The organism is Photorhabdus africana (assembly GCF_035181445.1).
Lineage (GTDB): Bacteria > Pseudomonadota > Gammaproteobacteria > Enterobacterales > Enterobacteriaceae > Photorhabdus > Photorhabdus laumondii.
Window position 1 is genome coordinate 115,344 of sequence record NZ_JAXBVE010000002.1, and the last position, 57,671, is coordinate 173,014.

51 protein-coding genes, 1 other RNA gene and 2 pseudogenes (2 of these 54 cut by a window edge) are annotated in these 57,671 nt (G+C 41.8%); 23 read left to right on the top strand and 31 right to left on the bottom strand.

The window, feature by feature from the left end:
* The 7 genes from hemH to apt all read right to left on the bottom strand — a co-directional run.
* Positions 1-653, bottom strand: partial view of a ferrochelatase gene (hemH, locus tag SLS51_RS01620; RefSeq protein WP_323834889.1) — the 5' portion only. The gene continues 325 nt to the left of window position 1, outside the view; only the first 653 of its 978 coding nucleotides appear in the window; the start codon lies at positions 651-653; its stop codon lies off the left edge, out of view.
* A gap of 176 nt (positions 654-829) precedes the next feature.
* Positions 830-1,474, bottom strand: a complete 645-nt coding sequence (gene adk / locus SLS51_RS01625) for an adenylate kinase (protein WP_323834891.1) — start codon at positions 1,472-1,474, stop codon at positions 830-832.
* Between the two features lie 181 nt (positions 1,475-1,655).
* A complete protein-coding gene (htpG, locus tag SLS51_RS01630) occupies positions 1,656-3,548 on the bottom strand; it encodes a molecular chaperone HtpG (RefSeq protein ID WP_323835034.1) in 1,893 nt (630 codons plus the stop codon).
* 257 nt (positions 3,549-3,805) lie between these two features.
* Positions 3,806-4,411 (bottom strand): recombination mediator RecR, encoded by a 606-nt coding sequence (gene recR, locus SLS51_RS01635; RefSeq protein WP_011147978.1) that lies wholly within the window; start codon positions 4,409-4,411, stop codon positions 3,806-3,808.
* Complete coding sequence (locus SLS51_RS01640) at positions 4,411-4,740, bottom strand: YbaB/EbfC family nucleoid-associated protein (RefSeq protein WP_049582543.1); 330 nt, start codon at positions 4,738-4,740, stop codon at positions 4,411-4,413. Before SLS51_RS01640 ends, recR begins: the two co-directional genes overlap by 1 nt.
* 56 nt (positions 4,741-4,796) lie before the next feature.
* Positions 4,797-6,773: a DNA polymerase III subunit gamma/tau gene (dnaX, locus tag SLS51_RS01645; RefSeq protein WP_323834894.1), complete on the bottom strand. Its 1,977-nt coding sequence runs from the start codon at positions 6,771-6,773 to the stop codon at positions 4,797-4,799.
* Between the two features lie 96 nt (positions 6,774-6,869).
* Entirely contained in the window at positions 6,870-7,421 is a 552-nt protein-coding gene (apt, locus tag SLS51_RS01650) for an adenine phosphoribosyltransferase (protein WP_011147981.1), read from the bottom strand.
* A 143-nt stretch (positions 7,422-7,564) separates the two neighbouring features.
* On the opposite strand from apt, the gene priC reads away from it, so the two are divergent.
* Together priC and rsmS are read left to right on the top strand one after the other, a co-directional pair.
* The gene (gene priC / locus SLS51_RS01655; RefSeq protein WP_323834897.1) at positions 7,565-8,107 is read left to right on the top strand and encodes a primosomal replication protein PriC; all 543 of its coding nucleotides are present in this window, start codon (positions 7,565-7,567) and stop codon (positions 8,105-8,107) included.
* Positions 8,108-8,129: 22 nt separating this feature from the next.
* A complete protein-coding gene (gene rsmS, locus SLS51_RS01660) occupies positions 8,130-8,297 on the top strand; it encodes a pleiotropic regulatory protein RsmS (RefSeq protein ID WP_323834899.1) in 168 nt (55 codons plus the stop codon).
* 129 nt (positions 8,298-8,426) lie between these two features.
* Here the strand turns inward: rsmS and SLS51_RS01665 are convergent, their stop codons facing one another.
* Positions 8,427-8,864 carry a DUF1284 domain-containing protein gene (locus SLS51_RS01665; RefSeq protein WP_323834901.1) on the bottom strand — a complete coding sequence of 146 codons (438 nt, stop codon included), beginning with the start codon at positions 8,862-8,864 and terminating at the stop codon, positions 8,427-8,429.
* A 122-nt stretch (positions 8,865-8,986) separates the two neighbouring features.
* Here SLS51_RS01665 and SLS51_RS01670 point away from each other — a divergent pair, with 122 nt between their 5' ends.
* The gene (locus tag SLS51_RS01670) at positions 8,987-9,751 is read left to right on the top strand and encodes a 2OG-Fe(II)-dependent halogenase WelO5 family protein (protein ID WP_323834903.1); all 765 of its coding nucleotides are present in this window, start codon (positions 8,987-8,989) and stop codon (positions 9,749-9,751) included.
* A 131-nt stretch (positions 9,752-9,882) separates the two neighbouring features.
* Here the strand turns inward: SLS51_RS01670 and SLS51_RS01675 are convergent, their stop codons facing one another.
* From SLS51_RS01675 to acrR, 4 genes are all read right to left on the bottom strand, one after another.
* Positions 9,883-10,431: a biotin transporter BioY gene (locus tag SLS51_RS01675; protein WP_323834905.1), complete on the bottom strand. Its 549-nt coding sequence runs from the start codon at positions 10,429-10,431 to the stop codon at positions 9,883-9,885.
* A gap of 40 nt (positions 10,432-10,471) precedes the next feature.
* Positions 10,472-11,101 carry an energy-coupling factor transporter transmembrane component T family protein gene (locus SLS51_RS01680; protein ID WP_323834907.1) on the bottom strand — a complete coding sequence of 210 codons (630 nt, stop codon included), beginning with the start codon at positions 11,099-11,101 and terminating at the stop codon, positions 10,472-10,474.
* On the bottom strand, positions 11,098-11,772 hold the full coding sequence (locus SLS51_RS01685; protein ID WP_323834909.1) for an energy-coupling factor ABC transporter ATP-binding protein: 675 nt from the start codon (positions 11,770-11,772) through the stop codon (positions 11,098-11,100). The genes SLS51_RS01680 and SLS51_RS01685 overlap by 4 nt, the downstream gene beginning before the upstream one ends.
* 289 nt (positions 11,773-12,061) lie before the next feature.
* Entirely contained in the window at positions 12,062-12,703 is a 642-nt protein-coding gene (gene acrR, locus SLS51_RS01690) for a multidrug efflux transporter transcriptional repressor AcrR (protein WP_323834911.1), read from the bottom strand.
* Between the two features lie 129 nt (positions 12,704-12,832).
* On the opposite strand from acrR, the gene SLS51_RS01695 reads away from it, so the two are divergent.
* The 3 genes from SLS51_RS01695 to SLS51_RS01705 all read left to right on the top strand — a co-directional run bounded on the left by SLS51_RS01695 (position 12,833) and on the right by SLS51_RS01705 (position 18,462).
* A complete protein-coding gene (locus SLS51_RS01695; protein WP_323834913.1) occupies positions 12,833-14,026 on the top strand; it encodes an efflux RND transporter periplasmic adaptor subunit in 1,194 nt (397 codons plus the stop codon).
* 27 nt (positions 14,027-14,053) lie between these two features.
* Positions 14,054-17,203, top strand: coding sequence for an efflux RND transporter permease subunit (locus tag SLS51_RS01700; protein ID WP_323834915.1), 3,150 nt, complete (start codon positions 14,054-14,056; stop codon positions 17,201-17,203).
* 1,055 nt (positions 17,204-18,258) lie between these two features.
* Entirely contained in the window at positions 18,259-18,462 is a 204-nt protein-coding gene (locus SLS51_RS01705) for an HHA domain-containing protein (RefSeq protein ID WP_011147992.1), read from the top strand.
* 82 nt (positions 18,463-18,544) lie between these two features.
* Here the strand turns inward: SLS51_RS01705 and ffs are convergent.
* Together ffs and SLS51_RS01715 are read right to left on the bottom strand one after the other, a co-directional pair.
* An RNA gene (gene ffs / locus SLS51_RS01710) (signal recognition particle sRNA small type) lies at positions 18,545-18,641 on the bottom strand.
* A 133-nt stretch (positions 18,642-18,774) separates the two neighbouring features.
* Positions 18,775-19,221 carry a YbaY family lipoprotein gene (locus tag SLS51_RS01715; RefSeq protein ID WP_323834926.1) on the bottom strand — a complete coding sequence of 149 codons (447 nt, stop codon included), beginning with the start codon at positions 19,219-19,221 and terminating at the stop codon, positions 18,775-18,777.
* A 250-nt stretch (positions 19,222-19,471) separates the two neighbouring features.
* Here SLS51_RS01715 and tesB point away from each other — a divergent pair, with 250 nt between their 5' ends.
* The gene (gene tesB / locus SLS51_RS01720) at positions 19,472-20,335 is read left to right on the top strand and encodes an acyl-CoA thioesterase II (protein ID WP_323834928.1); all 864 of its coding nucleotides are present in this window, start codon (positions 19,472-19,474) and stop codon (positions 20,333-20,335) included.
* A gap of 250 nt (positions 20,336-20,585) precedes the next feature.
* Here the strand turns inward: tesB and amtB are convergent, their stop codons facing one another.
* The 5 genes from amtB to SLS51_RS01745 all read right to left on the bottom strand — a co-directional run bounded on the left by amtB (position 20,586) and on the right by SLS51_RS01745 (position 26,502).
* Positions 20,586-21,869: an ammonium transporter AmtB gene (gene amtB, locus SLS51_RS01725; protein ID WP_323835036.1), complete on the bottom strand. Its 1,284-nt coding sequence runs from the start codon at positions 21,867-21,869 to the stop codon at positions 20,586-20,588.
* 22 nt (positions 21,870-21,891) lie between these two features.
* A complete protein-coding gene (gene glnK, locus SLS51_RS01730) occupies positions 21,892-22,230 on the bottom strand; it encodes a P-II family nitrogen regulator (protein WP_323834930.1) in 339 nt (112 codons plus the stop codon).
* A gap of 177 nt (positions 22,231-22,407) precedes the next feature.
* Positions 22,408-24,192, bottom strand: coding sequence for a SmdB family multidrug efflux ABC transporter permease/ATP-binding protein (locus SLS51_RS01735; RefSeq protein WP_323834932.1), 1,785 nt, complete (start codon positions 24,190-24,192; stop codon positions 22,408-22,410).
* Positions 24,185-25,954, bottom strand: a complete 1,770-nt coding sequence (locus SLS51_RS01740) for a SmdA family multidrug ABC transporter permease/ATP-binding protein (RefSeq protein WP_323834934.1) — start codon at positions 25,952-25,954, stop codon at positions 24,185-24,187. The genes SLS51_RS01735 and SLS51_RS01740 overlap by 8 nt, the downstream gene beginning before the upstream one ends.
* An 86-nt stretch (positions 25,955-26,040) precedes the next feature.
* Positions 26,041-26,502, bottom strand: a complete 462-nt coding sequence (locus tag SLS51_RS01745; RefSeq protein ID WP_113024566.1) for an Lrp/AsnC family transcriptional regulator — start codon at positions 26,500-26,502, stop codon at positions 26,041-26,043.
* Between the two features lie 127 nt (positions 26,503-26,629).
* On the opposite strand from SLS51_RS01745, the gene SLS51_RS01750 reads away from it, so the two are divergent.
* Together SLS51_RS01750 and queC are read left to right on the top strand one after the other, a co-directional pair.
* Entirely contained in the window at positions 26,630-27,682 is a 1,053-nt protein-coding gene (locus SLS51_RS01750) for a PLP-dependent cysteine synthase family protein (RefSeq protein WP_323834937.1), read from the top strand.
* Positions 27,683-27,714: 32 nt separating this feature from the next.
* On the top strand, positions 27,715-28,413 hold the full coding sequence (queC, locus tag SLS51_RS01755) for a 7-cyano-7-deazaguanine synthase QueC (protein WP_011148001.1): 699 nt from the start codon (positions 27,715-27,717) through the stop codon (positions 28,411-28,413).
* A 28-nt stretch (positions 28,414-28,441) separates the two neighbouring features.
* On the opposite strand, the gene SLS51_RS01760 is transcribed toward queC, so the two are convergent.
* The 9 genes from SLS51_RS01760 to bolA all read right to left on the bottom strand — a co-directional run bounded on the left by SLS51_RS01760 (position 28,442) and on the right by bolA (position 39,074).
* Positions 28,442-28,849, bottom strand: a complete 408-nt coding sequence (locus tag SLS51_RS01760) for an acyl-CoA thioesterase (RefSeq protein ID WP_011148002.1) — start codon at positions 28,847-28,849, stop codon at positions 28,442-28,444.
* Between the two features lie 154 nt (positions 28,850-29,003).
* The gene (locus tag SLS51_RS01765) at positions 29,004-29,378 is read right to left on the bottom strand and encodes a ComEA family DNA-binding protein (protein ID WP_323834939.1); all 375 of its coding nucleotides are present in this window, start codon (positions 29,376-29,378) and stop codon (positions 29,004-29,006) included.
* 150 nt (positions 29,379-29,528) lie between these two features.
* Positions 29,529-31,400, bottom strand: a complete 1,872-nt coding sequence (ppiD, locus tag SLS51_RS01770; RefSeq protein ID WP_323834940.1) for a peptidylprolyl isomerase — start codon at positions 31,398-31,400, stop codon at positions 29,529-29,531.
* A 304-nt stretch (positions 31,401-31,704) separates the two neighbouring features.
* Positions 31,705-31,980, bottom strand: coding sequence for a nucleoid-associated protein HU-beta (gene hupB, locus SLS51_RS01775; RefSeq protein ID WP_011148005.1), 276 nt, complete (start codon positions 31,978-31,980; stop codon positions 31,705-31,707).
* Between the two features lie 228 nt (positions 31,981-32,208).
* Positions 32,209-34,563: an endopeptidase La gene (gene lon, locus SLS51_RS01780; protein ID WP_323834942.1), complete on the bottom strand. Its 2,355-nt coding sequence runs from the start codon at positions 34,561-34,563 to the stop codon at positions 32,209-32,211.
* A gap of 208 nt (positions 34,564-34,771) precedes the next feature.
* The gene (clpX, locus tag SLS51_RS01785; protein WP_323834944.1) at positions 34,772-36,043 is read right to left on the bottom strand and encodes an ATP-dependent protease ATP-binding subunit ClpX; all 1,272 of its coding nucleotides are present in this window, start codon (positions 36,041-36,043) and stop codon (positions 34,772-34,774) included.
* 137 nt (positions 36,044-36,180) lie between these two features.
* Complete coding sequence (clpP, locus tag SLS51_RS01790; protein WP_323834946.1) at positions 36,181-36,804, bottom strand: ATP-dependent Clp endopeptidase proteolytic subunit ClpP; 624 nt, start codon at positions 36,802-36,804, stop codon at positions 36,181-36,183.
* 272 nt (positions 36,805-37,076) lie between these two features.
* The gene (gene tig, locus SLS51_RS01795; protein ID WP_323834948.1) at positions 37,077-38,381 is read right to left on the bottom strand and encodes a trigger factor; all 1,305 of its coding nucleotides are present in this window, start codon (positions 38,379-38,381) and stop codon (positions 37,077-37,079) included.
* A 378-nt stretch (positions 38,382-38,759) separates the two neighbouring features.
* Positions 38,760-39,074, bottom strand: a complete 315-nt coding sequence (gene bolA / locus SLS51_RS01800; RefSeq protein WP_323834950.1) for a transcriptional regulator BolA — start codon at positions 39,072-39,074, stop codon at positions 38,760-38,762.
* A gap of 243 nt (positions 39,075-39,317) precedes the next feature.
* Here bolA and SLS51_RS01805 point away from each other — a divergent pair, with 243 nt between their 5' ends.
* From SLS51_RS01805 to SLS51_RS01845, 9 genes are all read left to right on the top strand, one after another.
* Positions 39,318-39,896 (top strand): lipoprotein, encoded by a 579-nt coding sequence (locus SLS51_RS01805; RefSeq protein WP_323834952.1) that lies wholly within the window; start codon positions 39,318-39,320, stop codon positions 39,894-39,896.
* A 53-nt stretch (positions 39,897-39,949) separates the two neighbouring features.
* Positions 39,950-41,428, top strand: coding sequence for a muropeptide MFS transporter AmpG (gene ampG, locus SLS51_RS01810; RefSeq protein WP_323834954.1), 1,479 nt, complete (start codon positions 39,950-39,952; stop codon positions 41,426-41,428).
* Between the two features lie 250 nt (positions 41,429-41,678).
* On the top strand, positions 41,679-42,440 hold the full coding sequence (locus SLS51_RS01815; protein WP_323834956.1) for a nucleoside-specific channel-forming Tsx family protein: 762 nt from the start codon (positions 41,679-41,681) through the stop codon (positions 42,438-42,440).
* Positions 42,441-42,788: 348 nt separating this feature from the next.
* On the top strand, positions 42,789-43,724 hold the full coding sequence (gene cyoA, locus SLS51_RS01820; protein ID WP_323834958.1) for a cytochrome o ubiquinol oxidase subunit II: 936 nt from the start codon (positions 42,789-42,791) through the stop codon (positions 43,722-43,724).
* A 4-nt stretch (positions 43,725-43,728) separates the two neighbouring features.
* Complete coding sequence (gene cyoB, locus SLS51_RS01825) at positions 43,729-45,720, top strand: cytochrome o ubiquinol oxidase subunit I (protein WP_323834960.1); 1,992 nt, start codon at positions 43,729-43,731, stop codon at positions 45,718-45,720.
* Positions 45,710-46,324 carry a cytochrome o ubiquinol oxidase subunit III gene (locus SLS51_RS01830; protein WP_112877923.1) on the top strand — a complete coding sequence of 205 codons (615 nt, stop codon included), beginning with the start codon at positions 45,710-45,712 and terminating at the stop codon, positions 46,322-46,324. Before cyoB ends, SLS51_RS01830 begins: the two co-directional genes overlap by 11 nt.
* A complete protein-coding gene (locus SLS51_RS01835) occupies positions 46,324-46,656 on the top strand; it encodes a cytochrome o ubiquinol oxidase subunit IV (RefSeq protein ID WP_036775099.1) in 333 nt (110 codons plus the stop codon). The genes SLS51_RS01830 and SLS51_RS01835 overlap by 1 nt, the downstream gene beginning before the upstream one ends.
* Before the next feature lie 12 nt (positions 46,657-46,668).
* Entirely contained in the window at positions 46,669-47,553 is an 885-nt protein-coding gene (cyoE, locus tag SLS51_RS01840) for a heme o synthase (protein ID WP_011148018.1), read from the top strand.
* A 154-nt stretch (positions 47,554-47,707) separates the two neighbouring features.
* A complete protein-coding gene (locus SLS51_RS01845; protein WP_323834964.1) occupies positions 47,708-49,087 on the top strand; it encodes an MFS transporter in 1,380 nt (459 codons plus the stop codon).
* A gap of 125 nt (positions 49,088-49,212) precedes the next feature.
* Here SLS51_RS01845 and SLS51_RS01850 read toward each other — a convergent pair whose 3' ends face one another.
* Positions 49,213-49,704 carry a YajQ family cyclic di-GMP-binding protein gene (locus tag SLS51_RS01850; RefSeq protein ID WP_323834966.1) on the bottom strand — a complete coding sequence of 164 codons (492 nt, stop codon included), beginning with the start codon at positions 49,702-49,704 and terminating at the stop codon, positions 49,213-49,215.
* A gap of 135 nt (positions 49,705-49,839) precedes the next feature.
* Here SLS51_RS01850 and panE point away from each other — a divergent pair.
* A pseudogene (panE, locus tag SLS51_RS01855) lies at positions 49,840-50,755 on the top strand (2-dehydropantoate 2-reductase).
* Positions 50,715-50,876 (top strand): annotated as a pseudogene (locus SLS51_RS01860) (DJ-1 family protein); the annotation flags it as partial. The pseudogenes panE and SLS51_RS01860, both read left to right, overlap by 41 nt.
* 52 nt (positions 50,877-50,928) lie before the next feature.
* Here SLS51_RS01860 and thiI read toward each other — a convergent pair.
* Positions 50,929-52,377: a tRNA uracil 4-sulfurtransferase ThiI gene (thiI, locus tag SLS51_RS01865; RefSeq protein ID WP_323834968.1), complete on the bottom strand. Its 1,449-nt coding sequence runs from the start codon at positions 52,375-52,377 to the stop codon at positions 50,929-50,931.
* Between the two features lie 199 nt (positions 52,378-52,576).
* Between thiI and xseB the strand changes: the two genes are divergently transcribed.
* From xseB to dxs, 3 genes are all read left to right on the top strand, one after another.
* Complete coding sequence (gene xseB, locus SLS51_RS01870; protein ID WP_323834970.1) at positions 52,577-52,855, top strand: exodeoxyribonuclease VII small subunit; 279 nt, start codon at positions 52,577-52,579, stop codon at positions 52,853-52,855.
* Between the two features lie 4 nt (positions 52,856-52,859).
* Complete coding sequence (gene ispA / locus SLS51_RS01875) at positions 52,860-53,777, top strand: (2E,6E)-farnesyl diphosphate synthase (RefSeq protein ID WP_323834972.1); 918 nt, start codon at positions 52,860-52,862, stop codon at positions 53,775-53,777.
* Between the two features lie 62 nt (positions 53,778-53,839).
* Positions 53,840-55,705, top strand: coding sequence for a 1-deoxy-D-xylulose-5-phosphate synthase (dxs, locus tag SLS51_RS01880; RefSeq protein WP_323834974.1), 1,866 nt, complete (start codon positions 53,840-53,842; stop codon positions 55,703-55,705).
* A gap of 980 nt (positions 55,706-56,685) precedes the next feature.
* Here the strand turns inward: dxs and SLS51_RS01885 are convergent.
* On the bottom strand, positions 56,686-57,671 hold the 3' portion of the coding sequence (locus SLS51_RS01885) for an MFS transporter (protein WP_323834976.1). It continues 238 nt past the right edge of the window; only the last 986 of its 1,224 coding nucleotides appear in the window; the start codon falls outside the window, past its right edge; its stop codon occupies positions 56,686-56,688.

Consider the following 57,671-nt stretch of genomic DNA (forward strand, 5'->3'; position numbering starts at 1 on the left):
AGCAATCGTGTTGTTAACTTACACTGCTCAGCATAAATATCACCCGTATCAACAAAACGCTGCGGAATGCCATGATAGGAAAGCAATAATCTGTCTGGTTGACCATGCTTATCGAAACTCTGTTCAATAGTTTCTTTCAGTGCAGAAATATAAGCCGGATGATCAGCATAACTACGAATAAAGTGAATCCCAGGAATAGTGCGGTATTTTTGCAATACCAGACTGACACCATCAAATACAGCCGCAGATGAGGAACCAGAATATTGGGGATAAAGTGGTAAAACAATCAGCTGCTCAACATTCTGCTTAAGTAAGTTGTCAATCGCTTGTTCAAGAGATGGAGAACCGTAATTCATTCCCAGTTCAACAGGGATGCCAGCAACTCTTTCTGCCAGTAATTTCTGTTGCCGACGGCCATATACTAACAGAGGAGAACCTTCATCAGTCCAAATTTTCTGGTATAACTTTGCTACACGTGAAGAGCGGAAAGGCAAAACAAAACCATATAATATTGGCTTCCAGATAAATCGAGATAAATCTATGACTCTTTTATCGCTAAGAAACTCAGCTAAATAACGTCTTATAGCCGCAGTTGTCGGTTTATCAGGAGTGCCAAGATTAACTAATAAAACACCAAATTTACCGTTGTTCATTATGTCGATCCTTCATTGTTTCGCTAGTGCAAACCCTAGCATAATAAAATACAGATGAAAATCATGTTTATCTACGAAAACAATGAGGAAAAATCGACTAATTTACCTGATACAATAAATAAATAATATAGGATAAGGCGACTTATTAGTCGCCTTCTAAGAATCATTTAGGTTGATTAATCCAAAATTTTAGATAATTCTTCACTAATCTCAGATACCTTACGAGTACCATCAATTCTAAAATATTTGGTATAATCTGCCTCTGCTTCTTTTTGATAGTAGGATACTAAAGGTGCCGTCTGTTGATGGTATTCAACTAAACGTTTACTCACAATATCTTCGTGATCGTCTTTACGAACAGTCAACTCTTCACCCGTAACATCATCCTTGTTTTCCACTACCGGTGGATTAAATTTGATGTGATAAACACGGCCAGATGGCGCATGTATACGGCGCCCAATGATACGTTCAATAATGAGTTCATCGGGAACATCGAATTCCAAGACATAATCAACATTAATATCCGCTTCTTTCATTGCATCAGCTTGGGGAATAGTACGGGGGAACCCATCCAACAAGAAACCATTGCGGCAGTCATCTTGTTTGATGCGCTCTTTGACCAAAGCAATAACCAATTCATCAGTAACCAGCTTACCATGATCCATCAGCGCTTTTGCTTTTAAACCCAATTCTGTGCCAGCCTTAACCGCAGTACGCAACATATCGCCAGTAGAAATTTGAGGGATCCCATATTTCTCCACGATAAATTGCGCCTGAGTCCCTTTACCGGCGCCCGGAGCGCCCAGCAGAATGATACGCATTGCGTAAATCCCCTTGCTAGTTAGTTTTTATATTTTGAGAAACCGAGTCACCATACCATTTAGCATGGGGTTCGCTCAAGGAAACAGGTAAACGATTTCGGATATTTTTCTGTAAAAATAAACCACGCCCCATCTCATTATCAGAGGCGTGGTTCCCAATCGTCACCAAAAAATGATTAAATCAAGCTTTCTCAGACAACAATAGCTGATTCATACGGCGAATAAACTGATTTGGGTCTTCCAGCGTGCCACGCTCAGCAAACAATGCCTGATCAAGCAACAGTTCAATCCAATCCGCGAATTGAACTTCATCACTGATATCAGCAGCCAGTTTTACCAACTGATGATCAGGATTCAGTTCAAAATTGTACTTAACGTCCGGCACTTGTTGACCAGCCGCAGCAAACAATTTCGCCATCTGTGTGCTCATTTCATCCACATTTGTTGTGACAATTGCTGGAGTATCAGTCAGACGGTGAGTCAATTTAACCTCTTTTACTCGATCACCAAGCAATGTTTTTACACGCTCAACAAACGGCTCCAATTGCTTTTCAATTTCTTCCTGTTCGGCTTTGTTTTCATCTGCCAGTTTATCCAGGGATTCATCGGCTTTACTGACTGACTGGAATTTTTTACCATCAAAATCAGTGAGGTATCCCATCATCCATTCATCAATGCGCTCTGACAGTAACAGAACTTCAATACCTTTCTTACGGAACAACTCCAGATGAGGACTGTTTTTCGCCGCAGCATAACTGTCTGCGGTGATGTAGTAAATCTTATCCTGACCTTCCGTCATTCTACTAACATACTCTTCCAGAGAAACTGTTTGTGCCGAGCTGTCATTATGAGTAGAAGCAAAACGCAGCAATTTAGCGATAGCTTCTTTGTTGGTACTATCCTCTGCCGGACCTTCTTTCATTACCAGACCAAACTGTTGCCAGAATTGCTGGTACTTTTCCGCATCATCTTTCGCCAGTTTATCCAGCATCTGTAATGCACGTTTGGTCAATGCATTACGTAAATTACGCGTAATAGAATTATCTTGTAAAATTTCACGGGAAACGTTCAGCGGCAAGTCGTTGGAGTCAATCAAGCCACGGACAAAGCGTAAATAGTTCGGCATAAACTGTTCCGCATCATCCATAATAAACACACGCTGGACATACAATTTCAGCCCATGCTTATGCTCACGATTCCACATATCCCACGGAGCCTGAGATGGAATATAGAGCATGCTAGTATATTCCTGTTTACCTTCTACGCGGTTATGGCTCCAAATCAGCGGATCAGTAAAATCATGAGAAATATGTTTGTAGAACTCTTTGTACTCTTCATCTGTAATTTCAGATTTACCACGAGTCCACAAAGCTTGAGCTTTATTAATCTTCTCCCAAGTTACTGTATCCTCTTCACCCTCTTCTTCGCTCTTATTTTTGGTTTCAATTTCAACCGGCAAGGCAATATGGTCAGAGTATTTACTGATAACAGAACGCAAACGCCAGTCATTCAGGAATTCATCTTCTCCTTCACGTAAATGAAGAGTGATCTCTGTACCACGGGTTTCTTTTTCGATATCGGCAATCGTGTAATCGCCTTCACCAGCAGATTCCCAGAATACGCCCTGATCAATTGAAGCGCCAGCAGCACGAGTACGTACAGTAACTTTATCAGACACAATAAATGCAGAGTAAAACCCAACACCAAACTGACCAATTAACTGGCTATCTTTAGCCTGATCTGAACCAATAGATTCCAGAAAAGCTTTTGTTCCTGATTTAGCGATTGTTCCAAGATTATCGATAACTTCATCACGAGTCATACCAATGCCATTATCACTAATCGTAATGCTTCTCTTCTCTTTATCAAAAGAAAGACGAACGCGTAGTTCACCATCATTTTCATAAAGTTTTGGAACAGATAATGCGCGGAAACGTAATTTGTCAGCAGCATCGGAAGCGTTTGAGATTAGCTCACGAAGGAAAATCTCTTTATTGGAATAGAGTGAATGGATCATTAATTGCAGAAGTTGTTTTACTTCAGACTGAAATCCACGGGTTTCCTGACCTTTCATACTCATTTATTACCTCAATCTAAATCCAGTTCAGACAGACAAAATCAGACGATAATATGCAGATGGGGATAAATAAGTTGAATTTCAAGTTTGATTATCCAAAAGAATTATGAAGTCACTTTTGATCATAGCACAATGGACTAAGAGACACGCGCCACATAAATGTAGCGCTTCAAAGCCTTTACGATTTGATTTACACAGGGTTACAACACCATTCCTTTCCAACCTAAATAAAACCGTAAAACATTAACGTAAAATCAATAAGTAATCTTCTGCCGACCAGCAAGTGAATGGGACAATGTCGTACCATCTACCATCTCAAGTTCACCACCAACTGGCACACCATGAGCAATACGGCTTGCTGTTACACCATACTGAACGCATATCTCTGCGATATAATTGGCAGTGGCCTCTCCCTCCACTGTCGGATTAGTCGCCAGAATCACCTCTGAAATCTCTTCCGTGGCGAGACGATCCTCAAGACGATCTAAACCAATATCCATTGGACCAATGCCATCTAATGGGGATAAATGCCCCATCAATACAAAGTAACGCCCGGCAAACTGCCCGGTTTGTTCAATAGCATGAATATCCGCAGGGCTTTCAACCACACAGATTTGACCATTTTGTTGACGGCGTGGATTAGCACAAATTGTGCACTGTTCCTGTTCGGTAAAAGTCCGGCAATATTTGCAGTGTCCAATTTCTGACATTGCTCTGGTCAATGCCTGGGCCAAACGCATTCCACCACTGCGATTACGCTGTAGCAGATGAAAAGCCATCCGCTGTGCAGACTTAGGGCCAACCCCTGGTAAACAGCGTAATGCTTCCATCAAGGATTCAAGGAGAGGACTGGTTTGCATCAGAATGGCATCTTAAAGCCTGGTGGCAATTGCATCCCACTGGAAATGCCCGCCATTTTCTCTTTCTGAGTTTCTTCAATACGACGGGCTGCGTCATTGAATGCAGCAGCAATCAGGTCTTCCAACATCTCTTTGTCATCTTCCATCAAGCTTGGATCGATCTCAACACGACGGCAATTATGAGCACCATTGATAGTCACTTTAACCAGACCGGCTCCCGATTCCCCCGTCACTTCCAGATTGGCGATCTCTTCTTGCATTTTCTGCATTTTGTCCTGCATTTGCTGGGCCTGTTTCATCAAATTGCCCAAACCACCTTTACCAAACATAGATTTCTCTCTTCGCTATGGCTACATCGTACAACAAGGTACAGATTGCAGCATGGTTAAACCGGTCGGATACTCTCTTCATCCAATTCAGCATCAAATACCTGCCGCAATGTTTGAATAGTTTTATCCGCAATAATTGATTGGCGAGCTTGTGCCAATTTCTCTTCATAAATGGCTTGTCGCCACTCCAGCGGGGTTTTCTCCGCAGGATTATCATCTTCAATAATACTGAATTCAACCGTTACGCCGTACAACTCGCTTAAAGCCCCCGCTAATGACTTTTGTGCGAAAGCAGAATTAAGGTGGCGCTGGCTCGAACGCAAGTGTAAACGGATATTATTTGCACTAATCTGCTCTTTGAATGCATTTAATGCCAATTGCTGCACCAGTTTAGGAATTTTAAGTTTACCAACTTCTGCGGCCCATGCATCTCTCTGTTTAGATTCTTCCGTTAATTTCTCTGCCAGCTCTGGTGTTTTTTCATGTTCCAAAGCTGTTCTTAAAGCCTTTGGTGTGGCCGCATGAGTTTCTGTTTTCTCCTCAATATTCTTGGCACGCCAACGGTAAGCTTCTTTTTTCTCAGGTTTGTTTTCCTGTTTTTTATCTATTGATGACTGAGGTCGCTGTCCTGACACTGCGGCAAGCCGTTCCAATGCTGAAGTTGCTGACTTCATCTTAACAGGCATAGCCGATTCAGGCTTTTTTGTTGGCGTTTGCTCTTGCTGTCGGGATAACACATTCCTTGCTTTCAGCAACTGCGCGGTTGGGCTTGATGCAAGCGCCTGAGGTATCTGGGGTTCCGACTGAGAAGCTCTATCCAATGGTGCCGGTTCATTAATATCATTAGCCGGTGGCACATCTCCCTGATCACTATGTTTCGGCTGTGCTGTAACTGATGGTATAACCGCAGGATGTACCACCGGTGCCGCAGCCTCTTCAATAACTGTTTTCGGATGAAATGCCAAAGCTCTGAACAGAGCCATTTCAACACCCATCCTGCGCTCCGGTGCATACGGCAAGTCCCTACGACCAATCAGCAAAGTTTGATAATAAAGTTGCAAATCTTCCGGTGAAACAGCTTTTGCCACTATCCGCAAACGGCCTTCAATTGATGAAGAATCGCTCTCTGGCTGAGAAGGTAACAATTGGAGCATTGCAATACGATGCAGCAATGCAAGAATTTCTACGAGCAAATCCTCCCAATCAGCCCCCCGTGAAGCGACTTGTTCCACCAATGCCATAACCTGCTGACCGTCAGCTCGAATCAATGCTTCAATGATTGATAATGGCTGTTCATCATCTAACGTTCCTAGCATCAAGCTGACTATTTCAGTTGTCACCAAGCCTTGTCCGATAGCAATAGCCTGATCGGTCAGACTCAAAGCATCACGCATGCTACCATCAGCAGCACGAGCCAATAGTTGACGAGCGCGGTTATCGCTCTCTATATGTTCAGCTTTAAGAATACGCTCAAGCTGATCGCTTATTTGACCTATATCCAGCGATTTGAGATGGAATTGCAAACAACGGGAAAGAATAGTCACTGGCAATTTTTGCGGATCAGTCGTTGCTAGTAGAAATTTCACATGCTCAGGTGGCTCCTCCAACGTTTTCAATAATGCATTGAAACTGTGGCGAGAAAGCATATGTACTTCATCAATCAGGTAGACTTTAAAACGCCCACGAGCCGGAGCATATTGCACGTTATCTAGCAATTCACGCGTATCTTCAACTTTAGTACGGGAAGCCGCATCAATTTCAATTAAATCGACAAATCGCCCCTGTTCAATTTCAAGGCAATTAACACATTTACCACAAGGCTTATCAGTAATACCTGTTTCACAATTTAGCCCCTTAGCAAACAAACGGGCGATCGTTGTTTTCCCGACACCTCTCGTGCCAGAAAATAAATAGGCGTGATGAAGCCGGCCATGGGCAAGACCATTAGCTAACGCGGTCAGGATATATTCCTGACCAATTACATCAGAAAATATTTGTGGGCGCCACTTACGGGCAAGTACCTGATAGCTCATTGATACCGGGGAAATCGAATACAGTTGAGCACCATGCTAACACAGCCTCACTATAGACAGCGAGGCCGATATGTTAGTAATACGAAAATAAGCAGATTAATGATCTGGGAATTCAAGTAGAGTAAAACTACTTACACCTTGTCTTTGCAGACGCTCAACACCACCTAAGCCAAGCAAACCAATAATAAAAGCCGCTTCAGAAACCTCACCACCTAAACGACGGATTAAACGAACAGTGGCTTCAACCGTACCACCCGTTGCCAGCAAATCATCAATAACCAGCACCTTATCGTTTTCTCTTACGCTATCCTTATGCATTTCCAACGTATCAGTGCCATACTCCAGATTGTACGTTTCACTCAATGTTTCCCGAGGTAGTTTGCCCGCTTTACGAACAGGAATAAAACCAACACCAAGGCGTAATGCAACCGGGGCTCCAAACAGAAAACCGCGAGCTTCAGTGCCAACTATTTTTGTGATGCCTTTGCCCTGATATCGCTCTACCAGAAGATCAATTGTTGCCTGGTAGGCAAGAGGGTTATCCAGTAAAGTGGTAATATCACGAAAAAGAACCCCCGGTTTTGGATAATCAGGAATAGTTTCAATACTGTCTTTAATAAATTGCAGTTGCTGCGCATTTGCGGTCATAATCGGTGCCAATGAGTAGAACACGAAGGTGCTAAAATCTATTCAAACTGATAGAAAAAAGCAACTAATGAACACGCACCAGCCTACTTTTTGTCGTCCCAGATTAATTCCGCTTCGCAAGGCATAACCATTTTAAGGTATAAATGAATACGCAGCCGTTATTAAATTTACTCGAAAAACAGGTCGATATACTGGCGGAAGAGATAGCACCATTAGCAGACACACCATTCTCTACTGCCCGGTTTGATCAGGCTTTATTTAACCGACACAGCGATAAACTCCGTGGTTATCTACAAGAAGTCAGGCACAACATGAAACAACTCAAAGAGTGTGTGCAAGATCACCGAACCGAACAGGTCGCATTTCTGACTGAACGCTTAGTTGCCCAAATAGAAGCATTAAGGCGTGAATTGTCTACCCAGTCATTAAGAAAAAAAGAGAGCCGATTTGAACATAAACAACAAGCTACTGACCTGTATCACAAACTGGCTGAACATCAGGATTATGAACGTCGTCTGCTCGCAATGATCAATGATAGAGAGCTAAAATTGAATCAACAAACTACACTTAGTCATCAACAAAAAATACAGAAAGAAATCGCGGCATTAGCCGGAAGACTAGCTCGTTGCCGTCAATCTCTGACGCGAATTGAAAAATCAATCGAATACAAAGAGAACATGGATTAACGATTCAGATGAGGAATGTTTTATGTCAGTCGAACACGCACCACCCGAAGTTCAACTTGCTGTTGATCTGATCTATTTACTGGAATGCAATGAAATCGCTCCTGAAATCGCACTCGCCGCACTGGAAATAGTCAAACACGACTATCAAGCAAAATTGGCGGAGCAATCACAATCGACGAAAGAGTATTGAACGATTTGCTTCAAACACCTTAATAGATATCTTGATCGATACTATAAAAGATTCACGTTTGTCTTAAGTATGTGATCATACATTCATATCAATATTAGCCTTTGCTAAATTTCAAACGGCTTTATATCGTCACTCGCTCTTTCCACTATTTCGTTTAAGAAACGTTGAAGAATAATCATCCGCAGCAATTCGAGTGCAAAGTGGTTCCCATTCACAGCCTATACAAGCAGATCTTATGATCCCACGATTGAAAGCCCATCGCGCCTGTTTTAAATAGTTCTCATCAAGCCTCAACGTATGACCTATCTCAATTGGTCGGCCCATAAGAGCGCTAACTGCTTCCAAAGCTCGACTATCCCGGGTAACAACACTCTTGCCAAAACAATGAAGTTCATCTTCTCCAAGCAAAGGAATACATATGTCATCCGGCCCTGCCACAATCAAGATATCCTCGTCCCGAATTCGAGGAATAATCCTATTGTAATTTTCAACAAAACCAGTGGAATATCCGTTGCCAGCGTAGGTAAGAATACACAAAAGGTGATGACCTCTCAGAGATATTGTCATTGTTGCGTTCCTGAATGTGATCAAATGTTGAATTTTTATACAACCAATGCTATATGATTAATACTGACCATCAATAGATCAATTTTTCTAATATAAAGAAAATCGGCTAGGAGTCGACTATTATGTCGTCACAGTGGGTATCAAACGAGCTTGTCAAATTATCATCAGAAAGCTTGCAGGCAATCATAGATAACAAGATTCCAGCTGCGATGATAGATGATTTTGCAACGACAGAAGAAACAGAACAACTTTCGTCTGCAATACTGAGCATAAAGGCAAAACCCTATGAATTCGGAAGGCCGGGGTTTTATTTGGGAAATACACTCGCTCATTATCGTGATAGACCAAAAGAGCAATATTTTTCTCAAGTTAGCGTAGCTGAACAAGATCGCATCCAAATTATCAATCAAGCTTTTGATCCAGTTGATCGGTTCATGCGATACATCAATCACGATACAAATTTCAGCATTTCAGTCGCAGAAGAGCCGGGGTTCGGCCCCTATTTTGCCGGTATCGTCCGAATTATCTCCGGTGGCTCAGATCTACATGTAGATTACGCACCCACTTTTGCGAAAGGGAATTTAATCATCGGAGATATATCGACTCAGCTTGCTTGGAACCTCTATATTTTATCTCCCTCTCAGGGAGGAGAAACCGTGATCTATAATCAACCATTCAAGAGTACTGTGGTTGATAAAACATACAAGCCGTATGACAGTTCTCTATTAGTTGATTGCGAATCTTTCACTTTTCGACCTAGAGTTGGTTCAGTCGTTATTTTCAACACAACTAACCCTCATATTGTCCTGCCTGCAAGTGGCAATCGCATTGCAACAGGCTCCTTCATCGGTGTATTAAATGAGAAGAAGCTGATTTTATGGTCGTAATACATCTCAGCGAAACATTTGCGACCTGAATATTAAGATTGCTTTTTCTTACTCTACCATCATTCTCTACCATCATTGTATTTATTGTAACAATTATCTCAGGAGAAACGTCACAATAGGCACAATGACGCTTAAGAACGCGGCTCAAGAGTGGGGTAAGCACGACGAACCATTTTCGCAATCAAAATAACCAGTACGATTTTGATAATATCTCCCGGTATGAACCCAATTGAACCTACGGCTGCTTGCCAGGTACTGATATTAGCAAATACGGCAATCCACGGGATACCAATTACATAAACAACCATAATTCCACCAAAGACAAGAAATACAGCTTCTTTAAAGGTATTTAGTTTTGCAAGATTTTTCTCATATAAATAGCCAATAACAAAAGCGGCAATCGGCCATGCCAAAATAAAGCCACCACTTGGGCTGAGAAATACACTCAATCCTCCCCGCCCTCCAGACATTACCGGTAATCCAACGGAAATAAACACACAAAAGAGCAACAATGCTAATCCACCCCGTTTCGCACCAATAATGGCACCAGCAAGCATTGCTCCCATTGACTGAGCTGTTATCGGAACGCCTACAACGGGAAGTGTCAGTGGCGGAAATAAACCCAGTGCTACGGTTAGAGAGGCAAATAGTGCTATATAAACAATATCTTTTGTAGACATTTAATCCCCCTTTCTTTTCGATAAAGCCACAACCTCTGATTTACTTGCTGCTTGATTTATTTCTGCCAAATTCTGGATCATAGGACCTCGCTTCAATAGCAGCCGAAATATCGTCTGCCATTTTGAGCATTCGCACAATAACAGGAACTGCAATTGCAATGACACTCTTATCGAGGCCTCTTGCTTTCTGCGCCTCCCGTACTTCTTCTGTAATTGACGCCAGAACAGGGATAAACCGCAAAGCAAGCGATAAAGCCAAGCTCACTTTTCCAGGATTGATGCCAAAATAGTACAACCACACAAGCCCCTTTTCCAATGCGTCGATCATATCAGAAGAGCGAGTAGTGAGAGTGACCAGCGAGGCCAGCAATAAAAGAGAGACAAGACGAACTACCACAAGTACACCTGTGGTCCAGTGGTGTAGAAACAATTGGACTATAAAAATAAGCGCTAAGATCCATAACGCCGACCGTAATTGCATCCAAGCAGTTTTTAATGAGATTTTGGCTAACAAGTATAAAAGTACGATTCCCGCCAATGCCGCAGCAGAAAGATCGATACGTGGAACAACGAAAAGCAATGTTCCCAGAATGAGCAAAGAAATAATTTTGAGCCCAGGGCTAACTCGATGCACAAATGATGAACCAGGATTATATCCAGACAGGCTCATAACATCATCCTTACGTATTCAGGAATAGCAATAGAGGGGATATCATCAATCACGACGCGACCATCATCAAAAACCAGAACACGATCAAATCCCGCCAAAAAATCAAGGTCATGAGACACTACAATTACAGTTTGAGATAAGTTATCAATTGCTGCGGCAACACGGCGCTTGTTTCGTAAATCCAGCAAGGTTGTAGGCTCATCGAAAATAATATAATCGGGCTCCATCACCAGAACACCGGAAATCGCAAGGAGTTGTTTCTGACCACCACTTAAAAGATGGGCTGGATGCTCCCTAAATTGAAGTAAATCATAGCGTGAAAGCGCCTCTTGAGTTCTTTGTCGAATCGTGTCCTTGGAAAAACCAAGATTTTTCATTCCAAAAGCCAAATCTTCTTCAACAACCGGAAACACGATCTGATTGTCAGGATTCTGAAATACGAAACCAACCTTACGCCGGATCGCTTTACCCTCCGTTCTGGTGTTCAAACCATCCACCAAAACATCACCACTTTTCGGTACCAATAATCCATTAAGAAGACGTGCAAATGTACTTTTACCACAACCGTTGCTACCTATGATGGCAATTCGTTTTTCCTTTAGCTGCAAATTTAATTCTTTCAATATCACTCGCTCGCCATAGGCGTACGTTACATTTCGTATTTCCAGCATAGATGGTTATCCCTTAACAATTGTGGCCAGCAACTTAACACTTCCCCCATTTAGCACGGTGTCTGCCTGCAAAATCCATAGGGAAAATTCAATCAATGCACTGATTTCAGCGTTATCAATCAGTTCCAAGGCAGCAGTATCTGATATTAGAAATAATTTCAGCTTGGTTTCTCAGTCTAATCTCTTATATAGCAGCAGATAAGCAAAGAGCATAAGATAATGACTTTTGGCCATTAGCCACATTGTTAGCAATTACCAAAATAGAATTTACCTCTATTATTCTGGTTCTTCATTTTTCAGCAATTTTCATATGCTCACTATATTTAAGCATATCGATAAAACCATCCACTAACGACTCCGCTTCTTTCTGAATATCAAAACTATCTGGTGCAAATAACCAATTTTCCAACAAGCCCGTTATCAATCCTCTTAACATGATAGCCGCTCGCCGCAGATGAAGATTATAAGGAAGCTGGCCTGATGTAATACAACCAGAAAGTGACTCTTCAATACGAACATAGTCTGCAACACACAGTTCCTGACGAACTTCCACCAAGGCAGACATTTCACCAACAAACTCACATTTGTGGAAAAAAATCTCCATTAATAGCCGGTTTTTCGGATCATCAACGACCGACGTCAGGATATGGATGATTAAAGTTCTTAAAATCAGGAGTGGATTATTAGGATATTTTGCTTGATACTCTTTTTCTAATTCGTCAATCTTAGAATCTGTTATTCTACAGGCTTCGGAAAACAGGTCTACTTTATTTTTAAAGTGCCAGTAAATTGCCCCACGGGTTACCCCAGCCGTTGTGGCAATATCTGTCAGTGAAGTAGCCGAGACACCGCGCTCAGAAAATTCTTTTATAGCTGCGTCTATAATCTGTTGCCGGGTCTCCTCAGCCTGTTGTTTAGTTTTTCGTGCCATATACTCTATTTTTAACCTAAAATGGATTTACATACATTCACGTATGTTTGTATTATAGCATGCTGTTATTAATGGAGTAATGGTTTTACGGATTGAAGGGTCAACATCTAAAAATATTGAGGTTTACTTATGCGAATAAACAGGGGAGTTTTGCCTCTGGCTACAATACTGGTACTCTCAGGCAGCTTAGCTCTTTCAGGATGTAACGACAAAGACTCTCAGCAAGTTGCTGGGAACCAACAGGCTCCTGAAGTCGGTATCGTGACGCTGAAAACTGAACCTCTGATGGTCACGACGGAACTTCCAGGCCGAACATCAGCCTTCCGCATTGCAGAAGTTCGTCCACAAGTAAGTGGTATAATTCTGAAACGAAATTATAAAGAAGGTAGCGATGTAAAAGCAGGCACTTCTTTATATCAGATAGATCCAGCAACTTACCAGGCTGACTATGACAGTGCTAAAGCTGATTTGGCAAAAGCTCAGGCTCATGCAGAGATCACACGCTTGACAGTGAACCGATATAAATCCCTGTTAGGGACAAACTATGTTAGTCAACAGGAATTTGATAAAGCCAGCGCCGACTATGCACAAGCGAATGCTATAGTACAGGCAGCAAAAGCGACCGTAGAAACCAACCGTATCAATTTGGCATATACCAAAGTTACAGCACCGATTAGTGGTCGTTCCGGCAAATCTACGATAACTGAAGGTGCTCTAGTTTCTGTTGGTCAACCAACAGCACTGACAACTGTTCAACAACTGGATCCAATTTATGTGGATGTCACTCAGTCAAGCGATGATTATCTGCGTCTTAAAAATGAAATCGCCAAAGGTATTGTGCAGAAAGGGGACAATAAAGCTAAAGTTCACCTGATTATGGAAAATGGTAAAAACTACAGTGAAACAGGTTACTTAGAATTCTCTGATATTACTGTAGATGAAACAACGGGCTCTATCACTATCCGTGCAATATTCCCTAACCCACATGAAGAGCTACTTCCAGGCATGTTTGTTCGTGCAAAACTGGAAGAAGGTATTCGCCAGGATTCAATACTGGTTCCTCAGCAAGGAGTTACCCGTACACCTCGTGGTGAAGCTACTGTCATGGTGGTTGGTGCAGACGAAAAAGTCGAACCGCGCATTATCACTGCCAACCAAGCTATTGGTGATAAATGGCTAGTAGCTTCCGGTCTGAAAGCAGGTGATCGGGTCATCGTTACTGGTTTGCAAAAAATTAAACCCGGCATCCCGGTTAAAGCAGAAGAAGTAGACTTAAATGCAAAATCTGCTGCGAACCAAGCTGAACCTGCGAAAAAGTCTTAATTTAGGAGTCATAGGAGTCAGTGATTCATGCCTAAGTTTTTTATAGATCGGCCAATCTTTGCATGGGTAATCGCAATTATCACCATGCTGGCTGGGCTGTTGGCAATTATGAAATTACCCGTAGCGCAATACCCTACTATTGCACCACCGGCGATTTCTATCTCTGCAACTTATCCCGGCGCAGATGCCACCACTGTGCAAAACACAGTGACTCAGGTTATCGAACAAAACATGAATGGTATCGATAACCTGGTTTATATGTCTTCCGACAGTGATTCTGCTGGAAACATGAATATCACACTAACCTTTGAGGCCGGTACTGATCCCGATATTGCACAGGTACAAGTACAAAACAAGCTACAACTCGCTATGCCTTTGTTACCACAAGAAGTGCAACAGCAAGGTATACGTGTAGATAAGTCCACTACCTCTTTCTTGATGGTTGCCGGATTCATCTCTGAAGATGGTTCTATGTCACAGGACGATATCTCTGACTACGTTGGTGCAACTGTCAAGGACCCTTTAAGTCGCGTAACCGGTGTAGGTGATACAATGCTTTTCGGTAACCAGTATGCCATGCGTATCTGGTTAAATCCTGACAAGCTCGTTAACTACAAGATGACGACTTTGGATGTAATAAATGCAATCAAAGCGCAAAATAACCAAATAGCCGCCGGTCAATTAGGGGGAACCCCTCCGGTTCCAGGTCAACGCCTGAATGCGTCGATCATTGCTCAAACACGTCTAACTTCACCGGAAGAGTTCAGTAATATTCTCTTGCGCGTCAATACTGACGGTTCTCAGGTCCGTCTGAAAGATGTAGCAAAGGTGGAACTAGGTGCACAAAGCTACAACATCATTGCCCGCTATAACGGTAAACCTGCTGCGGGTATCGGTGTCAAACTAGCGACAGGCGCTAACGCTTTGGATACATCCAAAGCAGTAAAAGAAGCGCTAAAAAATATGGAACCTTTCTTCCCTCACGGGCTGAAAATCGTCTATCCATATGACACCACACCATTCGTTAAAATCTCTATTAACGAAGTGGTAAAAACACTGATTGAAGCAATTATGCTGGTGTTCGTGGTAATGTACCTATTTCTCCAAAATTTCCGCGCAACACTCATTCCAACCATTGCAGTTCCAGTCGTACTCTTAGGAACATTTGCAATACTCGCTACATTTGGCTATTCAATAAATACATTAACCATGTTTGCTATGGTTCTTGCCATTGGCTTACTGGTAGACGATGCCATTGTTGTTGTAGAAAATGTTGAACGTGTTATGCAGGAAGAAGGTCTATCGCCAAAAGAAGCAACCAGGAAATCAATGGGACAAATCCAAAGCGCCTTAGTTGGTATTGCAATGGTGCTGTCTGCTGTATTTATCCCAATGGCCTTCTTCGGCGGTTCAACCGGTGCAATTTATCGTCAATTCTCGATCACTATCGTATCTGCAATGGTATTGTCTGTGCTGGTAGCCTTAATCCTGACACCAGCTCTATGTGCCACTATGTTGAAACCCATCGCCAAAGGTAGCCACGGTAAACAGACCGGCGTCTTTGGCTGGTTCAACCGCATATTTGACAAAAGTACCCACCACTATACTGACAGCATTGGTCGCATTCTACGCAATACAGGCCGTTATCTGGTAATTTATGTATTCCTGGTGGCGGGTATGGCCCTCATGTTCACACGTTTACCATCCTCTTTTCTTCCTGAAGAAGATCAGGGAGTATTGCTGACAATGGTTCAATTACCTGCGGGGGCGACACAGGAACAAACAGAAAAAGTTCTAGATAAAGTAAGCGATTACTTCAATACAGAAGAAAAAGATCGTGTGGTTTCTGTATTTACTGTCAGTGGCTTTGGTTTTAGTGGGCAAGGTCAAAACACTGGGTTGGGATTTATAAGCCTGAAAGACTGGGGTGAACGTCCGGGCGCCGAAAACAAAGTACCTGCTATTGTTGCCAGGGCTAGTGCTCACTTCCAGAAAATCAAAGAAGGTATGGTTTTTGCGTTTAACATCCCGGCAATTGTAGAGTTAGGTTCAGCAACTGGCTTTGATTTTGAATTAATTGATAAAGCAAACCTTGGACATGACAAACTGACAGAAGCCCGTAACCAATTACTTGGCATGATACAACAGCATCCAGATATGTTAGTAGGTGTTCGTCCTAACGGTCAGGAAGATACCCCTCAATATCGGCTCAGAATTGATCAGGAAAAAGCTGAAGCTCTCGGTGTTTCCATCGCTGATATTAACTCAACACTCAGCACGATGTTTGGTAGTAACTATGTGAACGACTTTATTGATCGCGGTCGTGTCAAAAAAGTTTACGTTCAGTCGGAAGCACCTTATCGTATGTTGCCAAGTGACATCTACAAGCTGTATGTCCGTAACAAACAGGGTGAAATGGTTCCATTCTCTGCCTTTACAGATACGTCCAAAGAACCCTGGACCTACGGTTCACCACGTCTGGAACGTTACAACGGTTTACCATCAATGGAAATTCTGGGTGAAGCCGCTCCGGGTAAAAGTACCGGTGATGCAATGGCCCTAATGGAAGAGTTGGCATCTAAGCTACCAAATGGAATCGGTTTCGACTGGACAGGTATGTCCTATCAGGAACGATTGTCTGGTAATCAAGCCCCAGCTCTATATGCATTATCATTGATAGTGGTATTCCTCTGTCTGGCTGCACTGTATGAAAGCTGGTCAATTCCATTCTCAGTTATGCTAGTAGTACCATTAGGTATCGTTGGAGCCTTGTTAGCAACAACATTCCGCGGTTTGGATAACGATGTTTACTTTAAAGTTGGATTGTTGACCACTATCGGTTTGTCAGCTAAGAACGCAATACTCATCGTTGAATTCGCCAAGGACTTGATGGAAAAAGAGGGCAAGGGGTTGATAGAAGCTACGCTAGATGCGGTAAGAATGCGTCTTCGCCCAATCCTAATGACATCACTAGCATTTATGTTAGGTGTTATCCCCCTAGTATTGAGTAATGGTGCAGGATCCGGCTCTCAAAACGCAGTGGGTACTGGGGTATTAGGCGGAATGATTGCAGCAACCTCGCTAGCTATCTTTTTCGTGCCAGTGTTCTTCGTGGTTATAAGACGACGTTTCAGTAAGAAAGCGGAGGAGATTGAACCCGCATCAGAATCTCACTAAATGCTACCAACAATAACCAGAAGGCCGTCAAATCGGCCTTCTTAAATATAATCGTTGCTTTCATCTGACAAGATTCTGATCATTAATCTATCCGCTTAATATTTAAGTAATTTCGTTTAAATTTAATTATAATCACCACTTATGAGTATAAAATAGCTTTAAAAATCCAAGCATTAGTAACTTTAATAAAATTAATATGAAAGTTGTCGGATAAAAATTACTTTATCTTTTTTTACACTAAATGACAAAAAACAATACCAGCACATAGTGACTTATGTAATAATGATGTTATATTCATTGATTATTGTAGCCATCAGGCTATAATCTGCCGTTACTGGTATCTGAGGGTAATACTGTTTTATATAAACCTACATATTAACTCACACATACTAGCCGCTATTTATAGTTTATTGAGTTAAGGTATGAATTTTTGTTAAGAGCTGATTCTGATTTACGAGAAGCGAATCAGAGTCATCTGTAGAAAAGATAAATAATCCCAAAGAACGATTATAGATACATAATAATAATCTCTCGAAAAAAATTTTATAATACGTGTATATGCTTAGCGTTTAACTCAAAAAAAATTAAGTATTGGCATATACAGCAAGATCAACATAGCATGGATGAATATTCACTCAAGATGACATAATATTGATGAATTAGAATGCTTATGTGAACATCTAAGGCAAGAAGCACTTCTAGTGCAGAGTACACAGAGATGAGACTGGTTGTGGAAATAGTTTTTACACCTCAGGATAATTTACAGCTAAACAAATAGATTGAATACATATCAACTTTCGTTTGGTACTTTAAAATAAAATATTCTGATGATTTCAGCCTTCTCACTTGAATTGATAAATGTATTGATAATACATATACTTATACTTCATTTGGAAACAAATTAAGATTAGCGTTTCTAAACTTATGGAATGGTGAAAAAACTAATGAACGCTTAACCAGCGTCCTGTTACAGGATTTAAATTGCTCCTTGAGCAAAATTTGATTGAATATTTCCCTCAATAATTTTTTATATATGTTAAATAAGAAAGGCGATTATGACTAAAACTGATTATCTGATGCGTTTAAGAAAATGCACCACGATTGATACACTGGAACGTGTGATTGAAAAGAACAAATATGAACTTTCAGGAGATGAACTTGAACTATTCTACTCTGCTGCGGATCACCGCCTAGCTGAGCTGACCATGAATAAACTGTATGATAGGATTCCACCTTCAGTATGGAAATATGTTCGCTAAAATAGTCTTTATCAGATAGAGAGTGATCCGAGCCGGTAAAGTGCTATCGGCTTGTTAGGTTTACCAATGAAATTGGCGAGGGCTCTGCCAGCGACATCCCGGCACACACATCCCCTGCTATGGCTGCTTCCTTCCGGACCTGACCAAGTTAACAAGTTAGCGTTGCGGGAGAACCAACAGAGCCCCCATTGTGACGTGTTGCTTTAACTCTAAAGCGGTGCCATTATCATTCATACCTACTTAAATAGCAAGACAAGCAGGCCCGAATGCTGATTTATTGCACATTGCAAATCAATACAATAAGGAAATGCATTATCTAACAGCTTTCAACGTAATTTCGACATCTTTAGTCTTCCCATTATTAATCACTTCATATGCTGTATCTGTAACAAACATCAAGCGGCTATGCAGCGAAACAGAAGCCCTAACAACAATGCGTGCATTCGGCTTAATTTTGTTTGGCTGATAAGGCAAAACAAAATGGAAAGGTGATTGTTTCCCACCTAAACGCTCTACCTTCTGAGACAGAGTAACTGAAGGTGCATCAGCCAAAGATACATCAGATAACGCCACTGTCAGAACAGCATCTGCTGGCAATGCTATACGCTGTAGTATATTAATATTACCCTCAACAAAAGACCGTTTCATTGGATTTTCAATCTCTTCCACCTGAGTATCTACTACCTCAGCACCTTTGGCATTACACCCGACCAAAGCAACCGCTAGTAATACGCCAGCGGGGAACTGCCATAATTTCATACACATTCCTCCATTATTAACTAATCTATATAAATATTAAAATAAATTGAAATATCAAATCATTAAATCTAAATCATTTGAATTATAGATTAAAAATTTGAACATAAAACGCCAATAAATCTCACATTCTTTATTGCACTACTGTCAGGACTTAAAACATTTACAATTTAGTTAGTTATTAATCATCTATTAATGAGACAATAATCATCCCTTGTACTCTCGATAACCTAATAGAAAACAAAGGCATATTATGAGCAAGTCATTACAGAATCTGATAAATTTGATGAAATTGGAAAAAATTGAGGAAGGTATTTACCGAGGGCAAAGCGAAGATCTCGGTTTTCCTCAGGTTTTCGGAGGACAAGTGATTGGTCAGGCACTGTATGCTGCCAAACAAACCGTTGTCGATGACCGAATGGGCAACTCTTTCCATAGCTATTTCTTACGCCCCGGTGACAGTCACAAACCTATCGTCTATGACGTTGAGATTTTACGTGATGGAGGAAGTTTTAGTGCCCGGCGAGTTAGTGCAATTCAGAATGGTAAGCCTATCTTTTATATGACTGCCTCATTTCAAAGTCACGAAGAAAGTTTTGAACACCAAAATATAATGCCAGATGTACCCTATCCAGAAGAACTTATTTCTCAGGATGAAATCGCGAAAAAAGTGTCGCATCTACTGCCACAGAAGATGCAGAATACGCTTCTTTTCCCCCGCCCGTTAGAAATGAGGCCCGTAAAATATTACAGTCCATTCAATTATCCACCAGAAGAGCCTATACGCTATGTTTGGTTCCGCAGTAACGGCAATATGCCTGATAATCCTTTTATTCATCAATATCTACTTGGCTATGCCTCCGATTTTAACTTTCTGCCAACAGCATTACAGCCACATGGTGTCGGGTTCCTTGAGAAAAATATTCAGATAGCAACAATTGACCATTCTATGTGGTTCCACCGCCCGTTTAGACTAGACGACTGGCTGCTATATGCTGTAGATAGTCCATCAGCTTCCGGTGCCCGTGGTTTTGTTCGGGGACAGATTTATAACCGTGAAGGGATACTTGTTGCTTCCACTGTACAGGAAGGTCTGATTAGGAAACGCAATAGATAAATGAATAAGGCAGCAAACTAAGAGCCTATCTCAATAGGCGTAATTGTTGCAGGCCGTACTTATAAATGAACAGAGAACACGGACAGCGCGGAAAAACCGGAGCGTACACGTAGTACGTGAGGATTTTGAGCACTGCCCAGGTTCGCTCTTTATGGCAAAGAAGGACAAATAAAATAGCCCTATTGGGATAGGCAGTAAGAAACCAACATTACATTTTATGGCCTTATTGCTGCCCTTTTAATATTACAACTTAATTATAAGCACTCTCTCCGTGAGAATTAATATCCAACCCTTCCCTTTCAATTTCAACCGTAACCCGCAGTCCTACCAACAGATCTGCTATTTTAAAAGCAATAAAGGCAACCACGACTGACCAAATCACACAAACCAGTATACTAAAAGCCTGAATACCAACTTGCTCCAACATGGTTATACCTTCTGCATAGCCGATCCCTCCCAAAGATTTAGCCGTAAAAACCCCTGTCAGGAGGCAACCTACGATCCCACATACGCCGTGTATGCCGAATACATCACACACATCGTCAACACGTAACCACCGTTTTAACGCTACCACCCCCCAAAGACCGGTAAAACCCGCGATCAGACCAATGATTAATGCACCACCAACACCAACCATTCCCGCCGCAGGTGTAATACCAACCAACCCAGCAATACAGCCTGAACATGCCCCTAAAAGAGACGGTTTATTACGGAAAAGCCATTCTGCAAAAACCCATGACAGGATAGCGGCGGCAGTCGCCACAATGGTATTTAAAAATGCTAGAGCAGCTATCTCATTAGCAGCACTAGCAGAACCAGCATTGAAACCAAACCAACCAATATAGAGCACAGCAGTGCCCGTGAAGACCATCGGCAAGTTATGTGGTTTAAATGCTTCTTTCCCAAAGCCAGTACGTTTTCCCAGTAAGTAAGCACCAACCAATCCAGCTACAGCAGCATTAATATGAACAACCGTACCACCAGCAAAATCCAATGCTCCATCTTGTGAAAGCACACCACCACCCCAAACCATGTGCGCCATAGGCAAGTAAGAAAATGTCAGCCACAGCACACTAAAAACTAACAACGCCGGAAAGCGAATACGCTCCCCTAACGCACCAATAATCAAAGCAACTGTGATACAAGCGAAAGAGCCCTGAAATGCCACATGAATTAGCTGATAAAAATTGCCACTTAAGTCAGTGAATGCCAAATTCTTTAGCATCACTTGACTAAAACCACCGAAAAAACCATTCCCTGGCTCAAAAGCCAAGCTGTAACCATAAATCACCCATAACACACATACTAAAGCAAAGCTCACCATGACCTGAGCCATTAACGATAAAACATTTTTACTCCGTAGCAATCCACCATAAAACAGAGCAATTCCCGGAATGGTCATAAACAGAACAAGCACTGTACAAATCATCATAAAAGCATTATCAGCTTTATCGGCAACGCCTTCCGCTGCCTGAGATAATGATGGCACACAACCGGCCACAACACTGGCAACCACTGAGAATTGCCTCTTCATATTTATCTTATTTATCAGTGAGTTACAGTGCCGCATCGTTAGTTTCTCCTGTTCTAATACGAATAGCCTGTTGTAATTCGGTGACAAAGATTTTACCGTCGCCAACTTTTCCAGTGAAAGCTGATTGCTGAATAGCATGAATTACCTCTTCAACTAATTCATCTGCTACGGCAATATCTATCCTTATCTTAGGTAAAAAATTGACACTATATTCAGCTCCACGGTAAAGCTCCGCATGTCCTTTCTGACGTCCAAATCCTTTTACCTCTGTTATGGTCAACCCCTGAACACCAAGACCAGAGAGAACTTCCCGAATATCCTCCAATTTGAATGGTTTTATAATTGTCGTAATGAGCTTCATATATCCTCCTTCCATCCGGCTATTATGTTTGCAATAAGGATATAGCAAGGGGTGTGCCAGAAACTAAAAATATATAAAAATCAAATAATAAAGAGAATAAAAATTATGAAGAAGTAAGAAGGGAGGAGAGCAACGAATATACTCTCCCTTAAGTGCACCAAATCAGTGCAAATCTGATTAAACTAGCACCTCTTTCTCAGAAATTGTGGCACATTCATTTAGCGTCTCACCTACTTGTTGCAACTGATACATCTGATAATAACGCCCACGACTCACAAATAATTGTTGATGACACCCCTGTTCAACAACTGCACCACGATGCAGCACCAGAATAGTATCAGCCTCCACAATGGTAGACAGACGATGAGCAATCACGATCAACGTTGTTTGTTGACGAATCAATCTCAAGGCCTGTTGTACCGCCTGTTCCGTACCAGAATCAATATTTGCAGTCGCTTCATCAAGGATCAAAATTTGTGGCGTTTGCACCAACACTCTCGCCATAGCAAGCAATTGTTTTTGACCGGCCGACAACGTATTACCCTGCTCGCCTAAGATAGTATGAAGTCCATCAGGCAATGTACGTACTAACTCAGCTAATTGAACAGTTTCCAGTACTTGCCAAACCTTCTCTTCTGAAATATTCCGACCAAGCGTAATATTGTCAAAGAAAGAGTCCGCAAGAACAACCGGGTCCTGCTGAACTATTGCCACACCATTGCGTAATACCGAATGAGACAAAGATGATATAGGTCGGCCATCAAGATAAATTTCCCCTCTCTGCCACGGGTAATACCCCATCAGCAAATTTGCCAGCGTACTTTTACCACTGCCGGTATGACCAACCAAAGCAACAAAACCATGAGCCGGAACTTGTAAGTTAATATCTTGCAAAACTATTTTTCCATGCCGGTAGGAAAAACTGACATTTTCTATATCAATTCGACCACTGGACAGTGGCTGACTATCCATACCATAACCTTGTTGAGGGCTATCCATTAATTCAAATATTCTCTCGCCAGAAACGACAGCTTGTTGCAAAATCGATTGCTGAGATGTCAGCTCAATAAGAGGTTCATTCAACCGCCCCAAATAATTAATAAAAGCATACAATACCCCGACACCAATCACCCCTGGCCCACTAATTCCAAACAACACGATAAGACCGCACAATACCATAACAGATAGCAAACTCAGTAATGGGCGTAACAAAAGCCCATCTAATCTCAATGCTTGCACTCTCGCCTGATAATGAGCCCGATTGGTTAACAACATACGTTCACCAAAACGCGCCTGCTGCCGGAACTGCTGAACAACACTCATTCCATTAATGACTTCATTAAACTCATCATTAATATCAGCCAAATAACTGCGTACTCGACGGACAATGGGTGTACTAAAATGCTGATATATTGCCATAACAATCAATACGACAGGAAAAATAAGAATTGCAATCAACGCCATGCGCCATTCCAATATAAACATGGCAATCAGCATCGCACCAATCAATGCCATGCTGCGAAATACCGCAGGAACTACATTGACATAAAGATCTTTAATGACTTCGGTGTCATTCGTTACACGGGAAATCAACTGCCCTACCGGTTGATTATCAAAAGCACTCAGAGGCTGGCGCAATGCTGCATTCATCACATCAGTACGAAGCTGCTGAACCACATCGACTGACACTTGATTGAACAGTAAAGCCTGAAAATAGTGTAATGCAGCCGTAATCAGTTGCAGAACAATAAAGGTTATAGCTAGCCCGATAACCACTCTAATAGGCATATTACCCGTTGCAACCATATTATCGATAAAGTAACTAATGAGGACTGGGCCACTGACTTCCGCAATTGCAGCTCCCCATAACATGAGTACAGCTAGCCCCAACGGTTTACGATAATTTTTTCCATAAACCAGCAGACGCTTCAGAGACGGCCACAATTGACGAACTTTAGTCATCTTTATCCCCTTCTGCTGTTTCCTCATCATCCAATTCTGCTTCAAGTTGCTGATAATAATACATATCACGATACCATCCCGGCTGCTCTGCCAGTTGCGGATGCCGTCCCTGATGTATAACAGAACCTTGCTGCATCACCAGGATATTATCCGCATCAGTTAATGCAGACAGGCGGTGGGCACTAATAATAACCGTCCGTTGTTGCCTCCACTGACTGAGATTTTGTAGGATATTGTATTCAGTTTGCCCATCAACCGCAGATAAAGCGTCATCCAGAATCAGAATTTCGGCATCTAAAAGTAATGCTCTTGCAATGGAAATACGCTGCTTTTGCCCACCAGAAAGCATTACCCCACGCTCGCCTACTTCTGTCTGATACCCCTCAGGTAAACGAAGAATATCTTCATGGACATTGGCAAGGCGGGCAACTTCTTCAATCTGCTCCTGTGTTGCATCAGGACGTCCCAAAGCGATATTCCTGGCAACGGTATCTGAAAATAAAAAGGGAATTTGATTGACAACAGCAAATCGTGCTCGCCATTCATCTAACCTGATATCTGCAATTTTGAGCGACTGAAAAAGAATTTCTCCATCAGTCACATCAAACTGTCGCTGTATCAGCGCAAGTAGTGTGCTCTTACCTGAACCAGTTGAACCACAGATCCCTAATAACTGTCCAGGTAATAACTGGAAATTAATTTGACTGAGGACAGTTTTGTTACTTTGCGGATAATTAAACGCTTTGATATTCACATCCAGAATACCGCGATCAGGCAACAAATTGCCAACACCATCCTTAATGACCGGAGGCTCCTGCAACAAGCTACGGATACGACTATAAGCGGCACTTCCCCGTTCAACGATATTAAACATCCATGCCAGTGCCAACATTGGCCAAATCATCAAGCCAAGGTACATCACAAAACTAGTGAGCTCACCCAGTGTTAAAACACCATTTAACACCATCCAACCACCACCACCAATAGCTAGTAAATTTGACATACCGATAGCAATAAAAATTGTCGGATCAAATCGAGCATCCACCCTAGCAACATACATATTCTTACGTCCGGCTTCCACTGCAACTTGTTCAAACTGATTTGATTGCAGATCTTCAAGTCCAAACGCCTTAATCATACGAATACTGGTTAGACTTTCTTGAGCCTGGTTATTCAGAGCAGAAAATGCGCCTTGTGCAGATTTGAAGCGATGATGAAGTTGATCACCATATCGTTTAATAATGATTGCCATAATCGGCATAGGTAACAGAGACAGTAAAGTTAATTGCCAACTAATTTGTATACTCATCATAATTAGCACTGCACAGCCCATAACTAGCGAATCAACTAACGTAAGTACACCTTCACCCGCAGCAAACACCACACGATCCACATCATTAGTAGCACGAGCCATTAAATCCCCGGTGCGGTGACGCAAATAAAATTCAGGGTTTTGTCGGCTAAGTTGCTGGTAAAAATTATTTCGTAATTTAACGGCTAATTGATATGACGCCCCAAACAACCATAAACGCCATATATAACGCAAGATATAGACAATCAATGCAATAACCAGCATAACACTAATCCACACCATCAATTGGTAAAATGACATAGATGCAGTACTGATTCCATCAACAATTACCCCCACCAGATATGGAGGAATGAGTAATAGAATAGAGATAATAATAAGCAGAGTCACTGCCCCAAGATAGCGACGCCACTCGCTACGGAAGTACCAACTTAATTGAGAAAACAATCTCACACGTGTATATCCCGAAATGAAATAGATAGTAGAAATGTTGAACGACACTCAGAATAATTGAATTAACGCAATAAATTAATAATTGGTTAATCTGGTATCGGTAATGCTGTAGTGTATTTGATTTTTTCCATTGCAAAACTCGATGTCACATCAATCAACCCTGGAACACCATTAACCATACGCTTGTAGAAAAGATCATAACTTTTCATATCCACAACTTCTACGTGCATTAAATAATCACATTCACCAGCCATACGATAAAAAGCCAAGACTTCTGGCATTTGCTTTATAAATGCAACAAATTGCTCATACCAACCACTGCTATGCTGCTGAGTTCTGATCATAACAATCACTGTCAGCCCTAATCCTAATTTTTCGCTATCAAGCAACGCAACTTTGCCAACGATATAGCCTTCATCTTCAAGTCGTTTTAGCCGTTTCCAACAAGGAGTAGAGGTAAGATTAACAGCTTCCGCCAATGCATTCAGAGACAGACTACAATCTTTCTGTAGTAACTTAAGTAACTTGCGGTCTGTTTTATCCAACATAGCTACCTCTTATAGAAAAATTTTCCATAAAGAAACCACATATTAAGAAAAATAACAATCTATTTCTCCCAGTATCAAGTTAATCTACCCGCTGCCAATTATTTTTAAATTATAGAGTTAATAATTAATGTCACACAGTTGGGCCACCAAGGCAATCAGAGAGATTCAAGCAGACCATCAACGCAGCTCTGACACTCATCTTATCCGCCTTAATTTGCCAGTTTTTCCAGGTATCCATTTATATCTAAAAGATGAAAGCACCCATCCAACCGGCAGTCTGAAACATAGGCTTGCTCGTTCTTTATTCCTTTACGCACTGAGTAATGGTTGGATAAAGGAAGGTACCCCGGTTATTGAATCCTCATCGGGTAGTACTGCTGTATCCGAAGCCTATTTTGCCCGCCTGCTTGGGCTACCTTTTATTGCTGTTATGCCCTCATACACTGCGAAACGTAAAATTCAGGAAATTGAATTTTATGGTGGCAAATGCCATTTTGTTAACCATTCAGCACAAATATATGACGAGTCAGAACGACTAGCGAAAGAACTAAATGGTCATTATATGGATCAATTTACTTACGCCGAACGAGCAACAGACTGGCGAGGTAACAACAATATTGCTGAAAGTATTTTCCGCCAGATGCAAATGGAACCATTTCCTGAACCTGATTATATCGTTATGAGCGCTGGTACTGGGGGAACTTCTGCAACTTTAGGACGCTATATCCGTTACCAAGGGCATAACACTAAATTGATTGTTGTCGATCCAGAAAATTCTATATTCTATGACTATTACCGTCAAAATTGCTGTGATATTCGTGGCAATTATAGCAGTAAGATTGAGGGTATTGGCCGCCCTCGAGTAGAGCCTTCTTTTATTCCCTCAGTCATTGATGACATGATCCAAATACCCGATTGCGCCAGCATTGCAACAATTTACTGGTTGGAAAAATTACTAAGCAGAAAAGTTGGCGCATCTACGGGGACCAATGTCTGGGGAGCTCTCCTGCTTGCTAACCAAATGCATGAGCGTGGAGAACAAGGTGCAATAGTAACTTTACTGTGCGACAGTGGTGAACGTTATCTTGATACTTATTACAATCCAGATTGGATAAAAAATAACATCGGCGATATCTCACCTTATCTCAAACAACTACCCAATTTCCGTGGTTATAAGTAACATAACCATTTTATTCCAATGAGGATGTTATAATGAGACGAGCTGTTGTTGTATTCAGTGGGGGACAAGATTCCACTACCTGCCTGATTCAGGCAATTAATCAATATGATGAAGTACATTGTGTCACTTTTGATTATGGTCAGCGCCATCGTGCCGAAATTGATGTTGCACGTAATGTCAGCCATTTTCTTGGTGTTGTTGCACATAAAGTGCTGGATGTCACATTACTTAATGAACTGGCTCTCAGCAGTCTGACTCGTGATAACATCCCTGTTCCCGACCACAGTGAAAGTGAAAAAAGTGCCATACCCAGTACATTTGTCCCTGGCCGCAATATTTTGTTCCTGACACTGGCTGCTATATATGCTTACCAAGTTGAAGCCGAAGCTGTTATTACTGGTGTATGCGAAACTGATTTCTCCGGTTACCCTGATTGCCGGGATGAATTTGTCAAGGCATTGAACAAAGCTGTAAGCCTTGGCATTGCCCGTGATATCCGTTTTGAAACGCCATTGATGTGGCTCAACAAAGCGGAAACTTGGGCATTGTCCGACTACTACCAGCACTTAGACTTTGTTCGTAGTCAGACACTAACTTGCTACAACGGCATTCAAGGTAATGGATGTGGTACATGTGCAGCTTGTCATCTCAGAGCTAACGGATTAGAACAATATCTAAATGCTCCAGAGAAAATAATGACTGAAATGAAAGCAAAAACACATTTAGTTTAATCCAAATGGCAATGAGAGCCTTTCCCTCTCATTGCCCTGTTTTCACCAAAGCTCCCATTATTTCACGTAATTCACCTTCAATAGACAATGCTCTTTGTGTTTTTCTATCAATCCAGACAAACGTAGTCTTAGCATCTGCAATGAGTTGATTGTTCCTTCTGCGTATGATTTCCTGAGAAAATACACCACTTCTGTTTCTCAGTTCCGTCAGTCGGCAATCCACTTCCAATTCATCGCCAAGAACTGCTGAACTACGATAATTAATATTAATGTTAACCACTGCAAACCCAACATTGTTTCTCTGTATCCATTCCACTACAGAATGCTTATGCAACCATTCCCATCGAGCACTTTCCAAAAATTCCAAATAGCGAGCATTGTTCACATGTTGAAACAAATCTATATGATAACCATGAACTTTTATAATTGAACTCATAATATTGCCTTTATGTTAAAGTCACTCGTCTGACTAGGTTGATTTCACAATAGCAAAACAAAAAATTCACACTAATTAAAGTGATTTATTTGCAACCTTGATCACAACATCCCCATTCACAAAAAAATCATGAATGAGGATGATAGATACTATACTAGTAACTCAACTTACTTCTATTTCGTTCAATAAAAACTGGCCCTATTCCCTGAACCTCCTGTAATTGTTCCACCGCAGTAAACGCACCATGTTTTTCTCGATACTCAACAATTCCTTGTGCTTTTTTTACCCCAATACCATTTAATGCTCTTGCTAACTCTTCGGCACTTGCAGTATTAATATTCACCTTTCCCTTTTCTTCTGCTTTCAAAGCATCCTGCTGCTGTAATTGCTTTTCTGATGAAGAATGACTGGTAGTACTGGCTGCTTTAGCTACTTTATCTTTTACTTGCTCGGCAGCAATCGCGAATTGCCCTCCACACGCATAAAGCAAGCCAGCGAGCAAAACAGATAAAATTCCCGATTTTTTCATATTAATTCCTCCATGTTTTATGAACGGAAAAAAGATTGCCACAGATAAATTTAAGCACAATGGACGAAGATCAGATATGCGAAAGGCCGCGAAAGCGGCCTTTATTGACAAGATAATTACAAAGATATTTGCGATATTCTCCGCAAATTTTTATTCGGTATGACCTAACTTAATTTTGGCTTTTTCACGCAGACTAATCAGTAAAGACTCCAGCATAGCGTTACCCATTTCACTCTGATAGCCATCAGTCATGCTTTTAATTTGTTCTTCAGATACAACACCTGGAGTAACTTTATCCAGCTGGATCAACACAACGTCATCCAAACTATTTTTCGTCAAACCATATTCTGCCTTACCTTCTTTTGGCAGTGGTAAAGCGAATACTGCACCAACTAACACATTATCCTGAGATGTGCGCTGAATAACCTGAGATTCACCAAATTGAATACTTGCATCTTTCAAGGCTTGCTCACCTTTACCTTCTTTTAAGGCGGCCAGTAATTTCTCACTTTCGACTTGAAGCTGTTTTTCAGCTTTCTGACGTTTAACCAGTTCAGTAACCTGATTTTTAACTTTCTCGAAGGGCTGTACTGTTTCTGGCTTATAATTATCTACACGTAGAACAAATGCACGATCACCTTCAACGGAGATAACATCAGAATTAGTCCCTGTTGGCCCCTGTCCATCAACAAGATTACCTTCAAAAATGGCATGAGTGACAGCACCAAAATTAATCTCTGCCGGCACACTATTGCGATCAAACCAATCAGTCGTCACAGCCTTAATACCTGAAACTTCCTCAGCCGCAGCTAAAGATTCATTATCGCTGGTAGCAGCATCACTGACCTTCTGTTGCAAAGCATAGAAAGCATCTACTGCTTTTTCCTGCTTAACCATTTTCTCAATTTCAGAGCGAACTTCAGGTAAGGGCTTAATTATTTGAGGTTTAACATCATCCAAATGGAAAATAGCGAAGCCATTAGGAACCTTAATCACAGAAGAAATTTGACCTTTTTCTTTCAAATTAGCTTGTTTCAATTCTTCAGGAAGAGCATCCTCTTCCATCCAGCCGATCTCACCATGATTTTTCGCTGAAAACTTATCCGTAGATTTTTTAGTCGCTAATTTACCAAAATCAGCACCCTTATTTAGCTCATCAAACACTGTTCTGGCTTCAGATTCAGTTGCAAGCTGAATCAGACTGTATTTTTTCTGCTCCGGTTGAGTATAACGCTTCAAATTATGCTCATAATAAGCATCAACATCAGCGGATGTAGCTGAAACTTTATTCATTTCATCTACAGCATCCATCTTGATATAGCTGACTTTCACTTCTTCAGGAGCGATAAAGCTGCTCTTATTCAAATTATAGTAATCTTGCAAATCTTTATCTGTTACTTCCTGCTGCGCCTGAATTTTCTTCAGCTCCAGTGTAGCCATACGAGCAGTTCTCTGTTGCAGAAGCAATTCAGCATTGAGTTTCACCTCACTAGGCAATACTATTTCACTACCAGAAAAAGCCATAATTAATTGTTGATTAACTAAATTCTGGCGTGTTTGTTCAGCAAAAATATCCGGACTCATATTGAAACGGTTGAGCAACTCCAGATATTTGTTGTTATCAAATTTACCGTTTGTCTGAAAGTAAGACGTATTTCGGATAGAATCCTTAACTTGCTCATCACTAGCAGATAAACCCAATTCACGGGAATATTGATCAATCAATGCATTATTAATTAGACGATCCAAAGCCTGATTACGAATCTGCTTCATGCTTTGTTCGTCACTTGCTAACACCGAGAATTTATCTCCCAATTGCTCTTGCAATGCGTTTCTCTCTTGCTGAAACGCCTTCTCCAATTGAGCACGACTGATAGTCTGGCCATTCACTTCGGCAGCATAACTACCAGCTCCACTTGTCAGGTAGCCCCCAACCCCCGTCAAAACAAAAGATAGGATAATGAGAGCCAGCACGATTTTAAGCACAGGACTGTTTGCCGCCGTGCGTAGGTTGTCCATCATAAAGAGGCAAAACTCCGCTTTGGTGAAATTGAAAACGCCATATTACGCTAATTCAAGCGCTAAGAGAAAAAAAGAGCGCACCAATCAATTGATGCGCTTCTATTTTAACTTACCAAATCTGTCTCGTCAGTCTATGTTTACCAATATATACCCGTTACCTTTCAAGTTGCCACTTTGTTGGCTGCACTCACTCACCCCGGTCACATCGTTATCTATGCTCCCGGGGATTCACTCCCTTGCCGCCGCGATGCATCTTGAAATCCATAGGGTATGACAAGGACTGATAAACAATATTTGGTTCGTGTCACCCATTAACAGCGTCTTTCAAACCTTTACCTGGACGGAAAGCAGGTACTTTAGCCGCAGCAATTTTGAGCTCTTTTCCTGTTTGAGGGTTACGGCCTGTACGTGCAGAACGTTCACGAACAGCAAAAGTACCGAATCCCACCAGAGCAACATCATCACCATCCTTCAATGCACCCGTTACAGAAGAAATGAATGCATCTACTACACGCCCTGCAGCTGCTTTAGAAATATTAGAGTCAGCAGCAATTTTGTCGATCAGTTGTGATTTATTCACTCTTATCATCCCCATATAGTTTTTACTACCGCATCAGAATCCCAACGGATAACCCGATAGCAGTGCCGTTATATCAATCCTTTCCGATATTGGCAAGAAATCATAAGACAACAAAATATTTATTAAGCAGTTTATCCAAATTAATAATACAAAAAAGCTGGTAAGCCTGAATTCACTTACCAGCCTATATTTCATTCATACTTATTGAAAAAGTTCACTATTTTTGTACTACTTGACTGACACTAATTCCGCGCCAAACACAGGGTCCTGCAATGTAATAGCCAAAACATCTTCAATACGTTTAACTGGATGGATCTGTAGATCTGCAACAATATTCTGGGGAATTTCTTCCAAATCACGTTTATTCTCTTCCGGAATTAAGACTGTTTTAATTCCACCTCGATGGGCAGCTAATAGTTTCTCTTTCAAGCCACCGATTGGCAGAACTAAACCACGCAACGTGATTTCACCCGTCATAGCAACATCTGCCCGAACCGGATTACCGGTCAGACAGGAGACCAATGCTGTACACATGGCGATACCCGCACTTGGGCCATCTTTTGGCGTCGCACCTTCCGGAACATGGACATGGATATCCCGTTTCTCATAGAAATCAGCGTTGATACCCAACTTATCAGCACGAGCACGAACAACTGTTAATGCTGCCTGAATGGATTCCTGCATAACCTCACCGAGTGAGCCGGTATAGGTTAGTTTACCTTTCCCTGGAACACACGCGGTCTCAATGGTCAGTAAATCACCACCAACCTCAGTCCATGCAAGCCCTGTGACCTGACCAATACGGTTTTCTGTATCTGCACGGCCATAATCCACACGTTGAACACCCAGATAATCTTTCAAGTTACCTGCATTGATTTCAATATGTTTTAAATTTTTATCCATTAACAATGTCTTCACCGTTTTACGGCACAGCTTAGAAATTTCTCGCTCTAAGCTACGCACTCCGGCTTCACGAGTGTAGTAACGGATAATGCCAATAATGGCACTGTCATCAACAGTTAATTCATTTTTTTTCAGAGCATTACGTTCAATCTGCTTAGGCAGCAAATGACGCTTGGCAATATTTAACTTTTCATCTTCGGTATAACCGGAAAGACGAATAATCTCCATGCGATCCAACAATGGTGCCGGAATATTCATAGAGTTGGATGTTGCAACAAACATGACATCTGACAGATCATAATCGACCTCCAGATAATGGTCGTTAAATGCCACGTTCTGTTCTGGGTCCAAAACTTCCAATAAGGCCGAAGCTGGATCACCACGCATATCGGACGACATTTTATCAATCTCGTCCAGTAGAAATAGGGGATTTTTCACTCCAACTTTGGACATTTTTTGAATCAATTTGCCCGGCATAGAGCCAATATAGGTACGGCGATGACCACGAATTTCCGCTTCGTCACGGACCCCACCCAATGCCATACGCACATATTTCCGCCCGGTCGCTCGTGCAATAGACTGACCTAAAGAGGTTTTACCCACCCCTGGAGGACCAACCAGACATAAAATCGGTCCTTTAATTTTGCTAATTCGGCTTTGTACTGCCAGATACTCAAGGATACGCTCTTTCACACGCTCTAAACCATAATGGTCGGTATCCAGAGTTTCCTGCGCTTTAACTAAATCTTTTTTAACTTTACTGCGAGCAACCCACGGAACCTGCACCATCCAATCGATGTAGCTACGGACAACCGTCGCTTCCGCCGACATAGGAGACATCATTTTCAGTTTTTGCAATTCAGCTTCGGCTTTTTCGCGAGCTTCTTTCGGCATTTTTGCCGCTTCAATTTTGCGCTTCAGAGTTTCATACTCATCAGGCGCATCATCCATTTCACCCAGTTCTTTTTGAATCGCTTTCATCTGCTCATTCAGGTAGTACTCGCGCTGGCTTTTTTCCATTTGTTTTTTCACGCGGTTACGGATGCGCTTTTCTACCTGTAACAAATCAATTTCTGATTCCATCATTGCCATCAGATATTCAAGACGCTCAACGACATCAGACATTTCCAAAACAGTCTGTTTATCACTAAGTTTCAATGGCATATGCGCAGCAATTGTATCAGCTAATTTAGCTGCATCTTCAACACTGTGTAACGAAGTCAAAACCTCTGGCGGGATTTTCTTATTTAGCTTAATGTAGCCTTCAAACTGATTAATCGCTGTCCTGATCATAACTTCCTGCTCACGTTCATCAACGATAGGTGAGTCAAGATACTCAGCATGAGCAGAAAAATGTTCGCCATTGTCAGTCAGAGTTGTAATGCGGCCACGTTTCAACCCTTCGACAAGCACTTTTACAGTGCCGTCAGGCAATTTTAACATCTGTAAAATAGAAGCTACTGTACCAACGGAGAAAAGGTCATTAACCCCTGGCTCATCAGTTGAAGCTTCTTTTTGCGCAACCAACATGATCTGTTTGTCATGATCCATTGCTACTTCTAGGCAGTGAATAGACTTCTCACGCCCTACAAACAATGGGATCACCATATGCGGGTAAACCACCACATCGCGCAGAGGCAATACAGGGATTTCTATGCGTTCGGAACGCTCAAGATTCATAGAGCTCTCTCTTCGTTTAGCTTTCGCCAGTTTTTAGGGAATCTCGTGAAACGCGGTTCTCACGAGTTTCACTCCATAGAATATAAAATATATGGGGACAGGAATTTGACATTCAATAGTATGATACTTTAATAAAGACAAAATGAGGGTAATCCCCTCATTTTATTCAATAATATCTCGTTTAGTGAATTCCCTATCCTAGACTCAATTATTCACCAGAAACCTGGGCATCCGGTTTGCTGTAAATCAGTAAAGGCGCAGATTGACCATTGATAACCGATTCATCTACAACAACTTTCCCAACGTTTTCCATTGATGGCAGATCATACATAGTGTCCAACAATGCGCCTTCAACGATAGAACGCAGACCGCGGGCACCAGTCTTACGAGCCATTGCTTTCTTAGCAATAGCCGTCAGGGCTTCATTTCTGAATTCCAGATCAACACCTTCAAGGTTAAACAGTGCTTGATACTGCTTAGTCAACGCATTTTTAGGCTCTTTCAAAATCTGGAGCAACGCTTCCTCACTCAATTCACTGAGCGTGGCAACAACAGGTAACCGCCCAATAAATTCAGGGATAAGCCCAAATTTGATGAGATCTTCTGGTTCAGCCTGTGCAAGCAATTCGCCTTCAGTCGCTTTTTCTGACTCACCTTTGACTTTCGCACCAAATCCAATACCCGTACTGGTATTTAAACGCTGACCAATTACTTTATCCAGACCCGCAAACGCACCACCACAAACAAATAGGATTTTAGAGGTATCTACCTGTAAAAATTCCTGTTGTGGATGTTTACGCCCTCCCTGAGGAGGAACTGCCGCAATTGTACCTTCAATCAGTTTCAGCAACGCTTGCTGCACACCCTCACCTGAAACATCCCGAGTAATTGACGGGTTATCAGATTTACGTGAAATCTTGTCAATTTCATCAATGTAAACAATACCACGCTGAGCTTTTTGCACATCGTAGTCACATTTTTGCAGTAATTTCTGAATAATGTTTTCTACGTCTTCTCCCACATATCCCGCTTCAGTCAGCGTAGTCGCATCTGCCATAGTAAAAGGAACATCAAGATAACGGGCCAATGTTTCAGCCAATAGTGTTTTACCACTCCCTGTCGGCCCAATCAGCAAGATATTACTTTTACCTAACTCAACACCGTTGCTGGTATCGCCATTACGTAACCGCTTGTAATGGTTATAAACAGCAACCGCCAACACTTTTTTCGCCGTTTCCTGGCCGATCACATAATCATCCAAATGCTGACGAATTTCATGAGGCGTTGGTAATGCATTACGCTCACGATGTGGTACAAGCTCTTTAATTTCTTCGCGAATGATGTCGTTACATAAATCCACACATTCATCGCAGATATACACTGACGGGCCAGCAATCAATTTTCGCACTTCATGTTGGCTTTTCCCGCAGAAAGAGCAATACAGCAGCTTTCCTGAACCGTCTTTGCGCTTATCTGTCATCAGTCACAACCTCACTTTATCAACTGCTCACCCAGACTCGTCTGGCAAAGCAGGAAACCTCTGCTATTACCCCGAACGTCATCGCCTTACCAAGTGGTAAGACGAATGTTTATATTATAGCTTCCGGGAATAATAAATTAATCGCGATGGGTGAAAATCTTATCAACCAATCCATATTCTACGGCTTCGTCTGCTGACAAGAAACGATCACGTTCTGTATCTTTCGTGATCTCTTCAATAAGTCTTCCCGTATGTTTTGCCATTAACTCATTCATACGCGATTTCACTTTCAGTATTTCCTGAGCGTGAATTTCAATATCTGTAGCTTGCCCCTGGAAACCACCTAATGGCTGATGAATCATAACCCGGGAATTTGGCAAGCAGATACGCTTTCCCTTTGCCCCAGCAGTCAACAAGAATGCTCCCATTGAACATGCCTGCCCCATACAAATAGTACTGACATCCGGTTTAATAAACTGCATAGTATCATAGATGGACATTCCCGCAGTAATCACACCACCTGGTGAATTGATATATAAGAAAATATCTTTTTCCGGATTCTCTGCTTCAAGAAATAACATCTGAGCTACAACCAGGTTTGCCATGTGATCTTCAACCTGACCGGTCAGGAAAATAATACGCTCTTTTAATAAGCGAGAATAGATATCGTATGAACGTTCTCCACGAGCAGTCTGTTCAACTACCATCGGCACCAAAGCCATGTGAGGCGCATATTGATCCCGCTTGTCGCTATATGACATTTTCGTCTCCTAATAGAATTCATGTTGGTGCCATTCATAACCAATTCTACTTGAGATAAGCGATGATGACCATGATTCAAAGTTAGCCAATCAAGGGGGAATTCCCCCTGAAAAATTTGGCAATCATATACATAATATTAAAAAGGATCTGAGGGTAAACCCACTTTTTTCAAGAAAAATCTTGCCTCTTATTTATAAAAAAACCCGCAGGTTAATCTGCGGGTTCATTTCACTGAGATGATAAATTCATTATCTCATGACAAAACTAAAACTTATGCCATTTGATTCTGATTCATTAACTCATTGAAAGTTGTTTCTTTTTCAGAAACTTTTGCTTTACCCAGAAGAACTTCAACAGCTTGTTCTTCTAAAGCAACATTACGAACATTATTCATCAATTCTTGGTTTTTACCATAGAATTCGATCACTTCTTGAGGAGCTTCATAGGCAGAAGCCATTTCCTCAATTAATGCTTTAACACGTTCTTCATCAGCTTTCAGTTCATGACTACTGATAACTTCGCCTAATAACAAACCAACAACAACGCGACGCTTAGCCTGTTCTTCAAACAGTCCACGAGGCAGTTCCAAAGCTTGTTTTTCATTGCCACCGAAACGCTGAGCAGATTGACGGCGCAGAACATCAATTTCGCTATCAACAACAGCAGCAGGAACTTCGATTTCGTTAACCTTAACTAATCCCTCGATAACCTGAGATTTAATACGGTTACGAACTGCATTTTTCAGTTCACGTTCCATATTCTTACGTACTTCTGCACGTAGACCATCAATAGTGCCATCAGCAATACCGAAACGTTTAATGAATTCTTCATTAAACTCTGGCAACTCACGCTGTTCCACTTTTTTCAATGTGATTGCAAACTTAGCAGCTTTACCTTTCAGATTTTCAGCGTGATAATCTTCTGGGAAATTCACATCAATGGTAAATTCTTCCCCAGCTTTATGGCTAATAATGCCCTCTTCAAAACCTGGGATCATACGACCCTGCCCCATAGCCAGAACAAAATCAGAAGCCTTACCACCTTCAAACTCTTCACCATCAATAGAACCATTGAAGTCAACAGTCACACGATCTTCTGCACCAACAGCTTCTTCGGTTTCTTTCCAATCAGCCTGCTGCTTACGCAATGTTTCCAGCATTGCATCAACATCTTCGTCTTTTACTTCAACAACGGGCTTTTCAACTTCAATAGATTCCAGATCTTTCAATTCAATTTCTGGATAAACTTCAAACTCTACAGAGTAAGTGAAATCTTCACCATTTTTGAATTGTTCTGGTGCATAACTTGGCGCACCTGCTGGATTAATTTTTTGTTCGATGATTGCATTAATAAAGTTACGTTGCATCAGATCACTCAGAACGTCCTGAATGACAGAAGCACCGTAACGTTGTTTAACAACGTTCATAGGCACTTTGCCTTTACGGAAACCATCGATACGAACTTTTTTTGCTACATTGACCAACTCACTACTAACTGCTTTCTCAACATCGGCAGCAGGAACGGTGATTGTCACACGACGCCCAAGGCCTTGAGTGGTTTCAACAGAAACTTGCATCTTTTTACCTCAAAAAAATCATAGTGCTCGGTCAACTCCAGAGACCATACAACCAGCACATATTTTATGTACCAATCGCAACACTCTCTAAGAACCGGGGCGGTCGCATTTAAAAACCGAGAATCCCTGATGTCAGAAGCGTCCCGAAACCATTCTAAAAATTAGACGCGACATTATAGCGATGCAGACGGTGTGAGTCGAGAATTGCTGAAAAAAGCCCGAACTATTCATCAACTTCACAGGATAACGATTATTCAGCGGCTAAATTTGCATCCAAAATGTATCATACATAAAACGTAAAAACGGCCCGAAGACCGTTCACTGAATTTATTCTATTGTGTAAGAAAACGCCCCAAATTAAGTCTCAATCATCGGGTTTCAGGCAACAATATTACCCCCACGACATGCCGGTGACGCTAAAACAGTATCCTGTAACTCATTCCACTCTTTTTCTGTATAGGTATGCAACGCCAAAGCATGAACACCTGCGGACAATTCTGCCGATAATACGCTGTAAACAGAACGATGGCGGTTTAGCATACGTTCACCAACAAATTTATTACTGATGATGACGACTTTAAAATGGCTTTCAGAACCTACAGGGACATTGTGACGATAACTTTCATCAATAACCTCAAGATATGAGGGATTAAATGCAACCTGTAATTTTTCTTCTATATCCCGATACACCATATCATTCCCCTTAACCGCACAGCAGTCGTACTGCCAACCATACTAATAATTTTAGTCTATTCTCCATAAGTTATAGCATCAACGCATTAAAATATCTTTTAATCGAATCCCACATCATAAGGTTTTTATATGCGTTTACCCCATCAGAGATATGCCATGATCAAAAGGCAGTGCTATTATTGACGTAATTTATGCTATTGATAAGTATTACTGGATATCCTTATCACTGATGAGAAAATTAACATGTTGAAAAGAATCTTATTCCCACTCATTGCACTTTTTCTTCTAGCAGGCTGTGCAGCTCCCAACAATACCCTGACCATCGAACCTAAAATTACATTGCCAACAGCAGACCCAACGATGGGCGCGATTACCATCAGTATCAGCGGTGCCGACAATCGTCAGTCTCAGACACTTGCTCAAGTTAACCGCAATGCAAAGCTGGAAATACTAAAACCATCCCGTGATCTGCGCTTTCTACTCCAGGAAATCCTAGAAAAACAGATGACCGCCCGTGGTTATATGATTGGCTCTCCAGCCAATGCCAATTTGCAAATTATTGTGAACAATTTATATGCAGACGTTAAAGAAGGTAGCCTGCGCCATAATATTTCAACAAAAGCCGATATTTCCATCATTAGTACAGCGCAAAATGGCAGTAAACAAGTTAAGAATTATCGCACTAGCTATAATGTACAAGGTCCTTTAGGTGCAACTAATGAAAAAATTGCTGATGCAGTCAATACTGTATTATCAGAAGTCATAGCAGATATGGCTCAAGATCCTTCCGTCAGCAATTTCATCAAACAAAATGCTCGCTAATTAAAGGATTAATTATTTACTCTGCCCACTAAGGGCAGGGTTTTGGGAGGCTCATGTCCTATCGTTATCTTACCGTTTTTACCCAACATAACTCACGAATCCTGCTTTTACTCGGCTTTGTTTCTGGTTTACCGCTCGCACTGACTGCCAGCACCCTGCAAGCATGGATGACCGTTGAAAACATTGACCTTAAAACAATTGGCTTCTTTTCTCTTCTCGGCCAAGCGTATGTTTTCAAATTTCTTTGGTCCCCCTTTATGGACCGCTTTATCCCCCCTTTTCTTGGACGTCGCCGTGGCTGGCTACTTATTACACAGTTATTACTTATAGCCAGTATCGCAGCAATGGGCTTTCTCCAGCCATCTCAACATTTATGGTGGCTAGCCACACTGGCGGTAACCGTCGCTTTCTGTTCTGCCTCACAGGATATCGTCTTTGATGCTTATAAAACCGATTTATTGAGTAGCGAAGAGCGGGGTGTCGGTGCTGCCGTTTCGGTACTTGGTTATCGATTAGCCATGTTAGTTTCAGGCGGGTTAGCATTATGGATCGCAGACCGCTATATTGGCTGGCAACACACCTACTGGTTGATGGCTGGACTGATGCTGATTGGCGTCTATGCGACGTTAAAAGCTAGAGAGCCTGAAATTGACGCTCTACCACCAAAAACACTCCAGCAAGCTGCAATAGAACCATTAGCCGATTTTTTTAATCGCAATAATGCATGGCTGATACTGCTGCTAATTGTCATGTATAAAATGGGGGATGCCTTTGCTGCCAGCCTAAGTATCCCATTTCTTATCCGTGGTATTGGCTTTGATGCTGGTGAAGTTGGAATGATCAACAAAACTCTGGGATTAACAGCAACTATCGTTGGTGCATTATATGGTGGTTATCTGATGCAACGATGGAGTTTATTCCGCTCACTCATGATCTTTGGCATTCTTCAAGCGATTTCCAATATTGGATACTGGCTGTTATCCATTACTGACAAAAATATCTACACTATGGGCTGCGCCGTTTTTCTGGAGAATATCTGTGGCGGAATGGGAACCGCTGCATTTGTTGCCTTACTTATGGCGTTATGTCATAAATCATTCTCTGCAACACAGTTTGCTTTATTATCTGCCTTATCTGCTGTTGGACGCGTCTATATCGGCCCAATTGCGGGTTGGTTCGTTGAATTACATGGCTGGTCAAACTTCTACCTATTCTCTATAGCGGCCTCTGTTCCAGGCTTATTACTGTTATTTATCTGCCGCCAGACTCTGGCTTATACCCAGCGAGCTAACGATTTTATGCCACGTACTGAGTTTAGAAATTTCTATCGTCTAGCACTTGGCTTACTATCATTAGCAAGCATCTTGCTCACGTTCTGGTTATTTACCATCACCACCAATGCTCTTAACTGGACTCATGCACCTTATCTGGCCGAAACATTACTATTATGGGGAGCACAGGTTGGTATCACAGGCATCATTCTCGGTAGCTTTCTAGATTATCTCGCATTAAGAAGGAACAAATTGACTTAAAAAGCGAAAATATTAAGTTAATTTATTAAAGGTTGACGACGGTCAGCCCTTGATATCTCTGCCCTCTGTTTAAATATTTAAGTGATAGCGATCACACTTCAAATAGTCATTTGCCAAAAAGTGCTATTTTCGAGTGATTATCTGATTGTTCAATCTTCATATCCGCGTAGAATCAGACTACCATCTTAAGGGTTATTTAATATAGCTTTAAAACCCAAAACCTCTTTTCATGGATGCGTTAGAGAAATTTATGAGAACAACCATTCTGGCTACTGCTTTATTCACCACCGTCTCAGTTCCAGCTTATGCTGAATATCAAGGGGGCTTTGCTAATATCAGCATGAACTACCTCGACTGGACTAGCCATACCACACACAAATCAGGGCAAACCTCTCATAAAGACGACTTTGCCTACCTGGAACTGGAAGGCGGAGCCGGATTTGACTGGGGTGAATTATACGGGTTCTTTGATCTGGAAAATGCTTTCAACAATCAGCATGCTAAACCAGGGGATAACCAAAGATACACTTTTAAAACAACCGGTCGCTTTTATCTGGCTGATACGGGTTTCAATCTTTATGGTCATGTTTACGGTACTTACTCCCTTCCAGGTACAGCACATGGCGGAAACTTCCATGAAGTAAATACCCTCTATGGTATTGGCTACAACACTGATTTCGCCGGTGTCTGGTTCAAACCGTTTATTGCGCTGCACTATGTTGACCAAACTTTCTACTCCGGTAATAACGGCTATGTCGTTGGTTGGGTTGCGGGTTACGACTTTCAACTCTGGGAAGAAAAATTCAGCATAACTAACTGGAATGAAATAGAACTTAATCGGAATGAACGCTACGGCAACGGTGGACGGAACGGTACCAATGGTGCAATAGCGTTATGGTGGACACCTCACCAATCCTTCACAACCGGCATTCAATATCGATATGCCGATCATAAACTGGGTGAAGACTTCTGGCAGGATGGGATTGTTTACACTATCAAATATAATTTCTAATTATTGATTTTAATTGTGGGCGACCAAAAGTGGCTCACAATTAATTTAATTCTTAAATAAAATGGCCGCGGTGGAAATTTTTAAAGCAAATTCTTATATTTTTTCCACTTCGCTAAAAAATATAAAATAACTTTAGTATAAATTCGTATTTCCGCCCTATTTCGTTACAATTAAATAACCTTTTCAAGCTAACTTCTGATTAATCCTCCACTTGCATGTGATCCCATCGACATAAAGGGTAACAACCCCTCAACTAACTATTACAAATGTTTACACTCCAGTAGCCTTACCGTAGAATGCCCGCACTGATGAAACGACAATAGAGCTTTTGTTATTTGGAGTCGTTAGATGAGACTTATGAAATACAATAAAGGTATTGGGATATTATCAATACTCGCGGCTACTCTTGTGCTAAGTGGCTGCGATATGGTATTGATGAATCCTAAAGGCGCCATCGGCGCTGAACAAAAAACGCTGATACTCACGGCTATTGGCCTGATGCTGATCATCGTTATTCCGGTAATCATCATGGCATTCACTTTTGCCCTGCGTTACCGCGAAGCCAACAGAAGTGCTACCTATCGCCCTAACTGGGCACACTCAAATAAAATTGAGCTGGTAGTATGGACCGTTCCTATCATTATCATTATTATTTTAGCAACCATTACCTGGAAAACAACCCACGAGCTTGACCCATATAAGCCACTGGTCAGTGATGAAAAACCAGTGACTATCGAAGTTATCTCTCTTGATTGGAAATGGCTATTCGTTTATCCGGAGCAAGGCATCGCTACAGTTAACGAAATTGCTTTCCCTACCGGGATTCCTATTAACTTCAAAATCACCTCTGATTCTGTGATGAACTCATTCTTCATCCCACAGTTAGGAGGTCAAATCTATGCAATGGCTGGTATGCAGACTAAACTTCACTTAATTGCCGATGAACCTGGCACTTATAAAGGTTTATCCAGTAGCTATAGTGGTCACGGCTTCTCTGGCATGAAATTTACTGCTACAGCTACCGCAGATCGTGAAGGTTTTGAACAATGGGTTCAAAAAGTGAAAGCTTCTCCCAAAACGTTGGATACCATGCAAGCATTTGATGAGTTAGCCAAACAGAGCCAAAACCATCCGGTTGAATACTTCTCAAGCGTTAAGCCTAACCTGTATCAAGACATTATTGCCAAATTTATGGGCAACATGAATATGCATGGCGGCCACGGTGCAACGACAGGTCATAACATGAATATGAGCAAAACTGCTCATGCCGGAGTTGAGGAATAAAGTAATGTTGGGAAAATTAACACTTGATGCAATCCCATTGCATGAGCCCATTGTCATGGGCACTCTTGCAGGGATTCTCTTCGCAGGGCTCGCAATTGTCGGAGCCCTGACCTATTTCCGTAAATGGAAATGGCTATGGAGCGAGTGGTTAACCAGCGTTGACCACAAGAAAATCGGTATTATGTACATTATCGTGGCGCTGGTCATGATGCTCCGTGGCTTTGCCGATGCCATCATGATGCGTGGTCAGCAAGCTGTCGCTTCTGCGAGTGAAGCAGGTTTCCTGCCACCGCATCACTATGACCAGATTTTTACCGCCCACGGCGTCATCATGATTTTCTTCATGGCGACACCTTTTGTTGTCGGCCTGATGAACATCGTGGTTCCACTACAGATCGGCGCTCGTGACGTGGCATTCCCATTCCTGAACTCACTGAGCTTCTGGTTCTTCGTCGTTGGCGTCGCACTGATTAACATCTCTCTCGGTGTAGGTGAATTTGCCCAAACCGGCTGGTTAGCTTATCCTCCGCTCTCAGGTATAGAATATAGCCCAGGCGTTGGGGTCGATTATTGGATATGGAGTCTTCAGATATCCGGTATCGGTACCTTGCTGACAGGCGTTAACTTCTTTGCGACGATCCTGCGTATGCGTGCTCCTGGCATGTCCATGATGAAAATGCCGGTATTCTCCTGGGCAGCACTCTGTACTAACGTACTGATCATCGCCGCATTCCCAATTCTGACAGTTACCATTGCCCTGCTAACTTTTGACCGCTATATGGGTACCCATTTCTTCACCAATGATATGGGCGGTAACATGATGATGTATATCAACCTGATATGGGCTTGGGGTCACCCTGAAGTTTACATTCTGGTGTTGCCGGTCTTTGGTGTTTTCTCTGAAGTCACTGCAACGTTCTCGAAAAAACGGCTGTTTGGCTATACATCTCTGGTATGGGCAACCATTGCCATCACCGTACTATCGTTCATCGTATGGCTGCACCACTTCTTTACGATGGGCTCCGGAGCGAACGTTAACGCTTTCTTCGGCATAGCCACCATGATTATCTCGATTCCGACAGGCGTTAAGATATTCAACTGGCTGTTCACAATGTATCGAGGCCGTATTGAGTATAAAACACCAATGTTGTGGACCGTTGGCTTCATCGTCACCTTCTCTATCGGAGGTATGACTGGCGTTCTGCTGGCAGTTCCAGGTGCAAACTTCGTTCTGCATAACAGCTTGTTCCTGATCGCACACTTCCATAACGTGATCATCGGTGGTGTTGTCTTCGGTTGTTTCGCTGGTACTGCTTACTGGTTCCCGAAAGCTTTTGGTTTCACACTGAATGAAAAATGGGGTATCCGCGCATTCTGGTTCTGGATCATCGGCTTCTTTATCGCCTTTATGCCAGTTTATGCGCTCGGCTTTATGGGGATGACCCGTCGTATTAGCCAAGATATCAACCCTGAATTCCATAATCTGCTGGTCGTCTCCGCGATTGGTGTTGCACTGATTGCCGTTGGTATCCTGTGTCAGGTCATTCAATTCTACGTTAGTATCCGTGACCGTGACCAAAACCGTGACCTGACCGGTGACCCTTGGGGCGGACGTACTTTGGAGTGGGCAACATCTTCTCCACCACCGTTTTATAACTTTGCTGACGTTCCACATATTCAAACCCGAGATGCATGGTGGGATATGAAAGAAAAAGGCACTGCTTATAAACGTCCTGCTAAGTATGAAGAAATTCATATGCCTAAAAATGCCGGTGCGGGTGTCATTATTGCTGGCTTCAGCTTGCTGTTTGGTTTCGCCATGGTTTGGCATATCTGGTGGCTGGCTATCGCAGGCTTTGCAGGCATGATTATCACTTGGATTGCAAAAAGCTTTGATGAAGATGTTGATTACTACGTACCCGTTGCTGAAGTTGAGCAAATTGAGAATCAGCACCATGAACAAATTAGCAAGGCAGGTCTGAACCATGTCAACTGAAACTATGACTAACCATAATCATGCCCACGAGCATCACGGGCACCACGATGCGGGAGCCACTAAAGTATTCGGTTTCTGGGTCTACTTGATGAGTGACTGTATTTTGTTCGCATGTCTATTTGCGACTTATGCAGTACTCGTTAACGGAACCGCAGGCGGCAAATCTGGTAAAGAGATTTTCGACCTCTCTTTCGTATTGGTCGAAACTTTCCTACTGCTATTCAGTAGTATCACTTATGGTTTTGCCATGCTGGGAATGAACAAAGGAAAAGTCGGCCAGGTTAACGCCTGGCTTGGTATGACTTTCCTGTTCGGCCTTGGCTTCGTGGCGATGGAGTTGTACGAATTCCATCATCTGATTGTTGACGGCCACGGCCCTGACCGCAGTGCATTCCTGTCCGGATTCTTCGCACTGGTTGCTACTCACGGTATCCACGTTACCTGTGGTTTGGTCTGGATTATCATCATGATAATCCAAGTAACCCGCCGCGGTTTAACTGATGTCAATAAAACCCGTCTGAACTGCCTGAGCTTGTTCTGGCACTTCCTGGATGTGGTATGGATCTGTGTATTTACCGTTGTTTATCTGTTAGGAGCTATGTAATGAGTCATTCCAATACCGCTCATACTGGAGCTAGCCACGGTAGCCTGAAATCTTATCTGATCGGCTTTGTTCTTTCGGTCATCCTGACAGTGATTCCGTTCTGGATGGTCATGGATGGTTCAGCCTCCCATACGACTATCCTGACAACAGTCGTCGCTTTGGCTGTGGTGCAGATTATTGTTCATTTTATCTACTTCCTGCACATGAACACTTCGTCAGAAGAGCGCTGGAACTTAGTAGCATTGCTGTTCACCATTTTAATTATCGGTATTGTTGTTGTTGGCTCACTATGGATTATGTACAACCTCAACATTAATATGATGGTTGATTAAAGAGCTGCATATATGATTAAGCAATACCTGCAAGTAACTAAACCAGGAATTATTTTCGGCAATTTAATTTCTGTGATCGGTGGTTTTCTACTCGCCTCGAAAGGGGTGATTGATTACCCTTTGTTCATCTCGACTCTGCTCGGCGTTTCATTAGTCGTGGCTTCTGGTTGTGTATTTAACAACTACATTGACCGTGACATCGATCGGATCATGGAAAGAACAAAAAACCGCGTCCTTGTAAAAGGACTTATTGATCCGAAAATCAGCCTGATTTATGCATCAATACTGGGTATTGCTGGCATAGTGCTGCTTTATGCAGCAGCCAATGCTTTAGCAATGCAATTAGCGATTATCGGTTTCGTCGTATATGTAGGGGTTTACAGCCTCTATATGAAAAGGAAATCTGTTTATGGCACGTTGATCGGCAGTTTGTCCGGTGCTGCGCCTCCGGTTATCGGTTATTGTGCAGTAACTGGTCAGTTTGATACGGGCGCGTTGATCCTGTTACTGATTTTCAGCCTGTGGCAAATGCCGCACTCCTATGCCATTGCTATTTTTCGTTTCAAAGATTACCAGGCAGCCAACATTCCTGTACTGCCCGTGATTAAAGGCATATCTGTGGCGAAAAACCACATTATCCTTTATATCCTGGCATTTATGATTGCAACCCTTATGTTAGCCATCAGCGGTTACGCTGGTTACAAATATTTGGTTGTTGCAGCAGCAGTGAGCGTCTGGTGGCTAGGAATGGCGTTATCCGGTTACAAAACTGATAATGACCGCATTTGGGCTCGTAAATTATTTATATTTTCCATTGTGGCAATCACTTCCCTGAGTGTCATGATGTCTATTGACCCGCATGTGCCCTCAGAAGCCTTCCTAACTTACGTCCGGTAATTTTCCTGATGGCAGTGGCATAATACTCCTCTGCCATCAGTTCTCTCATCCTATTTCCCTCGCCTTAATACTTCAATATTATTAATTCAATTAACTATTTACCCTTTATCGAAAACCTATCTACAATGACACATCAAAATATTTCGAGGTAATCATGAACGATAATAAAATGACGCCGCTTGAGCTTCGGGCGACATGGGGCCTAGGTTCAGTTTTTTCTCTGCGAATGCTAGGTATGTTCATGGTTCTTCCTGTATTAACAACCTACGGTCTTCATCTAAAAGATGCCACCGAAACACTTATTGGCATCGCCATTGGCATTTATGGTCTAACCCAGGCCATTTTCCAAATTCCAGTTGGCCTGCTTTCTGACAAAATTGGCCGTAAGCCTTTAATTGTTGGCGGATTATTGCTATTCGTCCTTGGTAGTATTATTGCTGCTCTCAGTGACTCCATCTGGGGCATAATAATTGGACGAGCGTTACAAGGCGCTGGGGCGATATCTGCTGCAATTATGGCGCTACTTTCTGATTTAACCCGCGAACAAAATCGAACTAAAGCGATGGCTTTTATTGGCATTAGCTTCGGAATAACTTTCGCCATAGCTATTGTGCTTGGTCCAATCCTTACGAATACTATTGGATTAAATGGCCTATTTTGGGGAATTACCATGCTGGCCGGTAGTGGCATTCTGATAACATTATTTGCTGTTCCTTCCACAGATAAACACATGCTTAACCGTGAATCAGGCATTGTTCGTCACAGTTTCAGTAAGGTTCTGGCTGACAGCCAATTGCTGAAACTTAACTTTGGCATTCTCAGTTTGCACACTTTGTTAATGGCAAGTTTTGTCGCTCTTCCTCTGGTGATGCAACAAGCAGGACTCCCTACCCAACAACATTGGAAGGTTTACCTGATCACCATGCTCATTTCATTCTTATCTGTTTTACCTTTCATTATTTACGCAGAAAAAAAACGCCGCATGAAACAAGTGTTTTTACTGTGTATCACAATGCTGCTAATTGCTGAAATTGTATTGTGGTCATCGGGACATCACTTATGGGTAATTTTCATCGGCATACAAATTTTCTTTATTGCTTTCAATGTAATGGAAGCTATCCTGCCATCACTTATCAGTAAAGAATCACCAGCGGGTTATAAAGGTACAGCAATGGGCATCTACTCCACCAGCCAATTTTTAGGTGTCGCTTTAGGGGGTAGCCTTGGTGGTTGGTTTTATGAATTAAAAGGAGCACCGCTGGTATTTATGGCAGGTATCGTTCTGACAATCATTTGGTTTATTATCAGCACAACAATGAAACAACCCCCTTATGTCAGCAGCATCAGAATTTCTCTGCCAGAAAATATAGTCAATAAGGCATTGCTAGAACAAAAAATTCTTGTTCAACCGGGCGTTTGCGACGTCGTTATTGTGCCGGAGGAGCATAGTGCCTACATAAAAGTAGATACTAAGCTGATAAGCAGAGCACAACTTGAACAATTGATAGCTAATAATAATGACACGATAGACTAAGTATCAAACCAGATAACCCCTACTCGCTCCGATTCGATATTAAGGTAAATTGGGAGTGGGGTATTCCTGATCAGGAATACCCCACTCCACATTAAGCTAGATATATCAATCCATTGGGTGGAAAATCAATCCCGGAAATTAGTAAACTGGAATGGCTGTCCCAGCTCTGCGCCACGAACTAATGCCATAACACTTTGCAAATCATCACGAGCTTTACCTGTCACTCGCACTTGCTCACCCTGAATCTGTGCCTGTACTTTCAGCTTACTATCCTTAATCAGCTTCACGATCTTTTTCGCCGTAGGGGTATCAATCCCCTGCTTCAAAGTCGTTTCAATGCTGTAAGTCTTACCACTGTGCAACATATCATCAGGGATATTCAATGCAGCGCCATCGATACCACGTTTAGCCAACTTTTCACGTATAATATCAACCAACTGATTTACCTGAAAATCTGACTCACTGGCAATCTTGATAGATTCACTTTTTTCATTTAATTCGAAACTGGCGCTGACATTACGGAAATCCCAACGGCTAGCAAGCTCGCGCTGCGCATTTTCTACCGCATTGCGAACTTCATGCAGATCAATTTCTGAAACAATATCGAAAGATGGCATTATCCATGACCTCCTGATAATCAATAAGTTGGCATGATAACCGCTTTCCATTGTCAGCAAAAGCTCTATACTCAGATTCGCGGGATCTTATCATTTCTATCCATTACCATAATAGCGTCTCTCCCGGAGGAGCATATGAAGATAACCGTTCTTGGCTGTGGCGCTATAGGAAAACTGTGGCTAGCCGCATTATCACAACAAAAACATCAAGTTCAGGGTTGGCTAAAAAGTTCCCAGCCTTATTTATCTGTTCATATTGACGAAATGAATGGAGAAGTATTCAACCAACCAATTCCAACTAATAACAGCGACCATCTTGCCGACAGCGAATTACTGATTGTCTGTTTGAAAGCATGGCAAATCGCAGATGCAGTGAATAATTTACTCCCCAAACTTTCACCTAATTGTCCAATCTTATTACTCCACAATGGCATGGGTACCCAAGAAGAACTATTATCAGCGCCTAATCCAATGCTGCTTGGCGTCACAACGCATGGCGCATATCAGGATGACCAACGGGTTTATCATACCGCTTCCGGGCTAACCCATATTGGTTCAGCAACGTCAAATGCAACTGGGCTTAACTCTCTGGCTAATGTATTACACCAATCCTTGCCAGATGTTGCATGGCATAATGAAATTCTCTCTATTAGTTGGCTGAAACTTGCCGCTAACTGTGTCGTAAACCCGCTGACTGCACTTTATGAATGCCAAAATGGCGATCTGCTTCGCTATCCTGAACAATTGAATATTTTATGCGAAGAAATTATTCAGGTTATGCAACGAGAAAACATCCATACCACTATCGACAACCTGATTACCTATGTCTACGATGTGATTAAACTTACAGCAAAAAACTACTCATCCATGTTGCAAGATGTCCGCGCAAAACGTCGCACTGAAATTGACTATATCACCGGTTATTTATTACGCCGGGCCCGTGCACATGGTCTGGCAACCCCTGAAAATACCCGTATCTATAACCTAGTTAAACATAAGGAAAGATGATTATGACCCCTTCAACACTCATCTGCCTGGCTCACGGGAGTGAAGAAACAGAAGCCGTTACAACTATTGATTTACGGGTACGCGCTGGCATCAATGTTACGATCGCCAGCACCGCCAGCGATGGAGAATTGGTTTTAACTTGCTCCAGAGGTGTAAAACTAGTTATACGATTCGGGGTTCACGTAATAGGAACCCCGAGACATAGAATTAAAGCAATTAAGGCCGATAAACTTTCACGTTATCAAAACCCTGTTCAGATAAATAAAGTGCCTGCAAACGGCTCATTACTCCACGTTCACAATAGAGCAGATAAGTCTTCTCCTTTGGCAAATCACCAAACTGGCTGCTCAACTTATAGAATGGCAATGATTTGATTTCCACACCATTCAACTGTAATGGTCGATTATCTTGTTCATCAGGTGAACGAATATCCAATAACACATCCGTTGGAGCGAACGCTGTCACTGTTTCAATTTCAACCACTTGCTCACTGCTTTGTTCTGCGATCTGACGAATATCAACATTCTGAGCTTCACTGACAACTTTTTCCAAAATATTAAAATCGAAATTCGCTTCTTCTGCTTCAATTTTAGCTTTAACGGCTTTTACTGTCGGGCTTTTTGAAATAACACCACAGAATTCAGGCATTGTACGAGCAAAATCCTCAGTGCCTATTTCACGTGCCAACCTGATAATGTGCTCTTTATCATGAGAAATCAGTGGCCGCAGAATCAACGTATCCGATGCATTATCAATCAAACGCAAATTAGTGAGTGTCTGGCTGGAAACCTGTCCCAAAGCCTCACCGGTAACAATCGCCTGCACGCCATAACGCTCTGCAACTTTAGATGCCGCTCTTACCATCATCCGTTTAAGCACCACCCCCATTTGGCCATCATCAACTTTTTCCAAAATTTCAGCGACAACAGGTTCAAAATCCACAGCAACGAAACGAACTTTATGGGAACTGCCAAAACGATTCCAAAGATAATGAGCAACCTGCTTCACACCAATTTCATGAGCAGAACCGCCAAGATTGAAGAAACAATAGTGAACACGACAGCCACGGCGCATTAACATATAGCTGGAAACACCAGAATCAAAGCCTCCCGAAATTAGAGACAATACATCTTCCTGCGTTCCGATAGGAAAACCACCAATCCCCTCATAACGGGCTTTTACCAGAATCAACACATCTTGATCAATTTCCAGATTAACAGTCACATCAGGATGATTGAGTTTTACTTTTGCAGATTCAATATGCTGATTTAAACCACCACCAACATAGCGTTCTACTTCATTAGAAGTAAATTGATGTTTACCTCGGCGCTTTACCCGCACGCAAAATGTCTTATTGTGGAGCGATTCGCCATAAGCCTCATAAGCTTGTTCAAAGATATGATGCATATCACGAAATTCACGCTCTTCTACTTGCAGAATATGGTGGATCCCGGGGATACGTGTCAGCGCATCACAAATTTGAACGCCAAGGTTTTCATCTTTAGTGCGAACTTCGATATTATCCCAATGGCGAACCACGGCAATATTATCTCCTAACGTTTTCAGCACATTGCGAATATTACTCGCGAGAATTTTAATAAAGCGCAAACGAACTGTTTGGCTCTTGATCGTGATTTCAGGGAATAATTTAATAATAAACTTCATAGTGAGTTATAGTAGTAGTTAGGCATTTTGATAAATAAAACTGATGGTATGTTTTGGTTGTCAAATCAAGCCGCGAAGTATAACACTATCTCGTGGTATAGCGCGTAAAAAACACAAAACCAGTTAAGGATTTGTTTGCACCAGCGTAATAGGATAGTCTGCAACTCTCAGGCGAACTCTGTATAAATAGTAAAAAATTATGCCAAAGAAAAATGCAATATCAGAAAGTACAAACAGTACGCCAGAAACTGCACCAGCAATGACATTTGAAAGCTCATTAAAAGAGCTGGAACAGATTGTCGCCCGGTTGGAATCAGGTGAACTGGCGCTGGAAGAAGCCCTCATCGAGTTTGAGCGTGGTATTCAATTAGCCCGCCGAGGACAACAAACTTTGCAACAAGCAGAACAGCGAGTGCAAATTCTGCTTAATGATGACGCCCAATCTCCATTGAGTCATTTCTCCCCGGATACCGAATAAGCCTATGTCTGAACAAAATTCAGCCCAATTTAAAGAACAGCTTAAAATCTGTCAACAACGAGTCAATAACGTTCTGATAAGCACACTATCTTCGCTGGCATTTTCAGACAATCCACTCATTCATGCAATGCAACATGGCACTTTACTCGGTGGTAAACGTCTGCGCCCATTGTTAGTTTATGCCGTCGGTGAAATGTTTGGATTATCTGCAAAGAATCTGGATGCTCCAGCAGCAGCCGTTGAATGTATCCACGCCTATTCATTAATCCATGACGACTTACCTGCGATGGATAACGATGATTTACGCCGTGGACAACCAACCTGCCACATAAAATTTGGTGAAGCTCACGCGATTCTAGCGGGAGATGCATTACAAACTCTGGCGTTTGAAATCCTATCTAAAAGAGAAATGCCAGATGTTACAGCAGCAGATCGCCTTGAAATGGTTGCTGAATTGGCAACCGCCAGTGGTATAGCCGGTATGTGTGGCGGCCAAGCCCTGGACTTGGCCGCTGAAGGCAGACACATTGATCTCCATATGCTGGAACAAATTCATCGCCATAAAACAGGCGCGCTTATTCGTTGCGCCGTCAGAATGGGCGCATATGGTGCAGGCCAAAGTGGGCATGACGCCCTGCCTGAATTGGATCAATATGCCCAAGCGATTGGTCTCGCATTCCAAGTTCAGGACGATATTCTTGATGTCATTGGCGATACCGAAATGATAGGAAAACGTCAAGGCAGTGACCAACAGTTAAGAAAAAGCACCTACCCTGCACTATTGGGGTTAGAACAAGCACAGAAAAAAGCATACGAACTGTATCAAGAAGCCTTAAAAGCTTTGAGCAAACTGGAAGATAAATCCTATAACACAACAATGCTGCGCGCACTTGCCAGCTTTATTATTGAACGTAATAACTAAGGTCTGCCGGTAAATCTACCTGCTGGCAGCGCTATTAATAAACACTTCTTAACGAGCATCAAATGAGCATTGATATAGCCAAATACCCCACATTGGCATTAGCGGAAAATCCTGAAGAACTTCGTATGTTGCCAAAAGAGAGCCTGCCGAAGTTATGTGATGAACTTCGGCAATTCCTGCTCAACAGTGTCAGTCGCTCCAGTGGTCATTTTGCCTCCGGTCTTGGTACCGTTGAGCTGACTGTAGCATTACATTACGTCTATAAAACGCCTTTCGATAAATTGGTATGGGATGTTGGCCATCAGGCTTATCCTCACAAAATCCTGACAGGACGTCGAGATCGTATTGATACGATTCGTCAAAAAAATGGTCTTCATCCTTTCCCGTGGCGAGATGAAAGTGAATATGACACCTTGTGTGTTGGGCACTCATCGACCTCTATCAGCGCTGGATTAGGTATGGCAATTGCTGCTCAACGCGAAGGCAAAGGCCGCCGTACAGTTTGTGTTATCGGTGATGGTGCGATAACCGCGGGGATGGCTTTCGAAGCGATGAACCATGCCGGGGATATCGACCCGGATATGTTAGTCATTCTTAATGACAACGAAATGTCTATCTCAGAGAACGTTGGTGCATTAAATAACCATCTAGCCCAACTTCTTTCCGGTAAACTCTACACCACATTGCGAGAAGGCGGGAAAAAAGTCTTTTCCAATCTACCACCGATTAAAGAACTACTGAAAAAAACTGAAGAACATATCAAAGGCATGGTGGTTCCTGGCACGCTATTTGAAGAATTGGGCTTTAATTACATTGGTCCCATCGACGGACATGACGTACTGACATTGACCCAAACGCTGAAAAATATGCGTGAGTTGAAAGGGCCACAGCTACTGCACATCATGACCAAAAAGGGTCGTGGCTATGCGCCCGCCGAAAAAGATCCCATCAGTTGGCATGCGGTCCCTAAATTTGATCCGACCACTGGCGCATTACCTAAAAGTTCAGACAACCGCGCTACTTTCTCCAAAATCTTTGGAGACTGGTTATGTGAAGAGGCCGCTAACGATAAGAAATTGATGGCAATTACACCCGCCATGCGTGAAGGCTCTGGTATGGTGCGTTTCTCCCGTGAATATCCTGATCAATACTTTGATGTCGCCATTGCAGAACAACATGCCGTGACTTTCGCCGCTGGTTTGGCAATTGGTGGTTACAGGCCGATTGTTGCTATCTATTCGACATTCCTCCAACGTGCTTATGACCAGGTTATTCATGATGTTGCTATTCAGAATCTACCTGTTCTATTTGCAATAGATCGCGGCGGTATCGTAGGTGCTGATGGTCAGACACATCAAGGCGCCTTTGATCTTTCATTCCTTCGTTGCATCCCCAACATGGTCATTATGGCACCAAGCGATGAGAACGAATGCCGCCAGATGCTACATACTGGCTATCATTATCAGCAAGGTCCAGTAGCCGTGCGCTATCCACGAGGAACCGGAACGGGTGCAGAACACCAACCATTTGAACAATTGCCAATTGGTAAAGGTGTTATTCGCCGTCAGGGTAAGAAGGTAGCGATCCTGAACTTTGGTACTCTGTTACCCGATGCAATAACAGCAGCAGAATCGCTGGATGCGACTGTTGTTGATATGCGTTTTGTCAAACCACTGGATAAAGAATTGATATTAGACATGGCTGATAACCATGATTTATTAGTCACGCTGGAAGAAAATGCCATTATGGGCGGTGCCGGAAGTGGCGTTAATGAACTACTAATGCAGGAAGGTCGCTTGGTGCAAATTCTAAATATTGGCTTGCCTGACCAATTTGTGCCACAAGGTAGTCAGGAAGAAATTAGAGCGGAATTAGGGCTTGATGCCGCAGGTATTCAAAATAGCATCAATAAAAGGCTATTTTCCTGAGTGTATACCCAATGGATTTCAAGATGCATCGCGGCGGCAAGGGAGAGAATCCCCGGGAGCATAGATAACTATGTGACCGGGGTGAGCGAGTGCAGCCAACAAAGAGGCAACTTGAAAGATGACGGGTATATAAGGGTAATAGGATATTTATTCTATTATCCTTCAGCTTACTGATTTTTAGCGTTTCGGTTATCACTGTTAAGTTTTTCTTGAAAGAGAAAACATCAGGAAAAAAATTATCCGAAAAAACTGATATTTATTGTGTTTTCTCAACGTTATTTTGCGAAAAAACCATAAAAAATAATGCAATAAAAAAGGGATAGAACGGTTAATTTGGCAGTATTTAAGCTTTGAAAAAAGAGAGGATTATCCGAAAAAGCATAGAAGGATATTTTTATACCCTATGGATTTCAAGATGCTTCGCGGCGGCAAGGGAGCGAATCCCCGGGAGCATAGATAACTATGTGACCGGGGTGAGTGAGTGCAGCCAACAAAGAGGCAACTTGAAAGATGACGGGTATATATCATCAAAGATAAAATCGGATATGATTAACATTAGTTAAACATAAAATACGGCATCCCATGATGATTAAACTTAATAAAAATCAGACATTAAAAGTAGTGAAAACAACGAGTAAAACTTTATACCAATTAAACCCTGGAGCTAAAATAGTGACTTTTAATAACAATTTAAAGCCTGCTCATAACAAAACTATCAGTGGAAAATGAGAAAAAGAATTGGCTTTATTAATGCTTATATACCCCGTAAAAGAGGCAAATAAGAATATAAAATAGGTTAGCAAGATAATATATTTAAAAAATCAACCGATTTTAATAACTTTTTCAACTGTAGATTAAATTTTTTATCAACCAGTTGAATGATAATTTATAAAAAATACACAAATAAATGATTTAATCAAATACGAGCTGGATTATTTTTATCGTTATTATGTTGCATTTATTATGCAACACCGCGATATTTATCTAAAAATATTCCCTACTATCTTTTTAAAAAAACTAACTATTTTTATCCAATGACAATAAAGATATAAAAATAAAAATGAAACTAAACCCAAAATACTTGATATAAAGAATAGCGTCTTGGCACCTGCAATACTGAGTATATATTCACCAGCTAAAGGAGCAATAAGTATACTTATATTTTGTATCGATTGTAATCGCACAGAAGCGATACCAGAAAATTGGGAGTAATTTAAGCTAACAAAAACATTACTAGCTATGGCAAAGCGAGCACTAAAAATTCCAACACTAAAGAAAACTAATAGTAATATGTAAAGTGAGAAACTTTGTGGTAGATTTAAAGTAATACCGATTAATCCAAAACCTACGGCAGTACTTGCACCAGGTATCATTAACTCAGATAGCTTTCCTGTAATTGGGTACTTTATACTAAACTTGGCAGTCATTATTCCCGATAAGATATTTCCAGCAGCAGAACAAGACATCAACATCCCTAATGCTGCTTTATCAAATTGCAGATACATAAGTATAATAGCCATTTGATTATTCAACATAAAAACAAAGAAAAAATAAGTTGCAACACACCAGAGTAAAGGCAGCATGGTGTTAGGCTTCTTTTTTGATAAATTTCCTTCTGGAAGTATTTTTTCTAAATTTTCTTTGTCAATACTTATTTCACTGTTTTTATGATGTAATAAGAAAGATAATAGTGATATAGAAGTAAAACCAATCGAAACTAATAAAATAGCTCTTTCGCCTATAACTGAGCTTGATACGGCCCCTAATATAGGAACTATCAATTTCGAAATATTATTGATCATATTCATGAGTGAATAAAATTTTGTTGAGTTTTCTCCTTTTAACATTTGGATACTCAGTACATTGATAGCTGGTTGCATAACACTGTTAAATACTGAACGCAAAGCTACGAATATAATAAAAATCTCTATTGATTGGGATAAAATTATCCCAACCGTTGCTCCTA

Excerpts from the sequence above, each read along its gene's own strand:
- adk (WP_323834891.1), bottom strand. The coding sequence starts at position 1,474 with ATGCGTATCATTCTGCTGGGCGCTCCGGGCGCCGGTAAAGGGACTCAG.
- htpG (WP_323835034.1), bottom strand. The coding sequence starts at position 3,548 with ATGAAAGGTCAGGAAACCCGTGGATTTCAGTCTGAAGTAAAACAACTT.
- recR (WP_011147978.1), bottom strand. The coding sequence starts at position 4,411 with ATGCAAACCAGTCCTCTCCTTGAATCCTTGATGGAAGCATTACGCTGT.
- SLS51_RS01640 (WP_049582543.1), bottom strand. The coding sequence starts at position 4,740 with ATGTTTGGTAAAGGTGGTTTGGGCAATTTGATGAAACAGGCCCAGCAA.
- dnaX (WP_323834894.1), bottom strand. The coding sequence starts at position 6,773 with ATGAGCTATCAGGTACTTGCCCGTAAGTGGCGCCCACAAATATTTTCT.
- apt (WP_011147981.1), bottom strand. The coding sequence starts at position 7,421 with ATGACCGCAAATGCGCAGCAACTGCAATTTATTAAAGACAGTATTGAA.
- priC (WP_323834897.1), top strand. The coding sequence starts at position 7,565 with ATGAATACGCAGCCGTTATTAAATTTACTCGAAAAACAGGTCGATATA.
- rsmS (WP_323834899.1), top strand. The coding sequence starts at position 8,130 with ATGTCAGTCGAACACGCACCACCCGAAGTTCAACTTGCTGTTGATCTG.
- SLS51_RS01665 (WP_323834901.1), bottom strand. The coding sequence starts at position 8,864 with ATGACAATATCTCTGAGAGGTCATCACCTTTTGTGTATTCTTACCTAC.
- SLS51_RS01670 (WP_323834903.1), top strand. The coding sequence starts at position 8,987 with ATGTCGTCACAGTGGGTATCAAACGAGCTTGTCAAATTATCATCAGAA.
- SLS51_RS01675 (WP_323834905.1), bottom strand. The coding sequence starts at position 10,431 with ATGTCTACAAAAGATATTGTTTATATAGCACTATTTGCCTCTCTAACC.
- SLS51_RS01680 (WP_323834907.1), bottom strand. The coding sequence starts at position 11,101 with ATGAGCCTGTCTGGATATAATCCTGGTTCATCATTTGTGCATCGAGTT.
- SLS51_RS01685 (WP_323834909.1), bottom strand. The coding sequence starts at position 11,772 with ATGCTGGAAATACGAAATGTAACGTACGCCTATGGCGAGCGAGTGATA.
- acrR (WP_323834911.1), bottom strand. The coding sequence starts at position 12,703 with ATGGCACGAAAAACTAAACAACAGGCTGAGGAGACCCGGCAACAGATT.
- SLS51_RS01695 (WP_323834913.1), top strand. The coding sequence starts at position 12,833 with ATGCGAATAAACAGGGGAGTTTTGCCTCTGGCTACAATACTGGTACTC.
- SLS51_RS01700 (WP_323834915.1), top strand. The coding sequence starts at position 14,054 with ATGCCTAAGTTTTTTATAGATCGGCCAATCTTTGCATGGGTAATCGCA.
- SLS51_RS01705 (WP_011147992.1), top strand. The coding sequence starts at position 18,259 with ATGACTAAAACTGATTATCTGATGCGTTTAAGAAAATGCACCACGATT.
- SLS51_RS01715 (WP_323834926.1), bottom strand. The coding sequence starts at position 19,221 with ATGAAATTATGGCAGTTCCCCGCTGGCGTATTACTAGCGGTTGCTTTG.
- tesB (WP_323834928.1), top strand. The coding sequence starts at position 19,472 with ATGAGCAAGTCATTACAGAATCTGATAAATTTGATGAAATTGGAAAAA.
- amtB (WP_323835036.1), bottom strand. The coding sequence starts at position 21,869 with ATGAAGAGGCAATTCTCAGTGGTTGCCAGTGTTGTGGCCGGTTGTGTG.
- glnK (WP_323834930.1), bottom strand. The coding sequence starts at position 22,230 with ATGAAGCTCATTACGACAATTATAAAACCATTCAAATTGGAGGATATT.
- SLS51_RS01735 (WP_323834932.1), bottom strand. The coding sequence starts at position 24,192 with ATGACTAAAGTTCGTCAATTGTGGCCGTCTCTGAAGCGTCTGCTGGTT.
- SLS51_RS01745 (WP_113024566.1), bottom strand. The coding sequence starts at position 26,502 with ATGTTGGATAAAACAGACCGCAAGTTACTTAAGTTACTACAGAAAGAT.
- SLS51_RS01750 (WP_323834937.1), top strand. The coding sequence starts at position 26,630 with ATGTCACACAGTTGGGCCACCAAGGCAATCAGAGAGATTCAAGCAGAC.
- queC (WP_011148001.1), top strand. The coding sequence starts at position 27,715 with ATGAGACGAGCTGTTGTTGTATTCAGTGGGGGACAAGATTCCACTACC.
- SLS51_RS01760 (WP_011148002.1), bottom strand. The coding sequence starts at position 28,849 with ATGAGTTCAATTATAAAAGTTCATGGTTATCATATAGATTTGTTTCAA.
- SLS51_RS01765 (WP_323834939.1), bottom strand. The coding sequence starts at position 29,378 with ATGAAAAAATCGGGAATTTTATCTGTTTTGCTCGCTGGCTTGCTTTAT.
- ppiD (WP_323834940.1), bottom strand. The coding sequence starts at position 31,400 with ATGATGGACAACCTACGCACGGCGGCAAACAGTCCTGTGCTTAAAATC.
- lon (WP_323834942.1), bottom strand. The coding sequence starts at position 34,563 with ATGAATCTTGAGCGTTCCGAACGCATAGAAATCCCTGTATTGCCTCTG.
- clpX (WP_323834944.1), bottom strand. The coding sequence starts at position 36,043 with ATGACAGATAAGCGCAAAGACGGTTCAGGAAAGCTGCTGTATTGCTCT.
- clpP (WP_323834946.1), bottom strand. The coding sequence starts at position 36,804 with ATGTCATATAGCGACAAGCGGGATCAATATGCGCCTCACATGGCTTTG.
- tig (WP_323834948.1), bottom strand. The coding sequence starts at position 38,381 with ATGCAAGTTTCTGTTGAAACCACTCAAGGCCTTGGGCGTCGTGTGACA.
- bolA (WP_323834950.1), bottom strand. The coding sequence starts at position 39,074 with ATGGTGTATCGGGATATAGAAGAAAAATTACAGGTTGCATTTAATCCC.
- SLS51_RS01805 (WP_323834952.1), top strand. The coding sequence starts at position 39,318 with ATGTTGAAAAGAATCTTATTCCCACTCATTGCACTTTTTCTTCTAGCA.
- ampG (WP_323834954.1), top strand. The coding sequence starts at position 39,950 with ATGTCCTATCGTTATCTTACCGTTTTTACCCAACATAACTCACGAATC.
- SLS51_RS01815 (WP_323834956.1), top strand. The coding sequence starts at position 41,679 with ATGAGAACAACCATTCTGGCTACTGCTTTATTCACCACCGTCTCAGTT.
- cyoA (WP_323834958.1), top strand. The coding sequence starts at position 42,789 with ATGAGACTTATGAAATACAATAAAGGTATTGGGATATTATCAATACTC.
- cyoB (WP_323834960.1), top strand. The coding sequence starts at position 43,729 with ATGTTGGGAAAATTAACACTTGATGCAATCCCATTGCATGAGCCCATT.
- SLS51_RS01830 (WP_112877923.1), top strand. The coding sequence starts at position 45,710 with ATGTCAACTGAAACTATGACTAACCATAATCATGCCCACGAGCATCAC.
- SLS51_RS01835 (WP_036775099.1), top strand. The coding sequence starts at position 46,324 with ATGAGTCATTCCAATACCGCTCATACTGGAGCTAGCCACGGTAGCCTG.
- cyoE (WP_011148018.1), top strand. The coding sequence starts at position 46,669 with ATGATTAAGCAATACCTGCAAGTAACTAAACCAGGAATTATTTTCGGC.
- SLS51_RS01845 (WP_323834964.1), top strand. The coding sequence starts at position 47,708 with ATGAACGATAATAAAATGACGCCGCTTGAGCTTCGGGCGACATGGGGC.
- SLS51_RS01850 (WP_323834966.1), bottom strand. The coding sequence starts at position 49,704 with ATGCCATCTTTCGATATTGTTTCAGAAATTGATCTGCATGAAGTTCGC.
- thiI (WP_323834968.1), bottom strand. The coding sequence starts at position 52,377 with ATGAAGTTTATTATTAAATTATTCCCTGAAATCACGATCAAGAGCCAA.
- xseB (WP_323834970.1), top strand. The coding sequence starts at position 52,577 with ATGCCAAAGAAAAATGCAATATCAGAAAGTACAAACAGTACGCCAGAA.
- ispA (WP_323834972.1), top strand. The coding sequence starts at position 52,860 with ATGTCTGAACAAAATTCAGCCCAATTTAAAGAACAGCTTAAAATCTGT.
- dxs (WP_323834974.1), top strand. The coding sequence starts at position 53,840 with ATGAGCATTGATATAGCCAAATACCCCACATTGGCATTAGCGGAAAAT.